This window comes from Trichocoleus sp. ST-U2 (genome assembly GCF_039961875.1).
Classification (GTDB): Bacteria; Cyanobacteriota; Cyanobacteriia; order Cyanobacteriales; family FACHB-T130; genus FACHB-T130.
In genome coordinates, this window is record NZ_JAMPJY010000006.1 from 115,343 (window position 1) to 173,013 (window position 57,671).

General features: G+C 46.0%; 35 protein-coding genes, 1 tRNA gene and 1 pseudogene (2 of these 37 running past the window's edge). 20 read left to right on the forward strand and 17 right to left on the reverse strand.

All coding sequences use genetic code 11. The features are described from left to right. From NC996_RS05875 to NC996_RS05895, 5 genes are all read left to right on the forward strand, one after another. Positions 1-4,049 carry the 3' portion of a CHAT domain-containing protein gene (locus tag NC996_RS05875; protein WP_199303210.1) on the forward strand. The gene continues 2,125 nt to the left of window position 1, outside the view, so only the last 4,049 of its 6,174 coding nucleotides appear in the window; the start codon falls outside the window, past its left edge; its stop codon occupies positions 4,047-4,049. 102 nt (positions 4,050-4,151) lie between these two features. After that, a complete protein-coding gene (locus NC996_RS05880; protein ID WP_190687635.1) occupies positions 4,152-6,815 on the forward strand; it encodes a zinc metalloprotease HtpX in 2,664 nt (887 codons plus the stop codon). A gap of 705 nt (positions 6,816-7,520) precedes the next feature. Then, positions 7,521-7,928 (forward strand): hypothetical protein, encoded by a 408-nt coding sequence (locus NC996_RS05885; RefSeq protein ID WP_190411951.1) that lies wholly within the window; start codon positions 7,521-7,523, stop codon positions 7,926-7,928. Between the two features lie 72 nt (positions 7,929-8,000). After that, a complete protein-coding gene (gene gatB, locus NC996_RS05890) occupies positions 8,001-9,485 on the forward strand; it encodes an Asp-tRNA(Asn)/Glu-tRNA(Gln) amidotransferase subunit GatB (protein WP_190533660.1) in 1,485 nt (494 codons plus the stop codon). 24 nt (positions 9,486-9,509) lie between these two features. Further along, positions 9,510-9,644, forward strand: coding sequence for a hypothetical protein (locus NC996_RS05895; protein ID WP_277877538.1), 135 nt, complete (start codon positions 9,510-9,512; stop codon positions 9,642-9,644). Between the two features lie 409 nt (positions 9,645-10,053). Here the strand turns inward: NC996_RS05895 and NC996_RS05900 are convergent, their stop codons facing one another. The 5 genes from NC996_RS05900 to NC996_RS05920 all read right to left on the reverse strand — a co-directional run bounded on the left by NC996_RS05900 (position 10,054) and on the right by NC996_RS05920 (position 22,068). Then, positions 10,054-12,102, reverse strand: a complete 2,049-nt coding sequence (locus NC996_RS05900) for a response regulator (RefSeq protein ID WP_190687758.1) — start codon at positions 12,100-12,102, stop codon at positions 10,054-10,056. Positions 12,103-12,284: 182 nt separating this feature from the next. Continuing rightward, the gene (locus NC996_RS05905; protein ID WP_190411999.1) at positions 12,285-12,899 is read right to left on the reverse strand and encodes a chemotaxis protein CheB; all 615 of its coding nucleotides are present in this window, start codon (positions 12,897-12,899) and stop codon (positions 12,285-12,287) included. Between the two features lie 164 nt (positions 12,900-13,063). Further along, positions 13,064-13,900: a protein-glutamate O-methyltransferase CheR gene (locus tag NC996_RS05910; RefSeq protein ID WP_190411949.1), complete on the reverse strand. Its 837-nt coding sequence runs from the start codon at positions 13,898-13,900 to the stop codon at positions 13,064-13,066. Positions 13,901-13,991: 91 nt separating this feature from the next. Next, positions 13,992-20,771: a HAMP domain-containing protein gene (locus NC996_RS05915; RefSeq protein WP_190687643.1), complete on the reverse strand. Its 6,780-nt coding sequence runs from the start codon at positions 20,769-20,771 to the stop codon at positions 13,992-13,994. A gap of 466 nt (positions 20,772-21,237) precedes the next feature. Then, positions 21,238-22,068, reverse strand: a complete 831-nt coding sequence (locus NC996_RS05920) for an Npun_R2479 family HD domain-containing metalloprotein (protein ID WP_190430102.1) — start codon at positions 22,066-22,068, stop codon at positions 21,238-21,240. A 1,250-nt stretch (positions 22,069-23,318) separates the two neighbouring features. Here NC996_RS05920 and NC996_RS05925 point away from each other — a divergent pair. After that, positions 23,319-25,328: an AAA-like domain-containing protein gene (locus tag NC996_RS05925; protein ID WP_190687646.1), complete on the forward strand. Its 2,010-nt coding sequence runs from the start codon at positions 23,319-23,321 to the stop codon at positions 25,326-25,328. A gap of 151 nt (positions 25,329-25,479) precedes the next feature. After that, positions 25,480-28,965, forward strand: a complete 3,486-nt coding sequence (locus tag NC996_RS05930; RefSeq protein WP_190687649.1) for a GAF domain-containing protein — start codon at positions 25,480-25,482, stop codon at positions 28,963-28,965. Between the two features lie 87 nt (positions 28,966-29,052). On the opposite strand, the gene cysE is transcribed toward NC996_RS05930, so the two are convergent. Continuing rightward, entirely contained in the window at positions 29,053-29,787 is a 735-nt protein-coding gene (gene cysE / locus NC996_RS05935) for a serine O-acetyltransferase (protein ID WP_190415958.1), read from the reverse strand. Between the two features lie 217 nt (positions 29,788-30,004). Here cysE and NC996_RS05940 point away from each other — a divergent pair, with 217 nt between their 5' ends. After that, entirely contained in the window at positions 30,005-30,298 is a 294-nt protein-coding gene (locus tag NC996_RS05940; protein WP_339380405.1) for an Rrf2 family transcriptional regulator, read from the forward strand. Positions 30,299-30,309: 11 nt separating this feature from the next. Here the strand turns inward: NC996_RS05940 and NC996_RS05945 are convergent, their stop codons facing one another. Further along, entirely contained in the window at positions 30,310-30,438 is a 129-nt protein-coding gene (locus tag NC996_RS05945) for a hypothetical protein (protein ID WP_277877696.1), read from the reverse strand. Positions 30,439-30,470: 32 nt separating this feature from the next. Between NC996_RS05945 and cysK the strand changes: the two genes are divergently transcribed. The 4 genes from cysK (at position 30,471) to NC996_RS05965 (ending at position 33,973) form a co-directional block, all read left to right on the forward strand. Beyond that, positions 30,471-31,433 carry a cysteine synthase A gene (cysK, locus tag NC996_RS05950; RefSeq protein ID WP_190687652.1) on the forward strand — a complete coding sequence of 321 codons (963 nt, stop codon included), beginning with the start codon at positions 30,471-30,473 and terminating at the stop codon, positions 31,431-31,433. 112 nt (positions 31,434-31,545) lie between these two features. After that, positions 31,546-31,674 carry a hypothetical protein gene (locus NC996_RS05955; protein ID WP_277879763.1) on the forward strand — a complete coding sequence of 43 codons (129 nt, stop codon included), beginning with the start codon at positions 31,546-31,548 and terminating at the stop codon, positions 31,672-31,674. 176 nt (positions 31,675-31,850) lie between these two features. Further along, a complete protein-coding gene (locus NC996_RS05960; protein WP_190687761.1) occupies positions 31,851-32,378 on the forward strand; it encodes an MgtC/SapB family protein in 528 nt (175 codons plus the stop codon). 578 nt (positions 32,379-32,956) lie between these two features. Continuing rightward, entirely contained in the window at positions 32,957-33,973 is a 1,017-nt protein-coding gene (locus NC996_RS05965) for a sulfate/molybdate ABC transporter ATP-binding protein (protein ID WP_190687655.1), read from the forward strand. Between the two features lie 46 nt (positions 33,974-34,019). On the opposite strand, the pseudogene NC996_RS05970 reads toward NC996_RS05965, so the two are convergent. Next, positions 34,020-34,211: pseudogene (locus tag NC996_RS05970) on the reverse strand (DUF202 domain-containing protein); the annotation flags it as partial. 85 nt (positions 34,212-34,296) lie between these two features. After that, positions 34,297-34,887 carry a Crp/Fnr family transcriptional regulator gene (locus NC996_RS05975; RefSeq protein WP_190687657.1) on the reverse strand — a complete coding sequence of 197 codons (591 nt, stop codon included), beginning with the start codon at positions 34,885-34,887 and terminating at the stop codon, positions 34,297-34,299. Here NC996_RS05975 and NC996_RS05980 point away from each other — a divergent pair. From NC996_RS05980 to NC996_RS05990, 3 genes are read left to right on the forward strand one after another with little or no spacing between them, the layout of a single operon-like run. Then, the gene (locus tag NC996_RS05980; RefSeq protein WP_190415948.1) at positions 34,886-35,023 is read left to right on the forward strand and encodes a hypothetical protein; all 138 of its coding nucleotides are present in this window, start codon (positions 34,886-34,888) and stop codon (positions 35,021-35,023) included. The two genes, NC996_RS05975 and NC996_RS05980, sit on opposite strands and share 2 nt — an antisense overlap. A gap of 10 nt (positions 35,024-35,033) precedes the next feature. Then, positions 35,034-35,240 (forward strand): hypothetical protein, encoded by a 207-nt coding sequence (locus NC996_RS05985; RefSeq protein WP_190415947.1) that lies wholly within the window; start codon positions 35,034-35,036, stop codon positions 35,238-35,240. 33 nt (positions 35,241-35,273) lie between these two features. Beyond that, on the forward strand, positions 35,274-35,804 hold the full coding sequence (locus NC996_RS05990; RefSeq protein WP_190687660.1) for an isochorismatase family cysteine hydrolase: 531 nt from the start codon (positions 35,274-35,276) through the stop codon (positions 35,802-35,804). Positions 35,805-35,926: 122 nt separating this feature from the next. Here NC996_RS05990 and NC996_RS05995 read toward each other — a convergent pair whose 3' ends face one another. The 3 genes from NC996_RS05995 to NC996_RS06005 form a co-directional block, all read right to left on the reverse strand. Continuing rightward, entirely contained in the window at positions 35,927-37,003 is a 1,077-nt protein-coding gene (locus NC996_RS05995; protein ID WP_190687663.1) for a hypothetical protein, read from the reverse strand. A 56-nt stretch (positions 37,004-37,059) separates the two neighbouring features. Continuing rightward, positions 37,060-38,067 (reverse strand): hypothetical protein, encoded by a 1,008-nt coding sequence (locus tag NC996_RS06000; RefSeq protein ID WP_190687666.1) that lies wholly within the window; start codon positions 38,065-38,067, stop codon positions 37,060-37,062. A 288-nt stretch (positions 38,068-38,355) separates the two neighbouring features. After that, the gene (locus NC996_RS06005; protein ID WP_190687669.1) at positions 38,356-41,742 is read right to left on the reverse strand and encodes an ATP-binding protein; all 3,387 of its coding nucleotides are present in this window, start codon (positions 41,740-41,742) and stop codon (positions 38,356-38,358) included. A 371-nt stretch (positions 41,743-42,113) separates the two neighbouring features. Here NC996_RS06005 and NC996_RS06010 point away from each other — a divergent pair, with 371 nt between their 5' ends. The 4 genes from NC996_RS06010 (at position 42,114) to NC996_RS06025 (ending at position 46,410) form a co-directional block, all read left to right on the forward strand. After that, a complete protein-coding gene (locus NC996_RS06010; protein WP_190676537.1) occupies positions 42,114-43,061 on the forward strand; it encodes a circadian clock protein KaiA in 948 nt (315 codons plus the stop codon). 102 nt (positions 43,062-43,163) lie between these two features. Further along, positions 43,164-43,478, forward strand: coding sequence for a circadian clock protein KaiB (gene kaiB, locus NC996_RS06015; RefSeq protein WP_190415941.1), 315 nt, complete (start codon positions 43,164-43,166; stop codon positions 43,476-43,478). A 94-nt stretch (positions 43,479-43,572) separates the two neighbouring features. Further along, on the forward strand, positions 43,573-45,138 hold the full coding sequence (kaiC, locus tag NC996_RS06020) for a circadian clock protein KaiC (RefSeq protein WP_190415940.1): 1,566 nt from the start codon (positions 43,573-43,575) through the stop codon (positions 45,136-45,138). Positions 45,139-45,564: 426 nt separating this feature from the next. Continuing rightward, a complete protein-coding gene (locus NC996_RS06025) occupies positions 45,565-46,410 on the forward strand; it encodes a class I SAM-dependent methyltransferase (protein WP_190415939.1) in 846 nt (281 codons plus the stop codon). 55 nt (positions 46,411-46,465) lie between these two features. Here NC996_RS06025 and NC996_RS06030 read toward each other — a convergent pair. From NC996_RS06030 to NC996_RS06040, 3 genes are all read right to left on the reverse strand, one after another. Continuing rightward, positions 46,466-46,538 (reverse strand) — tRNA-Arg (locus NC996_RS06030). A gap of 166 nt (positions 46,539-46,704) precedes the next feature. After that, the gene (locus NC996_RS06035; protein ID WP_190687672.1) at positions 46,705-53,766 is read right to left on the reverse strand and encodes an ATP-binding protein; all 7,062 of its coding nucleotides are present in this window, start codon (positions 53,764-53,766) and stop codon (positions 46,705-46,707) included. A 400-nt stretch (positions 53,767-54,166) separates the two neighbouring features. Further along, entirely contained in the window at positions 54,167-55,447 is a 1,281-nt protein-coding gene (locus NC996_RS06040) for a class I SAM-dependent methyltransferase (protein ID WP_190687675.1), read from the reverse strand. 188 nt (positions 55,448-55,635) lie between these two features. Between NC996_RS06040 and NC996_RS06045 the strand changes: the two genes are divergently transcribed. Continuing rightward, the gene (locus NC996_RS06045; protein WP_190687677.1) at positions 55,636-55,857 is read left to right on the forward strand and encodes a hypothetical protein; all 222 of its coding nucleotides are present in this window, start codon (positions 55,636-55,638) and stop codon (positions 55,855-55,857) included. 203 nt (positions 55,858-56,060) lie between these two features. On the opposite strand, the gene NC996_RS06050 is transcribed toward NC996_RS06045, so the two are convergent. Both NC996_RS06050 and NC996_RS06055 read right to left on the reverse strand, forming a co-directional pair. Then, positions 56,061-56,987: an acyl-CoA desaturase gene (locus NC996_RS06050; RefSeq protein WP_190523969.1), complete on the reverse strand. Its 927-nt coding sequence runs from the start codon at positions 56,985-56,987 to the stop codon at positions 56,061-56,063. A 127-nt stretch (positions 56,988-57,114) separates the two neighbouring features. Beyond that, a protein-coding gene (locus NC996_RS06055; protein WP_242037643.1) for a M23 family metallopeptidase crosses the window boundary here: on the reverse strand, positions 57,115-57,671 show its 3' portion. The gene runs 589 nt beyond the window's last position; 557 of the gene's 1,146 nt are visible here — the last part of the coding sequence; its start codon lies off the right edge, out of view; it ends in the stop codon at positions 57,115-57,117.

The following is a 57,671-nucleotide window of genomic DNA, read 5'->3' on the forward strand; positions in this document are numbered from 1 at the left end:
TTTTTGCAAATTTCAGTCCAGATGGACAACGGATGGTTGCCGTAGAAAGTGACGGTATTGCTCGTGTATGGCAGACCTCTGGCAAGTTGCTATCAATACTCACAGGTCATAACGATACTGTTCAAGATGCTAATTTCAGCCCAAATGGTCAACAGATTGTCACCGCTTCTTCAGACGGCACTGCTCGTATTTGGAGCGCTTCTGGTAATCTGCTTGCTGTACTGCAAGGTCATTATAAGAATGTCCAAACTGCCAATTTTAGTCCAGACGGTAAGCGGGTAGTCACTGCTTCTTATGATGGTACTGCTGGTGTATGGGATGTGTCTGGCAAATTACTAACCCTACTCCAAGGCCATAAAGATGCTGTCAACAGTGCTACTTTTAGTCCAGACGGAAAGCTGATTGTTACTGCATCTTTGGATGGTACTACTCGGTTATGGGATGCTTCTGGGAAGCTACTGGCGATACTGCAAGGAAGCCAAACTCTTGTAAGCAGTAACCGTTTTGTTGGACTTTTCTCAAGTGCTAGTTTTAGCCCAGATAGTCAACGTATTATTACGATATCCGGTGATGGTACCGCTCGTGTATGGGACGTTTCTGGGAAACTATTAACAGTACTCCAAGCTCATAACTATGTTGTCAGCGCTAATTTCAGCTCGGATGGACGGCATATTGTCACTGCATCGTTTGACGGCACTGCCCATGTGTGGAATATTTCTGGCAAGTTGCTAGCAGAACTCAAAGGGCATCAGAAACAAGTATGGAAGACACGTTTCAGCCCAGATGGACAACGTATTGTCACCGCATCTTTTGATGGTACTGCTCGTGTGTGGGATTTGTCGGGTAAGTTATTGGCAGAACTTACTAGGCATAATCGCCCAGTCTGGAGCGCCAGCTTTAGTTCGGACGGGAAACGGATTGTTACGGCATCTGATGACGGCATTGCCAATCTTTGGGATACGTCAGGTCAGGTGCTGACTGAGTTTTCATATCAGAATAACCAAGTCAACAATGCCAGCTTTAGCTCTGACGGAAAGTTGATTGTCAGTGCATATAAAAACGGCATCGTCCGTCTCTGGGATAAATCAGGTAAGTTGCTCACCCAATTTCTAGCTCACAATAGCATAGTCCATAGCGCTAGTTTCAGTCCAAACGGAAAGTTGATTGTCACTGCCTCTTTGGACAGAACAGCTCGTGTGTGGAATACTTCTGGTGAGTTGTTCGTTGAACTAAAAGGGCATCAAGGCAGAGTCAACAGTGCCAGATTTAGTCCAGACGGTAAGCTGATTGTCACCGCATCTGATGACAAAACGGCTCGCGTATGGGATACCTCAGGTAAGCTGCTAGCAGAACTTCAAGGGCATCAAGATTACGTCACAAGTGCTAGCTTTAGCCCGAACAGCAAGCTGATTGTTACTGCTTCTTATGACGCCACTGCTCGTGTGTGGGATATCTCAGGCAACCTGTTAGCAGAACTTAAAGCAGCTCAAGGCATCGTTATCAATGCTAACTTTAGCCCGGATGGTCAACTAATTGTCACTGCATCTACTGATGGTATTACCCGAGTATGGGATACTTCAGGGAAGTTACTAAAAGAACTTCAAGGGTATGAAACTTCTATCAGGGGGACTAGTAGTTTCAGCCCGGATGGAAAGTTTATAATCACCACGCATCTTGATGCTACTGCCCGTATATGGGACACAGAAGATAAGCTGTTTGTTGAACTCAAAGGGCATTTAGATAGGGTCAATAGTGCCAACTTTAACCCTGATAGCAAGCTGATTGTTACCGCATCCGATGATGGTACTGCCCGTATATGGAACTTGTCTGGCAAGCAAATTGCCATTTTGGAGCCGCTATTAAAAATTGCTACGACTCCACAATTAGAAGCAGATAGACTGCGAGACTTAGAATTCTACGCCCCCAATTGTTCAGCAGCGTTTCAGCCTTGGCAAACAGCATTAAAAATCTATCGGGAAATCGCAGACCACGAAAATGAAAGTTTAATGCTGGAAAAATTGGGCAATGCTTATTATTGCCTGAGTGACTATACCAATGCGATCGCATCCTACTCCCAGGCATCGGAAATCGCTAAAGAATTTAATTACCTCAAAATCCAGGTTAAAAATCTCTCAAATCTGGGCAGTGTTTATAATTCCTTAGCTGACTATAACAAAGCAATTCAGTATTACAACGATGCCTTAAAAATCTTAGAGCAGAACCAAGACCAACAAAGCAAAGCAGAAGTTATCAGAGGTAGAGGCAATGCTTACAACTCCCAAGGTAAATCTGACGAGGCAATTAAGGATTATTTGCAAGCATTAGCCATCGACCAAGCAGAGAAAAACAGTTCTGGCGTGGCAGAAGATAAAGTCTATTTGGCAAGAATTTATCAGTTTTTGGGTGACTATAACAAAGCTCTTCAATATTATAAAGAAGTAGAAGAATTTAACCCAATTGAAGCCCTGACAGGTTTGGGAAATACTTACTTAAATCTTGGCGACACGGCAAAGGCGATCGCTCTACACTCCTCAAGTTTAGAAAAAGCACGGCAACAGGAAGACAAGGAAGGCGAAGCCAATGCTTTGAATAATCTTGCTAATGCTCTGCGTCAAGCTGGCAAGGTCACAGAAGCAGAACAAAACCTACGTAAGTCAGTTGAGATTTGGGAAAATCTCCGAATTAAATTAGATGATGCTAATAAAGTGTCAATCTTTGAAAGGCAAGCTCGGACTTACCGCCTACTGCAAGAAGTTTTAATTGTTCAGAACAAAACTAATGAAGCACTGGAAATTGCCGAACGGGGCAGAGCGCGGGCTTTTGTGGAATTACTGGCTTCTCGATTATCTCCTAACCCGAACGAGCAATTTAGCATTACTCCGCCCAATATTGAACTGATTAAAAAAATTGCCAAGGAACAAAATGCAATTCTTGTTGAATATTCGATTATTTACGATAGTTTCAAAGTTCAAGGTAAAGAACAAACAAAGGAATCAGAACTCTATATTTGGGTTATCAAGCCTACAGGTGAAGTGACGTTTCGGACATCTGACCTCAAACCCCTGTGGCAGAAACAGAATCTTTCTCTACAAGACCTTGTTGCTAACACCCGTGAATCTATAGGGGTAAGGGGGCGTGGTGGCGGTATTGTAGCGGAACTGATAGAGGAAGAAAGCCCGACCAAACGATTACAGCAACTCCATCAACTGGTGATTGAACCCATTGCGGAAGAGCTACCTGTTGATCCAAATGCTCGCGTGATTTTTATCCCACAAGATGCGCTGTTCCTCGCGCCATTTCCAGCTCTCCAAGATGCTTCTGGCAAATACCTGATAGAAAAACATACCATTCTGACGGCTCCCTCAATTCAAATGCTGGATTTAACCCATCAGCGCACAAAACGGGTTTTGGGGGATACACGGACTTTTTCTAGCAAGAATGCGTTGATAGTCGGCAATCCTACAATGCCTAAGGTGGTGCTGAAACCGGGAGAACCCGCTGAGCAGTTATCGAACTTATCGGGGGCGGAACAGGAAGCTAAAGAGATTGCTAAACTGCTCAAGACTCAAGCAATTACCGGGAAGCAAGCGACTAAAGCAGCGATCGCGCAAGCATTGCCTTCTGCCCGACTTATCCATCTGGCAACACATGGGATATTTGATGATATCCAGGGATTGAACAGTGCGATCGCTTTGGCTCCATCCGGTTCAGATGAGGGTTTGCTCACGGCTGCTGAAATCTTAAACCTGAAGCTCAATGCAGAATTAGTCGTTTTGAGTGCTTGCGACACTGGACGAGGCAAAATTACCGGGGATGGCGTGATTGGCTTATCACGTTCATTTATTAGTGCGGGTATTCCGAGTGTCATTGTCTCTTTGTGGTCGGTTCCCGATGCACCAACAGCCTCTTTAATGACCGAGTTTTATAAAAATCTCCAGCTCAACCCCGATCGCTCCCAAGCATTGCGGCAAGCGATGCTAACAACCATGAAACACCACCCCGACCCTAGAGACTGGGCGGCTTTTACTTTAATTGGTGAATCCGACTGAAACGGATAGCCATCTGCGGTTGAAAATTGAAAATTGGCTGAATGATAGGCGATCGCTGAAGTGAGGGTATCTTGGAAGGAAGCCGAGTGCTGTTGAATTTTTATGGCTTCTGTTCCTAATCCCTCTCTGGAAGCTGGTCTAGCAGCCCTGAAACAGGGAAATTATCCAGATGCGATCGCCCACCTAGAAGGCGTTTGCGAGTTTGAGTTGAGTCAAAAGACAGTCCTTCGCGCTCAGATGGGGCTGGTGGTTGCCTATGAACGCACTGGCGAAATCGACAAAGCGCGATCGCTTTGTCAAACCCTCAGTCAAAGCAAATATCCCAAGGTGAAGGACTGGGGAGAGCGGAATTTGGCTAATTTGGTCAATCGTTATCCTCAACTTCAAAAAACGCCTTCCCCTCCACCAACGTCGGAGGCGACCGGGTTTGTCCCCTTACAAACACCTGCCACTTCACCCGCACAAGGGGCTGCGCCTGCGTCAGATGTCACCGGATTTATTCCCTTAGACCAACCGCCTCAAAAGCCTCAGCCATCCGTGTCGCCTGCTCTAGACGCGACCGGGTTTGTCCCCTTGCAAACGCCTGCCACTTCACCCGCACAGGGGGCAAAAGCCGCTCAACCTGCCTCTAAAAGCGTCAGGGCGAACAGCACTAAGCCAGTACAAAAGGTAACACCCTCCAACTCACCCTTAGTACAGGGCAAAGGGAAAGAAGCGGAAAGCAACCTAGAGGCAGAAGTAGCCGCCCCGACAGAAGCACCGATTGCGCCAGATACAGCAGCAGACACAGGGGTCATTTCTGAGACGCCATCTGAAACGCCATCTGAGACGCCAACAGATGAGAAAATTCTAGAATCGACCAGTATTATTGGCTGGCGTCAAGCAGGACGCGCCAAAGGATGGCGAGCAATGCCAGCAGTGAAACCAGAACGTCTGTGGTTGCTTCAAGCAGGGACTGCGATCGCGCTTTTCTGGGTAATTCGCGTTCTCGTGCAGTTCTTGATGACGACGACGAACAACTTCCTCATCAACCTGCCGTTTTTGCAGCCTATCCCAGCTTTTTACGAAGACCCAACTTGGCCTATCGTGACCGTGTTGGTGCTGCTAGCGTGTCTGTCTCCCTGGCTACTAGACTTCTTCCTCAAGCAATTTGAGAAGATGCAACCGCTGTCGCTGTCAGCGCTGTCTAAATCCAGCCCGGAAGCCGCCAAGATGCTACCCCGCTATTGCGGACAGCGCCGTTTGCCCGTGCCGACTTTGCGGATCTTACCCATCAGCGCCCCAGTCGCACTCACTTATGGAAATCTGCCTCGCACTGCCCGAATTGTGGTCAGTCAAGGACTCTTAGATCAACTGGCAGAGGATGAAATCGCCACAGTCTATGCCAGCGAGTTGGGGCACATTGTCCAAAACAAGTTGGTCGGTTTGGTGATGGCAACCATAATGTTCCTGATTGGAGGCTTTTTTAGCCTGTTGAGGAACTCAGACTGGGCTTGGACTTGTTGGTGGATTGCCCTGGCTTGTTTACCGTTGGGATTGAATTTGGCAGTGATGTCCCTCATCATGCTAATCGCCCAGATTCCTTACACCTTGTACCGACAAGTCGCGCAGTGGGGAGACCGCTTACAAAGCCCCCTGCTAAAGATTCCAGCGGTGGTTGTTTCGGCTTTGAGTTACGGCTTATTTTGGCTAGTTTGCTTTATCGGTTTGTGGCTGTCGCGGCTGCGAATTATCTATAGCGATCGCATAGCGGCAGATATCACTGGCAACCCAAATGCCTTCTCCCGCGCTTTATTGAAAGTTACCCGTGGCATTGCTGCTGATATCCAAAAACACCAGTCTACCCGCTGGCTTTTGGAAGGCTTTGATTTACTGACGCCAGTGGGATATCGGCAAGCCATCAGCTTGGGCAGCTTTCCCTCCCAGACGCCTTGGGAATCCCTGTTGCAATGGGGCTATCTCAACCCCCATCGCCAGTGGATGGTCATCAACAACAGCCATCCTTTAATGGGCGATCGCCTGTACTTGTTATGCCTCTACGCCCGCCACTGGAAACTAGAGACAGAACTTGACTTCACTCAAATGTCCGAACAGCGGATTCGAGCATCTTCGCTCAAAACTAAGAAGTCAAAACTTTGGTTACAAGGTGCCCCCTTCTTTGGCATTTTGTCTGGTTTAGCCTTGGGGTGCTTGTTCTGGCTGTTGGGGTGGATTGGCAGCTGGTTGGGAATCCGGCAACTTGCATGGATACTCGACGATTACTGGACGATCCTTGTCGGTTGTCTGCCGATAGGTTTTAGCATTGGCACCTTTTTGCGGATCAATCCCTTCTTTCCAGATATCAAAGCTTCCACTCTGCAAACGAACCCCAACCTATCCGATTTATCGACTCGAATCGATGCTTTACCTGTCGATAGTCAGCCGGTGCGTCTGCAAGGAAAACTCTTGGGGCGTCAAGGGATTAGCAACTGGCTGGGACAGGATTTAATCCTACAAACCGACACCGGCTTGGTTAAGTTACATTATTGCTCTCAACTGGGTTCTATTGGTAATCTTTTACCCTTGTCCACTCGTCCCAGCGACTTCGTAAATCGGCAAGTCACCGCAACTGGATGGTTTCGGCAAGGCGCGACCCCCTGGATTGACTTAGAAACCCTACGAACCCAAGGCGGCATTACCAGTCTCAGTCGGCACCCTATCTGGTCAACGATTATTGCCTGTTTAGCTGCGGCTTGGGGAACTTACATTATCTTGTTCGGCATTTAATTCACAAGTTGGCACACGCACAAATGACTGTTTGTAAATAAATATTGCAGCTTTTGAAAAAAATGTGTTACATTCCTTAACAAGGGACGACTTAGTGTATCGAGACGCAGGTTGGCTATCTACGGGATAATTGCATAGCTTTTTCGTCTTGGCATCAGGTTTTCCTCCTCCCAACACAGCAAGCTTGACCAGTCGCCGCGAGTGGCTGGTTTTTTTTAGCATACTTACCCGCCAAAAGGCGTATGCAAAAAGAGAGAATTTCAGCGATCGCGCTTCTTTAACTTCAATAATCAAAAGATTTAGAGCCGTCGTGAATTCTATCTATTTCTGTTCCTTTATTTTCTTGGCGTCGCTTGCGAAGCAACGACTAATTTTATATCCCTAAAAATAAAATCGACAATCATTAGATTAGGAATAATTTCAAAATTTATATTGTTAAATCATTTCGCTTGTATAGACCCATTTTGGAAGTTAACTCGGCTTCTGACTATCTAGCGGAAGCTAAATTATTTGAGAGTAATCCCGATAGCGCCGAATTAAGGCAGTTCGCAATTTTTAATTTCTCGCTGCAAGATTTAAACCGAACTAGAAACGAGCGATCGCAAGCGTGCATCCTCTACTTTATCCAGATAAAAATGAGCGGATAGACATCTTTAGTTCTGATGCTAAGATGTTGGGCATTCCCTAATTTAGGAGAATTGGTTGATGAAATCCTCAAAGGTTATTCTAGGAATTTTATTAAGTTTAACCTTATTAGGAGTCGGGGCGAGACTAGGACTCCAAAAAACGCCAGATGATGTCAGTCAAAGTGAGAAGTATCGCGATCGCTATGTTGCCTTTGTTCTGCCTAAGCTAGTTCGGGAAGTTCAAATAAGGCTGAACCTGGGGAAGAATCCAGGGGAAATCAAGCACGATTTAAAAGAATTTGCTCCGAAATATGAACAACTGATTGCAGACGCCGGTCGAAAAGCAGACGAAAACCTGGCGAACGAACCAAGAGACGCAGCCTTTGCCGAGCGATTCTGGGCTGAGAAGAAACGTATTTTAAAAGCAGAGTACGGAATCGATTGGAAATCACCAGCAGACATGAATCCAGAAGTCGTTTTTGATTAATTAAGGGCTACGAGGTTAAGACAAAGCTAAAATAGAGCCGAAGTGTTGCAATTATCTGCACTCTGTAAGCTCATGACGACTGCTGCTCCGGTTAAAACTCAGTACGAAGCTATTATCGGTCTGGAAACTCACTGTCAACTCAGTACCGAAACCAAGATTTTCTGTAATTGCTCCACCGAATTTGGTGCGACGCCCAATCAGAATGTCTGTCCAGTGTGTATGGGAATGCCTGGAGTATTGCCGGTGCTGAATCAAAAGGTGCTGGAGTACGCGGTTAAAGCCGGTTTGGCTCTCAACTGCGCGATCGCTCCTTATAGCAAATTTGACCGTAAGCAATATTTTTATCCCGATCTGCCCAAAAATTATCAAGTTTCTCAGTACGATTTGCCCATTGCCGAACATGGTTGGCTGGAGATTGAGCTAACTGACGCAGATGGCAACCCCATCCGCAAAAAGATTGGCATCACTCGCCTGCACATGGAAGAAGATGCTGGAAAATTGGTTCATGCGGGTAGTGAAAGACTCTCTGGTTCTACCTATTCTTTAGTAGACTACAACCGCACCGGCATTCCCTTGGTAGAAATTGTCTCCGAACCGGATATCCGTTCGGGGGTTGAAGCTGCTGAATATGCCCAAGAACTGCGCCGGATTGTCCGCTATCTGGGCGTCAGTGATGGCAATATGCAAGAAGGTTCGCTGCGCTGCGACGTGAATATCTCCGTGCGTCCGGTTGGTCAGAAGGAGTTTGGCACGAAGGTCGAAATCAAAAATATGAACTCCTTCAACGCCATCCAACGGGCGATTGAGTACGAAATCGACCGGCAAATTGAAGCCATCCAATCCGGCGAGCGAATTATTCAAGAAACCAGGCTTTGGGAGGAAGGTAGCCAACGCACAGTGAGTATGCGGAAGAAGGAAGGCTCTAGCGATTACCGCTACTTCCCAGAACCCGACCTAACTCCCATACAAGTCTCCGCTGAGCAATTATCTAAGTGGAAGTCGGAACTGCCGGAACTGCCAGCGCAAAAACGTCATCGTTACGAAAGTGAATTGGGTTTGTCTGCTTACGATGCCCGCGTCCTAACCGACGATAGATCGGTGTCGGAGTATTTTGAAGCGGCGGTTTCTGCCAAGGCGAATCCCAAGCAAGCGGCTAACTGGGTGATGGGTGATATTTCTGCCTATCTCAACACCGCTAAACTGAATATCGCTGAAATTGCCCTCAAACCCCAGATCCTCGCGGAACTCATCTCCTTAATTGAAGACGGAACTATCAGCGGCAAAATCGCTAAAGAGATTCTGCCAGAGTTGCTGTCTAAAGGGGGTTCTGCGAAAGAACTGGTAGAGAGCAAAGGAGTCAAGCAAATCTCTGACAAGGGTGAGCTGGAAAAAATCATCAATGAAGTTATAGCGGCAAATCCCAAAGAGCTGGAACAGTATCGCAGCGGTAAAACTAAGCTGTTGGGTTTCTTTGTGGGGCAGGTGATGAAGCAAACAGGAGGTCAAGCTGACCCGAAACTCACGAACCAAATGATGGCTAAGAAGTTGAACAGTTAGTTAGACAAGCCAAAATATACCGCCTTGCGGAGTCGTCAAAACCTACTCCGCAAGGCTGAAGCCCAGGCAACGGGTGCTGGTAGAAAATGTAGCGGATGTGCAGGCGATCGCTCGCAGAAATACGTATCTGCTACATTTGCCGCACAACCCTTTGCCTGATTTATGTTGACAATTATCTTCGTCTTCACTTCACATAAAAGCGAGGAAACTTCACGAAAAAAACAAAATAAGGGGTGACACCCCTCATCCCCAAGTGATATATTTTGTTTAGTAGATGCACCCTGATGATCGGGAGAGTCGCCCAAGTGGCTCTCCTTTTTTTTATGCCTTTTTTTGTATGGGAATGGGTCACAGCTTCATCGGATCGACCTACAAGCAGACACGCGAAGCGTCGCTCAAGGCGCTGTACCGGACGTTCGACTTCTTCGACAAGACGATCGGCGCGAACAGATAGTCCTGCTCCCATCGCGGGATATCTATCGCCTAACCAACGCTTACAGCCGTGCGGCTAGCAAGCAATGTCGTTATAGAAATCACCTGATTGAAAGAATGATTGGTTTAGAGATTGCTACACGTCTGCGAGCTTTGTACTCAGCCCCGCCAAGTTTGCCACAGAAGCAATTAATTTGATTGCCTCAACGGGTTTAGGCAGGTGTACCTGGAAACCTGCTTCGAGTGCCTGCGATCGCTCCTCACCCCTGGCATAAGCAGTCAGCGCGATCGCGGGAATGCTCGTTTCTCCTCGCTGAGATTCCAAAGCTCTGACTTTACGGATCAAACCATAACCGTCCTCATTCGGCATTCCAATGTCGCTCACCAGTACATCGGGTTTTAAGTGTTCTAGAGCTTGCATCGCTTCCTGAACCGATGCCACAGCCGTCACTTGAGCGTGGTATTGTTCTAGCGCCGCCCTCAAAAAATCGCGGGTATCCGTATCGTCATCCACCACCAACACCTGCAACGTTTCCAGAGAGGGAGGAGACGCGATCGCGACTTTTTTACCTGAGGAGATAGACTCCAAATCGCAAGTCTTGAGCTGATCGGATACTACTGGCAGCTTCACGATAAATGTTGACCCTTTCCCTTCTCCCTCACTTCTTGCCTCAATCGTGCCGCCTTGCAGTTCCACTAAGTTGTGGACAATTGCTAAACCAAGTCCCAAGCCACCATAGCGCCTGGTGGTGGTGCTATCTGCTTGACGGAAGCGATCGAAAATATAGGGGAGAAAATCTGGGCTGATGCCCACGCCGGTGTCGCTGATGCTAATTTGAGCGCGATCGCCATCCTTGAAAAGGCGCACCTGCACCTTTCCCCCTGAAGACGTGAACTTGATCGAATTGGAGAGTAGATTCCAAACAACTTGCTGCAAGCGGTTAGGATCGCCAGGAACCAGTTCCACGGCGCGATCGAGTATGCTTTCTAATTGAATTTCTTTATCCTCAGCCGCCGGACGAACCGCATCCAGCGCCGCCTCAATCACGGGTACAAGATTAACTTGACAGATATTTAACCGCAGCTTCCCGCGAATAATCCGCGAGACATCGAGAATATCCTCGATCAGTTGCGCCTGTAACTTGGCGTTGCGCTCAATCGTTTCCAGGGCACGGGCTGTCGTCTTTTCATCATACTTGCGACTGCGGAGCAGTTGAGTCCAACCCAGCATCGAGTTGAGGGGAGTGCGGAGTTCGTGAGACAGGGTGGCGAGGAACTCATCTTTAATCCGGTTTGCCGCCTCGGCTTCCTGTCGTGCCACCTGTTCGCGGATCATCTGAGCGCGGGCTTCCTCTGCGGCTTTGCGCTCGGTGATGTCTTCTAGGGTGCCGACATGACCGATAAGTTCGCCGGTATCGGTCAGCATCGGGGAGGAGCGCAGGTAAACCCAACGCACAATGTCCTCCGGAGTTTGGCAGCGAAACTCGTTGGAGCATTCCTGACCGATGCTCATGCAAGTAGACCAATGTCTATAGACGCGATCGCGGTCTTCTGGATGTACCGACTGCAACCAACCTTCTTCATAGAGCGAGGCTAAAGTTCCCGTTCCTACATCAGGCGTCAAGCCACAAATCGCTTGGCAGCGCGGATTTGCGTAGGTACAGCGCCCTTCAATATCGGTCATAAAAATGCCCAAGGGCGAGCAGGCACTTAACGAGCGAAAACGCTCTTCACTTTGCTTCAGTTCTGAGTTAACAGCAGTCAGTTGTGCCGCTTGTCGTTTCACCTCTGCGGTTTTCTTGAACAAGTCAACAAACACCCCCACCTTGGAGGTTAATATTTCCGGCTCCAGCGGTTTCAGCAGGTAATCTACTGCACCCAGGGAATAACCTTTGAAAACCAGAGAGTCGCTGCTGCTAAATGCGGTTAGGAAAATAATCGGCGTGTGGCGCGATCGCTGTCGTTGTCGAATCAACTTTGCCGTCTCAAATCCATCTAGACCGGGCATCTGGACATCAAGCAAAATCACGGCAAAATCCCGCTCAAGCAGACATCGCAAGGCTTGTTCGCCCGATGTAGCTCTGACCAAATTTTGACCGAGGCTGCCCAGGATCGCCTCCAAAGCCAGTAAATTTTCTGGGTGATCGTCCACAAGGAGGACGTTAACTATTTCTTCGGGCTGCATTTTCTGGAAGGTCGGGACTTGTTTGAGCGGCTTTGTCGAGCCTGCCACTGTTTCGCTATTGATACCACTATCCAAAGTTACAAATTTTAGAAACCAGAATCCAGGGTTTTTAGATGAAGATTTGATGTGTCTAGATTCGGCTGTTGAGCTACTAGGGCTTTGGCGTCACATATCTGATTTTTTCACCTCACAGCCGATTGACAAAGGTTGACTAAAAGAGGGGCAATGTCTTGGAGCTGCACAATCCAGTCTACCGTTACAGATGCGATCGCGGCTTCCGGCATAATCCGGCTTTCTGCTGTTGCAGGCTCTTGTACTATAGCCCGTCCGCCGCGTGCTTTAATTTTTGCCAAGCCTTTCGCTCCATCCTGACTTGCTCCGGTTAAAATCACCCCGATAACTCTCTGTGCATAAGCATCAGCCGCCGATTCAAACAGCACATCAATCGACGGTCGGGCATTGCATACAGGAGCCTCAGTGGAGAGTGCTAATGTGGCGATGCCTCCGTACCGACCTTGGCGGTGTCCCCATGCCTGTCGGGGTTCCACCAGTAAGTGATAATCAGCGGGAGCTAGGTATACCCGTCGAGGCAGAATTTCTTCTTTATCTTCCGCTTCCGCCACCGGCAAAGTGCTGTACTGCTGGAGAAAGAAGCTCAGCGTGTTATCAGAGGCTTTGTGACGGTGTTGGACGACAACCACAGCCGCTGGGAAAGTATTTGGTAGACCTGCGAGCATTACGGTTAAAGCTTGTAACCCACCTAATGATGTGCCGACAACAACAATATCAAAAGTCATACTCACCATGAATCAGTAGATGGGCAAAACTCAATAAAACGGGTGGGTAGTGAAGGATTTCCAATTACCTACTACTCTTGACCTAAAAAATGTTCACCTCCTTTTTATTCCATTGATTTGGGAAATCTTGCATTTATGTGTAATTTGTAATTAGAAAGTTTTAATTAAGCCAATTTTCGGTAAATCTTTTCATGATTTTCTAACTCCTCATAGTGTTTTTCGTATAGAGTGGTTTTCAGGGATTCCTGACGACCTAATCCTAAAATCCCAAATCTACAAAGGCTATCGTACAAAAGATTGTGAACCCGTTCCTGAAGAAATGGATTGAAATAGATTAGGACGTTGCGACATAAGATGACATTAAATTCATTAAAAGAACCATCGATAGCTAGATTATGTTGAGAAAAAATAATGTTTTCTTTGAGTGACGCCCGAAAAATAGCGCTATCATAAGCAGCGGTATAATACTCCGAAAAAGACTTAATCCCGCCTGCTTTGAGATAATGCTGAGTATATTCCTGCATTAAATGGAGGGGAAAAATGCCACTTTTGGCTTTTCTTAATACCATCTCATTCATGTCGGTTGCATAGATGCGGCAACGGTGATAAAGCTCTTCTTCTTGCAACAAAATTGCGATTGAATAAACTTCCTCTCCAGTTGAACAACCTGCACACCAGATCCGAATAAATGGATATGTTCGCAATAAGGGAACAACTTTATTTCTAAATGTTAAATAAAAGGTCGGATCGCGGAACATGGCGGTCACGTTGACGGAGAGACCGAGCAGAAATCGCTCCATCGCGTTTGCATCGTGGAGGACTCTTTCCTGAAGCGCGGATACACTGCTTAAATGCTCCGCACGAATCGCATTCCAGATGCGGCGCTTGAGTGAAGCGGGAGCATAATTTCGGAAATCAAATCCGTAGTAACGATACACGCCCTCCAATAGCAACTGAATTTCAATATCTTCAAGTTCGCTGCTATTTTTGGGCGTGTTCATACAGTAAAAAGTAAAAGGTAGAAAGGTAAAAGAAACAGAGACAAAGAAACAGCAAGAACTTTTGCTGCTTCTTTGCCTTTTTTCTTTTGCCTTATCGATAGAGCCAGACGCGAAGCAGGGAGAGCAATTGCTCGGTATCTACAGGTTTGGTGATGTAGTCGGACGCACCCGCTTCAATACACTTTTCGCGATCGCCTTTCATGGCTTTGGCGGTGAGAGCGATCATCGGTAGTGTTGCGAATGAATCGAGTTGGCGAATGGCTTGCATGGTTTCGTAACCGTCCATTTCCGGCATCATCACGTCCATCAGGACAATATCAATGTCGGGGCGTTCTTGCAACTTCGCAATGCCATCTCTGCCATTTTCGGCATACAACACTTCCATTTGATGGAGTTCCAGCATACTGGTGAGGGCAAAGATATTCCGCACATCGTCATCAACAATCAAAACTTTCTTGCCAGTCAGAACCGGATCGGTTTGATGCAATTGTTCCAGAATTTGTTGTTTCGGGCGGGGTAAATTTGCCTGCACTCGGTGGAGGAACAAGGCGGTTTCATCCAGAAGACGTTCTGGCGATCGCACGTCTTTGATGATAATCGTCTCGGCAATGCGCTTGAGTTCGGTTTCTTGTTGCTTGGTTAATTCCCTGCCGGTATAAACAATAATCGGGAGTGTCGTCAGGCTAGGCTCCTGTTTTATTTGCTCCATCAACTCAAATCCAGTCATATCCGGCAGTCCCAAATCTAGTACCAGGCAATCATAGTGCCCGGTTCTCAGCTCTTCGAGTGCCTCTGTCCCAGTGCCTACAGCCGTCGTCTGCACGTCGCTATTGCCGATTAGTTCGACAATGCTGTGGCGTTGAGTTTCATCATCTTCTACGACCAGCAAGTTCTTCACGGGGCGCTCGACAAATCCCTTAATGTCAGATAGCGCCTGCGCTAACGCTTCGCTGCTGACAGGTTTTTGTAGATAAGCGATCGCTCCTTGTTGCAAGCTGCGCTGCTGGACTTCTTCGACGGAGATGATATGCACGGGGATATGACGAGTGCCTGGGTCGTGCTTCAAACGGTCTAACACCGTCCAGCCATCCATCACCGGCAACCGGATATCTAGAGTAATCGCATCCGGCTGATATTCTCGCACCATTGCCAGAGCCGTATCGCTTCGCAACGCCACCAGCCCTTTGAAGCCTTGTTGTCGTGCCATATCCAACAAGATCCGGGCAAAATTGATATCGTCCTCCACAATTAGCAACACGCGATCGCCCGCTTGGATATCGTCCCGGTCATCGCTAATGTCAGCCATGTGTGCAGAACGCGGGTAGGGACTCGCGGCGACACTTGCCTCTCCGAGACTGGAGGAACGAACGCCGTCGTTTCGATTCGCCGGTGGAGTCGCCAGTGGAGTTGCTGGTGGAGTTGCTGGTAGAGTTGCCGATGGAATCGCCGGTCGAACATCAAGGGTCTGAGGGATACTGGGTGCGAGGGTACTGGGGGCGACGGGACTCCTCGCTCCTGGAAGGATACTTCGCACTTCCGGACTCATTCCTGCTGCCCCATCTTGATAAGCTTGCGGCAAATAGAGGGTAAACGTGCTTCCCTGTCCCGGACTGCTCACCAGACGAATTTCTCCGCCCAGCAGTCGGGCAATTTCTCGACTGATTGACAAGCCCAAACCCGTCCCGCCGTATTTGCGGCTGGTTGTTCCATCCGCCTGCTGAAAAGCCTCAAAAATAATTCTCTGCTTATCTGGTGCAATCCCAATCCCTGTGTCGCTGACGGCAAAAGCAATGACGGTCTGGGCGCGATTTAAACTCCCCTGCTCGGAACTCCAGCCGCCTGTCGCTAGCTCGACTCGTAATCGGACTGCACCCTGATCCGTAAATTTAAAGGCATTCGAGAGCAGATTCTTCAGGACTTGTTGTAACCGTTTCGAGTCGGTATACATTCCCTTGGGCAGTCTTTCGTCGGATTCCACAGTAAAGGCGAGTCCTTTGTCGTGCGCCACTTGCTGGAACGTTCGCTCCATCTGGCTCCGCAAATCGGTAAATAACATCTGATCGATGTCAACCGACATCGTTCCCGATTCAATTTTTGCCAGATCCAAGATGTCGTTAATCAGTCCCAACAGATCGGTGCCTGCGGAATGAATGGTGCGGGTGTATTCGACTTGCTTCGGCGTCAGGTTCCCCTCTGGATTATCAGAAAGTAGACGAGCCAAAATCAACAAGCTATTTAGCGGCGTCCGCAGTTCGTGGGACATATTCGCCAAGAATTCCGACTTGTACTTCGAGGTGAGTGCCAGTTGCTCGGCTTTTTCCTCCACCGACTGTCTTGCCTGTTCGATTTCTCGATTCTTGCGCTCGACTTCGCGGTTTTGCATCGCGAGTAAGCGCGATCGCTCTTCCAGTTCTTCGTTGGTTTGCTGCAACTGTTCCTGTTGATTCTTGAGCAGTTCCTCGGATGCCTGGAGTGATTTGGCTTGTTGTTCCAGTCGCTTATTCGTTTCTGTGAGTTCTTTTTGCTGGGTTTGGAGTTCTTCTGCCAGGGCGGTGGACTGCTTGAGCAATTCTTCGGTACGCATCGAAGCCGCGATCGTATTCAGAACGATGGCAATGCTTTCGGTGAGTTGATCGAAGAAGGTGAGATGAATCTCGCTAAATCGTCGGAAAGAAGCCAGTTCAATCACTGCGGTCACTTGTCCTTCAAAGAGGACGGGCAACACAACAACATTCAGCGGAGTCGATTCCCCTAAGCCAGAGCTGATCTTGATATAGTTGTCCGGCACCTCGCTGAGCAGAATCCGTTCTTTTTCCAGGGCGCATTGTCCCACCAAGCCTTCTCCTAAATGGAAGTGGTTGGCGAGATGCTTGCGCTCGCGGTAGGCATAGGTACTCAGGAGTTTCAGGAATGCCTGATGTTGCTCGCCACTTTCCATCAGGTAAAACACACCGTGTTGCGCGGATACCAGAGGAGCGAGTTCCGAGAGAATGAGCTTGGAGACGGTTTCCAAATCTCGCTGTCCCTGAAGCATCCGGGTAAATTTGGCGAGGTTGGTTTTTAACCAGTCTTGCTCGGTATTCTTCTGCGTTGTTTCCCGCAGGTTGGCAATCATCTGGTTGATGTTGTCTTTGAGGATGGCGACTTCGCCTTGTGCAGCGACGGAAATCGATCGGGTGAGGTCGCCTCTGGTTACAGCGATCGCAACTTCGGCGATCGCTCGTACCTGCGTCGTTAAATTCGCTGCCAGTTCGTTCACGTTGTCGGTCAGCGCTCTCCAGGTTCCGGCAGCTCCCGGCACCTTCGCCTGTCCCCCCAGCTTCCCTTCAATTCCCACCTCTCGCGCCACTGTCGTGACTTGATCGGCAAAGGTTGCCAGCGTGTCGATCATCTCGTTGATCGTATCGGCTAAGGTTTCAATTTCTCCCTTCGCCTCTAGCATTAGTTTTCGCTTCAAGTCCCCATTGGCAACTGCCGTCACCACTTTGGCGATGCCTCGCACTTGCGCGGTTAAATTCCCTGCCATTGAGTTCACGTTGTCGGTCAAATCTTTCCAGGTTCCGGCAACGCCACGCACCTCCGCTTGACCGCCCAATTTGCCTTCGGTTCCCACCTCTCGCGCCACCCGCGTGACTTCTGAGGCGAAGGAGGAAAGCTGATCCACCATCACGTTGATCGTGTCTTTGAGATCCAAAATCTCACCTTTGACATCAACCGTGATTTTCTTAGAAAGGTCGCCATTTGCCACCGCCTTCGTCACTTCGGCGATATTCCGCACTTGTGCGGTTAGATTCCCCGCCATCAAGTTGACGTTATCGGTCAAATCTTTCCAAGTTCCGGCAACCCCTCGGACATACGCTTGTACGCCCAGTTTTCCTTCCGTTCCCACCTCTCGTGCCACCCGCGTCACTTCCGAGGCAAAAGAGTTGAGCTGATCCACCATCGTGTTGATCGTGTTCTTCAGCTCTAAAATCTCGCCTTTAACATCGACGGTAATTTTCTTAGATAAGTCGCCGTTCGCCACCGCCGTCGTCACTTCCGCGATGTTTCGCACCTGCGCGGTCAAGCTTCCCGCCATGAAGTTCACCGAATCGGTGAGATCCTTCCAGGTTCCGGCAACGCCGCGCACCTCCGCTTGTACGCCCAGTTTCCCTTCCGTCCCCACCTCTCGCGCTACTCGCGTCACCTCCGAGGCGAAGGAGTTGAGCTGATCCACCATCGTGTTGACGGTGTTTTTCAGCTCCAAAATTTCCCCCTTGACATCGACGGTAATTTTTTTAGATAAGTCGCCATTCGCCACCGCCGTCGTCACAGCGGCGATGTTTCGCACCTGTGCGGTCAAACTTCCTGCCATGAAGTTCACTGAATCGGTGAGATCCTTCCAGGTTCCGGCAACCCCTCGTACATCTGCTTGCACGCCGAGTTTCCCTTCCGAACCCACCTCTCGCGCTACCCGCGTGACTTCTGAGGCAAAGGAAGAAAGCTGATCCACCATGATATTGATCGTGTTTTTCAGCTCTAAAATTTCGCCTTTAACTTGGACGGTAATTTTCTTAGAAAGGTCGCCATTTGCGATCGCAGTTGCCACTTCCGCAATGTTTCGCACTTGTTCGGTGAGGTTCCCCGCCATCGAGTTCACCGAGTCGGTGAGATCCTTCCACGTTCCGGCAACGCCTCGCACTTCTGCTTGTACGCCGAGTTTCCCTTCCGAACCCACCTCTCGCGCCACCCGCGTTACTTCTGAGGCGAAGGACGAAAGCTGATCCACCATCGTGTTGATCGTCTTTTTCAGCTCTAAAATTTCGCCTTTGACATCAACCGTGATTTTCTTAGAAAGGTCGCCGTTCGCTACCGCCGTCGTCACTTCCGCGATGTTCCGCACCTGTGCGGTTAGATTCCCCGCCATCGAGTTCACCGAATCGGTGAGATCCTTCCAGGTTCCGGCAACGCCTCGCACTTCTGCTTGCACGCCCAGTTTCCCTTCCGTACCCACCTCTCGCGCTACCCGCGTCACTTCTGAGGCGAAGGAGTTGAGCTGATCCACCATCGTGTTAACGGTGTTTTTCAGCTCTAAAATCTCGCCCTTGACATCGACGGTAATTTTCTTAGACAAGTCGCCATTCGCCACCGCCGTCGTCACTTCCGCGATGTTTCGCACCTGTGCAGTCAAAGAACCCGCCATAAAGTTCACCGAATCGGTGAGATCCTTCCAAGTTCCGGCAACGCCCCGCACCTCCGCCTGACCACCCAGCTTCCCATCTGCGCCTACCTCTCGCGCCACCCGCGTTACTTCCGAAGCGAAGGAAGAAAGCTGATCAACCATGATGTTGACGGTGTTTTTTAGCTCGAAAATTTCCCCTTTGACATCGACAGTAATTTTCTTCGACAAGTCGCCATTTGCTACCGCCGTCGTCACTTCCGCGATGTTCCGCACCTGCGCGGTTAGATTCCCCGCCATCAAGTTCACCGAATCGGTGAGATCCTTCCAGGTTCCGGCAACTCCACCAACTTCTGCTTGTACGCCCAGTTTCCCTTCCGTACCCACCTCACGCGCCACCCGCGTCACTTCCGAGGCGAAGGAGTTCAACTGATCCACCATCGTGTTGACGGTGTTTTTTAGTTCTAAAATTTCCCCGCGCACATCGACGGTAATTTTCTTCGACAAGTCGCCATTTGCCACCGCCGTCGTCACTTCTGCAATGTTCCGCACCTGGGAGGTTAAACTTCCCGCCATGAAGTTCACCGAATCAGTGAGATCCTTCCAAGTTCCTGCGACCCCCTTCACTTCTGCCTGACCGCCCAACTTCCCATCTGCGCCGACCTCCCGCGCCACCCGCGTTACTTCCGAGGCAAAGGAGTTGAGCTGATCCACCATCACGTTGATGGTGTCCTTCAAATCTAAAATTTCGCCTTTGACATCAACCGTGATTTTCTTAGAAAGGTCGCCATTTGCTACTGCCGTCGTTACTTCTGCAATGTTCCGTACCTGCGCTGTCAAGTTTCCTGCCATCAAGTTCACCGAATCGGTGAGATCCTTCCAGGTTCCGGCAACGCCGCGAACTTCTGCTTGACCGCCCAGTTTCCCTTCCGTACCCACTTCGCGGGCTACCCGCGTGACTTCTGAGGCAAAGGAGTTGAGCTGATCCACCATGACGTTGACGGTGTTTTTTAGCTCTAAAATTTCGCCTTTGACATCGACGGTAATTTTCTTAGAAAGGTCGCCATTGGCAACTGCTGTGGTCACTTCAGCGATGTTCCGGACTTGGGCAGTCAAATTTCCTGCCATCAAGTTGACGTTATCGGTCAAATCTTTCCAGGTGCCTGCGACGCCCTTCACTTCTGCTTGCACGCCCAGCTTGCCTTCCGTACCCACTTCACGGGCAACCCGCGTTACTTCTGAAGCAAAGGAGGAAAGCTGATCCACCATCGTGTTGACGACCTGCGCGGTTTGGAGGAATTCCCCTTGCAAGGCTCTACCTTCAATCTCCGGTGCAATTCTCTGAGATAGGTCGCCATTGGCAACTGCCCGGATCACGCGAGCAGTTTCAGCGGTCGGTTGAACTAAATCTGTAATTAGGGTATTGACAGAATCTACACTTGCTGACCAAGAACCTCCTGCCGTTCCAATCGAAGCACGCTGGGCGATTTTTCCTTCTTTCCCAACAACCGTGCTGATCCGTTCTAGCTCAGTCGCCATCCTCTGATTCATCTCAATGATGTCGTTGAGCGTATCGGCAATTTTCCCCGCCATGCCAGTCTGGTCAATCGGCATCCGGACAGAAAAGTCACCTTTTTTAACAGCTACGAGCGTTCTCAGGAGCTGTTTGGCATCGAGATTATCGGTATCGGGGGTTGCCGGTGCAGTGGGCATAGCTTTATCCTTCGAGGATGGTTACTTTTTGTCGCAGCCTGAGTAACTGGTGCAAAATTCTGTCATATCAATGATGATTCTGACGCACTGCGACCCTTTTTGAATACTTTTGGGCGACTCAAACGTGTTAACTTCTCGTTACAAGACGCAGGCTGAGCATTGCTACTTATCATTCAACAGCCGCGTTGTCGCTAACCAGTGGTGCGTAGATGCTTGTTTTCCGAGACTTGTTTGAGTTTATGAGTACAAGGTCGCCGTGTCAGTCATTAATATATCAAGAATCAGTTGGGTTGAGGGGTAGGCGCTAAGGGCAAGGGAGAGAGGATGCGATCGCATCCTCTCTCCCTTACAAGCAGAGTAGCCTAGAAACGAAGACAATTTTGTAGGGACATCCACAAGAGGTACCCCTACACAATTTCAATTGTCAGCAACGCTAAACTTTGAACATGAATTTTGAGCATGAACTCTATTCGTGTTCTACCACAAATATATTGGCATAGAGGTTTGCTAATATTTGCTTTCCCTCTTGCGTCATCTCTAAGTAGCGTAATCCATCCTGGATGTAAGGATATACGACATTCCAGTAAAACTTCGGGTAGTTTCTTCGTAAATCTCCGGGAGTTTTGTAACCCAATGTTTTATTCACCCCGGTTTCTTCAAATTCGTAGAACAATCCACTAATTTTTTGCAAGTAGCGCGGATCGCTAAGTTGACCAATTAAATCAGCGGCACGAATTAAGCCTGGAAAGTTATTAGTATCTTGATGATCTGCATCTGCTGGCACAGGAAAACGAGTTAACTCGATATTGTTCTTGATTGTTTCTGTATCTATCAGTTTGTGACCGCCAAAACGCTCCTCAATAAACAGTTTTCCGCGATCTACATGATAAGGTGTAAGGCTGGCATCGGTTAATCCGGTTGGCAGCGAAATGAGCAAGTTGTCAATACCTGTGGCATACACCCTTTCACTGGGTCTATCTTGCAGGCAAACTCCTTTCACGTAGCCAATATCATGGCACAACAAAGAAATGATACAGTGCAACCAATCTTCGCAATAAACTCCCCCAAAGCGGATATGTTTGCCCCGCAGAATTGCTTGTCCCACTAAGGTGACAAAGATGGTGTGTTCGACATTGTGATAAAGGGCGTCGCTGTTAGCAATATTTTCCAGAGCCATGTTTCCAGCCCAGACGATGATATCAGGGTAGTCTGGTTTAAGACCGCCGTAAGTACGGCAATAGGCAGCTCGCAGGCGTTCAACGAAGGTATCGATCATCACCATTGTGGGATTAAACATCTCTAGTCCCCTGATAAAATTGAGAGCGCATTTAGAAAATTCAATTAAAGAAAATCAATTGTTATAAATTGATTAAAATTTTGAAGCGTTTACTGATTGGCCTAAAACTACTCTTCTAGGGCGTTTAATTTTATTCATTTTCTAAATTAAAACACGCTTACTTGCTACTTCTATCAGTAGTTTCACTTACCTTTATGCAGACCGCAACCAGGAAAGCTCAGAAGTTCTGAGTGTTTTTCAGGCTACAGCCAAACTGAAGACGCGAGAGCATTCAGTTTGGCTAACCCCTGTTACACATCAGACCTAATTAATTCAGGAAACCCCAGGAAAGTTCAGGAAATCTCCAGTCTTTCCTCTGTTATCTCCTATAGGAGATTGTTTTTGCTTGCACCTTCCCAGGGTTTCTTAAGGTGGTGTAATACCATTTCAGTAATTGCCTGCAACACAGCCGACGAATTGCTGCGATGGGAGCGCCGCTACTCTAGTAACAAGAAGGAGAAAGAGAAAATCGCCAGTATAGTGCCAGTAAAGCTAATAAAATCTCTGAGAAGTGTCAAAAGTTGCCCTTTTTTCTAGCGTTAGCGTTCGCGAAGCGGCGCGGATGTGGGAAAGGGATGCGCGATCGCGCATCCGCGCTGCTTCGCGGGGATGCAAGGGATATCTCTACCGTTTAAGCGTCTCAATTAGGACTTTTCAGACATTCTCTAATAGGTGTAAGAAGATTAATAGCAGGAGACCGTCACGCTTTAGACTCAGCCATCAGGATTCCCTTAGAGCTTAGAAAGAAGGAGTCCCTGGCTCAGGGGAGTTTTGTCCGCTTTATTGCCATCGACGGGCTGTGGCAGCTACATTTTTATAATAGGAAGTAATCCTAGGCTTACTGTTTGGTTGCACTTATAAAAAGTTATCAAATATACGCAAGGTGCAATTTTAAATAGGCCCTTGATTCCATCAGTTTCTATTTTCAGATAAAGACTTATCAAGATTTTTATTGGCAAGAGGTGAGAACGCTATGTAAACTTAATCGATCGATCTCTTAAAATGAACCTTCCTATGTGAATCAGGTTGCAAAATTCATTAAATGTTAAATATAGCAAATTTGCTCGATTTTTAATCTGTTTTTAAGAAACCGCGAAAGACGCACTAGCCTTAATTGAGCTATACACTTTCTTCGCTAGAGCAAAAGAAAACGATAAAAAAGAAGTTTCTGAACACCTAAAGTTGTTATTAAATAGCCCTTTCAAGCAAGCATGGAAATTAACGAAGCATTAAGATTTATAGACGATTTAATTTTTGTTAAAACAGGAAAGCACTTAAACGATCTGGAAAGGGAAATATTTCTAGGATCTTGGGAAGGAAAAACTTATGAAGATATTTATCCTTTGAATCCTCAATATGTAGAAAAAGATGTTGGCTATAAATTATGGAAGAAGCTTTCGGTAGTTTTGGAGGAAAGAGTTAGCAAAAAAAATTTTAAAGGAGCCATAGAACGCGCTCAAAAGCAGGAGTCGCACTCAGCAGAAGTGCCACCCCTGAAGGACCAGAACCATTCCCAAAAAGAAGTAGAGGGATTTACGAAGAGAATCTTTATCTCGCACCGCGCACAGGAGCCAGATAGGGGACTAGCGACTCAATTTTACGAAACCCTGAATGCTTCTGGATACATAGCCTTTATGGCGAGTGTAAGCGCACCGACAAGGGATGTCCAGAAAGGCGAGGGTCAGAGACATTCCTCAGAAAAAATCGGATGGTCAGCGCCGCCTCTTCTTTCTCAAATTGATACAGAGTTACAGCAATGCGACTACTTTTTGCTGCTAATTTCTCCCCAAACGGCGGTAAGTGAAATGGCGATCGAAGAGTTGCGACGAGCGAAGGAATTGCGCTCTATTCAGAATAAGCCAGCCGTGCTAACAATTCGCGTTAATTGTCCCTCGAATACTCCGCTAAATCACGATTTACGCAGCTATCTTGATGGAAATGAACAATTTGAGTGGAACTCGCCTGCTGACACTCCAAGTATTGTGCAAAAAATTCTGAGTTTACTGGCAAGAAGCGTGGAGTCCGGCGTTGTAGAGGCAGATTTAACTAGGATATCCGTGGGGATACCTGAGGAATCAATCGATTCATCTCTAGAGAAGCCTGAACGCCTAACTCCTTTAATTTCCCAGGAGGATGAAGGGACATCCGTCATCCTGCATTCTTCAGATGCACCCCTGCCAGTGGCAGAACCAGAGTTACCCAATGGTCAGGTGCGTCTGGCTTCTGCGTTTTATGTAGAGCGAGTTCCTTATGAAACGCAGTGTTACAAGGAGATTTTGCAACCAGGCGCTTTGATTCGAATCAAGGCACCGAGACAGATGGGGAAAACTTCGTTGATGGCGAGGATTCTTTATCGAGCAAACGAGCAAGGTTATCGGACGGTACCGTTGAGTTTTCAGCACGCGGATACGGCAGTTTTTACAGATTTAAATCAACTTTTGCGGTGGTTTTGTGCCCGAATTTCTCGAAAGCTGCGCCTTCCTCATCAATTAGATGATTATTGGACGGATACTTTTGGTAGTAAAGATAATTGCACGATTTATTTTGAGGATTGTTTGCTGTCAGCATCTGACAGTCCGTTAGTATTAGGGTTAGATGAAGTGGATCGAGTTTTTCAATATCCCAAAATTGCCGACGATTTTTTTGGGTTGTTGCGGGCTTGGTATGAGGAAGCTGGCTATGGGAATGGCGATAGCGATCGCTGGCAACAACTCCGGCTGGTGGTGGTACACTCAACGGAAGTTTATATCCCCCTCAATGTCAATCAATCCCCGTTTAATGTCGGGTTGCCGATTGAGTTACCGGACTTTAGCCCGGAACAGGTGCAAGATTTAACTCAGCGGCATGGACTGAATTTGAATGCAACGCAGGTTGAGCAATTAATGAGGCTAGTTGGTGGACATCCTTATTTAGTCCGATTGGCGCTTTATCATATCGCGCAGCAAACGATTACGCTGGATCAACTGTTAGAAACTGCACCCACAGAGGCGGGACTTTACGATGACCATTTGCGAAGACATTTATGGAATCTGCAACAACATCCAGAGTTAGCAGATGCTTTCGCTAAAGTAGTGATGGCGGACACACCCATCGAATTAGAGTCGGTGCCAGCATTTAAATTGCATAGTATGGGGCTGGTACAGTTGCAGGGCAATTATGTCACGCCGCGCTTCGATTTATATCGGCAATATTTTAGCGATCGCTTGTCAATTAAAAACTAAAAATTAATAGGGATTAGTTGAGTTAATAGTTGAGCTATCTCTTAGGCAAATTTTAGATAACTGTTAGCTAAAAGTATAGAGCAGTTATTCATTACTCACAAAAAACTCATTTGTCAGAAGCATGGTGTTTTCTACCCAATCAGAAGCCCTTATGAGTCAACAGCCAAACCCAGGCTATAACTATAAAGTCGGTGGACATTTGCCTCTTGATGCTCCTACTTATGTAGTGCGACAGGCAGATTTTGACCTTTACGAAGGGTTGAAGGCAGGAGAGTTTTGTTATGTGTTAAATTCTCGGCAGATGGGGAAAACTAGCTTGCGGGTGCGAACGATGCACAAGTTGCAAGCGGAAGGATTTGCCTGTGCAGCGATAGACTTGACGAAAATTGGTAGCCAAGATATTACGCCGGATCAGTGGTATGCCGGAGTGATGCGGCGGTTGGTGACGAGTTTCCAGCTTTCAGACAAGATTAACTTACAGAGTTGGTTGCGCGATCGCGCTTTTTTACCTCCGGTGCAGCGCTTGAGTGAATTTATCGAACAAGAGCTGCTAACATCAGTCAGCCAGAAAATTGTTATTTTTATCGACGAAATTGATAACGTCCTTAGCTTAAATTTTAAGACTGATGACTTTTTTGCGTTTATTCGTGCTTGCAATGAATACGAACGTCTGACTTTTGCCTTGCTAGGAGTAGCGAGTCCCTCTGATTTGATGCAAGACAAAAACCGGACTCCTTTTAATATCGGTCGGGCGGTTGAATTATATGGCTTTCAATTACACGAAGCGCAGCTTTTAGCGGGGGGGTTAGCCGGGAAAATTAGCAATCCTCAAGAAGTGCTAAAAGCGGTATTAGATTGGACGGGAGGACAGCCGTTTCTTACCCAAAAACTTTGTAAATTAGTCCTTCAACAAGCAGAGAAAAACTTATTACCCATTAACGAAATCCCAGAATGGGTTGAGAAATTAGTGCGATCGCGGATTATTGAGAGTTGGGAAGCGATGGATGAACCACCGCATCTAAAGACGATACGCGATCGCATTCTCCGAATTGGACAGCGCAGCCGTACGCTACTGGATCTCTATCAGTTAATTTTGCAACAAGATGAATTAGCATTTGACGAAAGTCCCGAACAAATCGATTTACTACTATCAGGAGTAATTGTCAAGCGGCAAGGGAAGTTAAAGGTATGTAACCGCATTTATGCCTCTGTATTTAACGAGAGGTGGGTAAACAAGGCGTTAGCGGATATGCACGCCGACTTCATGCAAGTTGTTGCTACCCAAGAACAAAAACTTCTATCGATGCTTAGCGTGATGGAAGGCAAAACATTTGATGATATTCTTTCAGAAATATTAGGTTCTATTACTTTAAAAATGGGCGAACTACTGAGTGTAGATCGCACAACAGTTTTCTTTATAGATGAAGAAAAAAGTGAACTTTGGTCAATTATTGCTAGGCATGAAGACGGAAATCATCCCGAACTTCAGATTTTGTCAAATAAAGAAACTAAAGGACGATTAACTTATTTCAAAAAATTTGTCAGCACTCCCTTTAGTTTTTGCGACGATCCCGCTGAGTTGGAAGCGGAGGAATCAGATACAAATAAGGGATATCGCACCTACAACGAGTTGATTTTACCAATATTAAATGAGCAGGGAGATTTAGTTGCTGTTGTTCAATTACTGAATAAGTTAAAGCAGCCGAATAATCCACAAGCTCGCTATTCAGAAAGAATTGATAAATACGGTTTCACAGAAGCCGATCAAAAACAGTTTGCTGACTATGCTCCGGCAATTCGACGAATTCTAGAAAGATGTCAGTATTGTTACAAATTAACCCAAAGACTACAAGCCTCAGAAGCACTGACAGAAGCAACGCGATCGCTCTCTCAAAGCAGCCTCGATTCTGAAGAAGTCTTGGGTCGCGTCATGGATGCGGCAAAAAAACTGATGAATGCCGATCGCAGCACGCTTTGGCTAATAGATCGAGAGGCAAATGAACTATGGACAAAGATTCCTTTTGAGGACGGTTCTGTTCGAGACTTGCGAGTCAAAGTAGGGCAAGGTTTCGCTGGCAAAGTGGCTGCATCGGGAGAAACTTTAAATATTCCCTTCGATCTGTACGAGCATCCTGATTCGGAGACAGCGAAGAAAACAGATCAGAAGACGGGTTATCGAACTTGTAGTTTACTGTGTATGCCCGTTTTCAGCCCTGATGGTGAATTACTGGGTGTTACCCAATTAGTGAATAAAAAGAAACCGGGTGTTTTTCCAGAATATAACCCAGATCATTGGCCCGAAGCCCCCGAATGCTTCAAGGCTAGTTTTGATGGGAATAGTGAAAAATATATGCAGATTTTTAACTCTCAAGCGGGGGTGGCTCTGCAAAATGCCCAGAAATTTGCCAGCGTCAAACAAGAGGCAGAATCTCAACAAAAAAATGTGGTCAGTCAAACTCTGGCGATGCTCAATAGTGTCATGGATAACCAGGGTTTTGATGATATTTTAGATAGCACCTTGCGTTCGATTACTCTAAAAATGGGTAAATCTTTGAGTGCCGACCGCACGAGTATCTTTTTATTAGATGAAGATAAACATGAATTTTGGTCAATTATCGCCGAAGCCGATGGAGATGGTTCTTTAGAAATTCGGATACCTGCTAATAAAGGAATTGTGGGCGAAGTGGCAGCCCGCAAAGAAGTTATCAATATTCCCTTCGATTTCTATGACGATCCTCGCTCTGATGCAGCAAAAGAGCAAGACAAAAAAAACGGCTATCGCACTTATACAATGTTGGCGTTGCCACTCTTAAATGAGCAGGGAAATTTAGTCGCAGTTATTCAGTTACTCAACAAATTAAAGCGATTTGGCGATCGGACTGCATCCTTAGCAGAAAGAATCGATCGACAGGGCTTTACCAAAGCAGATGAAGAACGATTTGCGGAAAATGCCCCAATGGTTCAAATGATTTTAGAAAGCTTCCGCTCTTATCATAAAACGGCTAGAGGGCAACGAGTGGCAGCCGCATTAATGGCAGCAGCTCGTTCAGTGAATCAAAGCAGTTTGGATCTTCAAGAAATTCTCAAACGGGTGATGGAAGCAGCTAAGAAACTGATGAATGCCGACCGCAGTACTTTGTGGATTTTAGATCAAAAGCCTGGTGAATTGTGGACGCAGATTCCCTTTGACGATGCCTCGGTAAAAGAATTGCGGGTGAAAGTAGGACAAGGTTATGCTGGCAAAGTTGCCGAATCTGGAGAGCCTTTGAATATTCCTTTTGATTTATATTCTCGCCCAGATTCGGAGACAGCCAAAAAAACCGATCTTCAGACAGGTTATCGCACTTGTAGCTTACTATGTATGCCAGTTTTTAGCCCCGATGGTGATTTGATTGGCGTGACTCAATTAGTGAATAAAAGAAAGCAAGGAGACTTTCCAGAATATGACAGTCCCGATCAGTTGGCATTTCTACAAGAGGAAGCTCCGGAATATTTTAGGGCTAGTTTTGATGACAGCGATCAAAAATATATGCAAATTTTTAATAATCAAGCTGGAGTCATCCTCCAAAATGCCGAACTTTTGGCAGCAGTTAAAAAACAAGAGCGATCGCTTCGAGACAACCTGAGTGAATTGTAAATTTAAGCGTTGGTTCAGTACTTTGGGAATAACCCCATCCTGCCTTACTAAGAAACAGTGTTGAAGTTTTAAATTATCTAAAATTATCTAAATGCCTGCCCCGTCGAGGAACTCCGTAATCAGCCGATTAGAAGCATTTGAAATGATCGCCTTCTGAAGGCTAGCGTGCATGGCAACGGGTACCTTTCTTTGAATTTTTAACGATTCAATTTCCTCCTCTAAAAATTGAATCCGGTCAAACAAAGCCCGTATCACTTCTGCTTCTGGATCTTGCAGGCTTTCATTGTTAACGGAAGCATCCAAATTATCTTTGCGGCGGACAATTCGACCCGGAACGCCAACTACCGTGGAATGAGACGGAATATCCCGTAAAACAACGGAACCGGCACCGATACGGACGCTATTTCCAATGTGAATATTTCCTAATACCTTCGCACCCGCTCCCACTACGACATTTTCTCCTAAGGTTGGGTGGCGTTTGCCTATTTCTTTGCCAGTACCACCGAGCGTTACGCCTTGGTAAATTAGGGCGTTGTCTCCCACAATTGCAGTTTCTCCAATCACAACGCCAATGCCGTGATCGATGAAAACGCCTTTGCCAATTTTAGCTCCCGGATGAATTTCAATTCCCGTGAAGAAACGAGCCAAGTGGGAAATCAAGCGAGGAATGAAGGGAAACCCAAGGCAATAAAGCCAGTGCGCCACCCGATGAAAGAAAAGTGCCTGTAAGCCTGGATAGCAGAACAGCACCTCCAGCCAATTGCGTGCCGCTGGGTCGCGCTGAAAAATTATTTGGAAATCAGCGATCGCAGTTTTCAGCAAGAGGCGCTTCTCCCTTCAAGTGTGAGATGGATAGCAAGCAAATTAGATCACCCGTAATTTGGTAGGGATACCGTAATTTTGCTCCTAAGTAGGAGTATGCCATAGCCTATCTACAAAAACAATCCTAAAACTGCATAATTCCTACCGACGAACCGTAGTATATTGGAAAACGTTCTTGGCTTGAGAGAATCCCATGCGATAGGAACTGTCCTGTAAGGTGAGGTACGCTTTCCTGGCTCTCCTAGAACTAGCTAGCCACCACAAGCCGCGAGACTTCCTGCAAATAGACCACATCGCTGCCGGTCAACAAATACCAGACCGCTATTTAGCGCAGGTGTTGATGACGTTGTGGCGCTGCGGTTTAGTCCTCAGTCAACCAGGCGCTTTCATCAGGTTATTTGTTGGCGGAGGAACCCCAGCGAATTACGGTGTGACAGGTGCTGGCTTGTTTAGAGGGGACAGAGAAACTGGAACCCTTGAGTCTAACTGCTTCTGCTTCGCAAACCCTTGAAGACTTTGCGATTAAGGAAATTTGACAGGAAGCACCGACAGATAGGATTCGCCACGGGCGATCGCTTCACGCCGTCTTGCAGTGCGAGACGTTACAGGATCTGCTCTCGAAATGGGATGAGAGTCAACAGTTGAGTCCATGTTTTACATCTAACTTTGGCGGAGTAGTAAAGATGCGAATTGCTCATAATGTCACGGAATTAGTTGGTCATACGCCTCTGGTTGAGCTGAATCGGATTCCGCAATCTGAAGGCTGTGTAGCGCGAATTGTTGCGAAGTTGGAGGGGATGAACCCGACCGCTTCAGTAAAAGACCGCATTGGTGTCAGCATGATTCAAGCTGCTGAGGAGGCGGGTCGCATTCAGCCGGGAAAAACGATTATCATTGAGCCTACTTCTGGAAACACTGGCATTGCGCTGGCGATGGTAGCGGCAGCGAAAGGCTACGCCTTGATTTTGACGATGCCAGAGACGATGAGCCAAGAACGGCAGGCGATGCTCAAAGCTTATGGTGCCCAGCTGGAACTGACTCCTGGCGCTGAAGGCATGAAGGGAGCGATCGCTAGAGCCGAACAAATTGCGGCGACAACTCCGAATGCTTTTGTACCGCAACAGTTTCGCAACCCAGCCAATCCCCAAATCCATCGGGAAACGACAGCCGAGGAAATTTGGGCTGATACTGACGGTGAAGTAGATTTCTTGGTTGCGGGAATTGGGACAGGTGGCACGCTGACTGGAGTGGCTGAGGTCATCAAGGCACGAAAACCGAGTTTTAAAGCGATCGCTGTAGAACCAGTTAGCAGTCCAGTTCTCTCTGGAGGTCAGGCGGGAGCGCATAAAATTCAAGGGATTGGTGCTGGATTCATCCCAGAAGTTCTCCGAACAGAGCTGATCGATGAAGTGATTGCGATTACGGATGAGGAGTCGATTTATTACGGTCGCCGCTTGGGTCGGGAAGAAGGGTTGTTGTCGGGTATCTCTGCGGGAGCGGCTTTAGGCGCTGCAATTCGGATTGCTAAACGTGAAGAGAATGCAGGTCGTTTGATTGTTATGGTGCAACCCAGTTTTGGCGAACGTTATCTGAGTACACCGTTATTTCGAGAACCGGAAATTCAGGATTATCCAGTTCTGGTTTAAACCAACGGTTGGAGTCGTTGTATCAGTGCATTAGTGCTAATACTTAGTGCTAATACTTTGATGCAAGACGCGATCGCATTTATTTTATTTGCGATCGCGCAGTAAAACATTCATGGCACCTCTGGTAGCTGACATCACTCTAGGCAGGGCACCCACCAGAGGTGCCCCAACATTCTCTGCAAACGGAGAAAGCGATCGCCAGTTTAGTTTTATGGTTGCTTTTAACCGATTCTTAACCTAAATTGATTTTTAAAGTACAGTAAATCGGGCGGATTACCGTATTTACTGTGAAATAGGGAAGATATCGCCTAGCCAGTCACAAGTAACTGGAGTACCATAGCCCAGTTTTCAATCAGTACGTTGGGGGACTGAGGGATCGGTATTCTAGTTGTTCTGGGAGTTCCAGCAATGAGTTCGATGTTTTTTAGCCCAAGCGATTGGCAGAGTGTAACTTTTAGACTTACCACTGCACTACTGGTTGGTGGTGCCATTGGCATGAACCGCCAGCAGCCTGGTAGACCTGCTGGCTTGAGAACTTTCATGATAGTTAGCTTAGGCGCTGCCGCATTTGTAATGATTCCTTTGCAGGTGGATGGTGACAATACCTTTTCTTCTTCCAATGCTCTGAGTCGCACCATCCAAGGCGTTGCTACGGGAGTTGGGTTCCTGGGTGCGGGAATGATTCTGCAACAATCTCATCAAACACTTAGAAAAGCCGAAGTCAAGGGGCTAACTTCCGCCGCAACTATTTGGTTGGCGGCTGGATTGGGAGCAGCCGCAGGCTGTGGATTATGGCGAATGAGTCTGATTGGAACGCTATTTGCATTGGTGGTTCTTAGTGGAGTGAAGAAACTCAAGAAGTCTCCCTTGATTCGTCTTCACGATGACAATCGGACGAAAACACCGGAAAAAGACGCTGCATCGAATCAAGATGCAGCGAAGTAATAACTTCGCTTTTAGGACTTTTAAGAGCGAGGGGTGAAAGTAAATTCAGTTGCAGTAGATTCCGGCGTCCTGCCGCCTACATTGGTCAGATATGGCGCGGCTTCGATGTGAAGCGATGCGATTCTTGTAGTCTGGGCTTTTGATTATCTCTACGGGTACGTCAGGATGCGATTTTCCCTTGTTCATCGCACTTAGCTGAGTTTGTTTAGCCAGCCTAGAAAAGATGAATTAGAAGAGATTTTGACCGCAAATTAAGGAATCTTGATCCGTAAACTGTAGATTGAATTGCCTAATCTTACAGCACTTAGGAATTAGAAAAGAGTGCGTGTGTATGGCATCTCCTCGCCCCTCAGTGCCTTGAAATTAAAGCGTGAGCGACGTTCTCGTGAGCGATCTTCCCGACGGAGTTCCTCATCGAACCAGCCACCCTCATCCTTCAGGTAGAAGTGTTCTCAGTTTTATGATATTAAATGTACAGTAAGTTGAGCGATAAACCGTAGATTAGGGAAATTCATCTAACCTAATTCGGTTTTTTGTCAAGGAAACCCGCACTTTAAGAAAATTGGGAAACAGTCGCTATGAGTATTTTGATTGAAGACGTATCAAAACGATTTGGCTCTTTTCAGGCGGTTTCAGGGGTGAATTTAGACATAAAAAGTGGCTCTTTAGTAGCACTATTGGGACCTTCTGGCTCGGGGAAATCCACTTTATTGCGGCTGATTGCTGGCTTAGAGGCTCCAGACAGCGGCAGAATCAGAATTGCCGATCGGGATGTGACCCAGCAAAGCGTGCGATCGCGCGGCATCGGCTTTGTGTTTCAACACTATGCGCTGTTTAAACACATGACTGTTCGCCAAAACATTGCCTTTAGTCTAGAGTTACGCAAAGCGCCCAAAGTCAGGATTCGACACCGAGTAGAGGAACTTTTAGACTTGGTGCAGCTCAATGGCTTTGGCGATCGCTACCCCTCTCAGCTTTCTGGGGGACAGCGGCAACGGGTGGCTTTGGCGAGAACTTTGGCTGTCGATCCTGAAGTCTTGCTGTTGGATGAGCCGTTTGGAGCGTTGGATGCGAAAGTGCGGAAAGAATTGCGAGCTTCGTTGCGACAGTTACACGAACGAGTGAATGTCACCACTGTGTTTGTTACCCACGACCAAGAAGAAGCAATGGAACTTGCCGATCAAATTGTGGTGTTTAACAAAGGTCGGGTGGAACAGGTCGGGACTGCCGCAGAGATTTATGACCATCCAGCAACCCCGTTTGTGATGAGTTTCGTTGGTCCAGTGAATGTTCTACCAAGTTCTGCTGGTATTTTTCGCTTGTCGAACTTGGAGTCGCCAACTTCTCATGTGTTTTTGCGTCCCCACGATGTCGCGATCCATACGGTGCCTGAAGAAAATGCTGCCCCAGCCAAGGTCAACCGCATCGTGCATCTAGGTTGGGAAGTTCAAATTGAGTTGCGTTTTAAGGATGGTCAGGAAGTCACAGCTTATATTACGCGCGATCGCTTAAACCAGTTGCAACTGCAACCCCAGCAGCTAGTTTATGTCAAACCCCAACACGCCAAGACCTTCCCCGCATACTCTTTAAATTGAGCAATTAAGTAGAAACAACGTTACTGTTAGGTGCTGCAATGACTCAAGTACAAAGTAGCACCGTTACCAGACCCACTAGAGAGAAGACTAAACCCAACTTCCAGCCATTGCTTGGACGGTGCGCCTGGGGCGGAAAGAAGTTGCGAAGGCGGACGATGACGACGCCAAAACCCATCAAAGCGATCGCTGTCCGCATCCACCCCAGATAGGTGCGCTCGTTTGCCAAGCGATCGCGCACCCGCGATGAATTCTACCGCCCTTTACTTTTTGTATCGCTCACCGTTCGCACTCTGTACCCCTGAAAGGGATGTAGTTTAATCGGATTAAATTTCGTAGTGCCAGAACGGTTGTTGCTCTTGCAGCACAATGAAGCGGTGAGGTAGGCGCTGAATAATTCCCCGCTTCTCAAATTCATTGAGCAGCCGCGTCACCGTGACTCTGGTAGCACCGATGAGTTCGGCAATTTCCTGGTGTGTCAAGCGCAAATCGATCTGTTTTCCTTGCTCGATTTCACGCCCAAACCTTTTCGCCAGCCAAGTTAACAGTCGCAGGAGGGAAGCATCCACCGATTTGCAATGCAGAATCTCTATGAATTCTTGAAATTGCTGAATATGCAGAATCATAGACTCGGTGGCTTCGTGACACTTGCTAACCGGCAGAACTTTTACCTCTACCAGCGTTAGGCATTCAATTTGATAAGGGTTAGCCTTGGATAGCACTCTGCCAACAATATCTCCTGGTCCCCATAAACCGAGCGTGATGGTTGTGCCGTCTTCGAGCCAGGTTACGGTGCGAACTACCCCAGTCTCAATTTGCCAGAGATAATTCTGCTCTAAGGGTAATAGAGAGCGCCGAGAAAATGTACGTCGCTTCAGGTGAGCAGAGCTAGGTAATAAAAACGGGGAAGCAGTCATGGATAGTCATCCAATTTTAAAACAGCTACGAAAATCCAGAGCGATCGCAATTACAGTTGCCGAACGCTGGTTGCGGGGATGCGTTGAAGAGGTTTCACCAAATATACTATATTCCGCTAGGAAAACTGTGGATTAAAAAAACAAAATTGTCGCATTCCCGAAATTGTGCGGCAATTGATAGCACGGTATGCGAACAAGAATTGCTTGACTCGCTGGAATTGCCCGATTATTTGGGTGCAATTGTATTGATTGACTCTGTGCAGTCAAAAGCTGTGCAGTCAAAAGATGATGACGCGATCGCTCTAATGTACGATGCGGCTACAGGGGGCGGTTACGAGATAATCGGCTCATAGTAGAAAGCAAGGCTGTTGAAGGGAAGCGTTTAGATGTCCGAGCCATTACTCATCGTCGATGTGCAATCTGGTTTTATCAACGAATTCACGCATCATATCCCGGAGCGTGTTGTCCGCCTTCTCCAGCGTCACGAGTACGCGCCAATTCTGTTTACACGCTTTATCAATGTGTCCGACGGACCGTACTATCGCTTTCTGAACTGGCACGGCTGCGATAGCGACGCAGAAACAAGCCTTGTCTCGGAACTCGAATCCTTTGCCAAACCAGAACTTGTGTTCTCAAAGTCGGGACTGTGCGGAATGCCAGAAGAACTGGTGAACTACCTGCGCGAAAATTCGATTGAGCGGATTTCTGTTGTCGGTATCGATACCGATATGTGCGTGTTGAAGATTGCAATGGATCTGTTCGATATCGGCATTGAACCACTTGTACTGACTGATTGCTGCGCCAGTACAGCCGGTTTGCAAGCGCATTTGGCGGGACTAGCGGTACTCAGCCGCAATATTGGTGCCCAAAGGTTGCACGATGCGGGTCTTGGAGGAGGCATGCTAGCTGCGCCGTAGAAGCAGCAGATAAATAGTTCGGTTAGTAAAAAGACGCGAGAATTTTCCCTCTATAGAGACGCGAGAGACGCGAAGCAGCACCGCTTCGCGTCTCTACAATCTATGCAACCGAACGAATCATCTTATTTGTTTTTCTGGAGGGTTTTCGCTTGCTCCAGCGTGATTTCTTTCAATGACTGATAGGAACTAGCATTTGATGCCCCTTCAATCGCTTTAACAGCCAGATCCTGAACCTGCTTGAGGGCTGAATCGAGTTGTTTCGAGAGACTGAGAATTCGCGCATCCTGATTGCGAATCGTCTCCTCTAACGACTGAATTCTCTGTTCGTGCAAACGCTTTTGCATTTCCACATCTTTAGCATACAAATCAGACTTAATTTTGGTTTGGTAATGGGCAATCCCTTTACCTTCTTCCTTGGCTTTTTTGATAGCCGCTTCCAGTTCCTTAGGAAATACTTCTACTTTAGCTTTCGCCTCATCATATTGTTTTTCTCCTTCAGCGATCGCTTTCTCCCGCTCATCCCACTGTTTTTCCTTTTCTTGTTGGAATTCTTCCAGATGCTTATACAAACCTTTCTTGGTTTGATCGTACTCGTCCTGGTTGATGTTGCGTTGGAGTTCTAGATCGTACTTATACTCTTTAGCATCCCGCTGTCGCGTTTTAGCTTGCGTTTCATTGCGCTCCTTTATCGAGCGTTTACGTTCTTCTTGCTCTTTGAACCAAGCGTTTTTTTGCTCTAGTGTTTCTTGTTCTAAATTTTCACGTCTTTGGCTAAGTTCCTCTTCAAAAGTTTTGGAACTTTCTTCATACTGTTGGATGAGCGTATCCAACATTCCTTCTGCGATTTCTAAATTATGTAGTTCTTCTAATTGTTTAACTTCTGTGGCGACTGAACCCCTGAGTTCTTGTAGCTTAGAAGCTTCTAATGTCAGTTTCTCTGACAACTCGCTGACAGCACTCCCGAATCCTAATTGCAGCTTTGCCAGACTTTCAATTACCCGCTCCATTTTTTGTTGATCCGCAGCAGCCTGATTCATTGTTATCCTCGATTCCAATGGTTGTTTCTCTTTAATCGCTGGTGGTTTACTTTGATTCAGTTGCTTCAGTTGCGAGTCTAACGCTGCTTTCTCTTTACTTAATTCCTCATACGCCGCTAAGATTTCAGCCTTGGTGTTTTTGTCGTTGGGTTTTCTTGCCATTGATAATCTCCTATTTTTGAGAACCGCTATTTATGGAGCCAGATAAAAGCGAATTTCTAATTTCTCTTTTCCGTGCCTGTTAATTTAGCGGAGGAGTTGTCAAAGGCTCTCATGGCAATATCTTGTGCTTGCTTCAAGGCAGCTTGAAGTTGAGCAGTCATTTCTGTTATTTGTTCAGATTGTTTTTGAATTGTCTGCTCTAGGGATTGAATTTTAAATTCATTCGCTTGTTTAGTCGCTTCCCACTCTTTTTCATACAAATCAGCTTGCACTTTAGCGTCTTGGTGAACGTCTTTAATTGCCTCTTCTCTGGCTTTTTTAACAGCGTCCTCCAATTCTTTAGGAAATCCTTCTATTTTCTTTTGATGCTCCGTAAATTCTGCTTGACGCTTTGTCAGACTGTTTTCTCGCTCTGACCACTGTTTTTCTTTCTCGTTTTCAGATTGTTGCAATTCCCGTTCCAGGTTTCGCTTAATTTCTTCGTACTCATCTGTCTCTATTTTCCGAGTACGTTCTAAATCGTATTGATATTCTTCAACTTCCCGCTGGCGTTCGGCAGTTAATAGAGCATTTTGTTCTGGGAGTGTCGTTTCAAATTCTTCCTGTTCTTTTTGCCAAGATTTGCGGATGGTAGACTGTTGTTTTTCCAGTGCTTCCCGTTCGCTGGCTATTTTTTGTTCAAGGGATTTTAGGTTTTCTTGGTGTCCTTGCGTTAAGATGTGCAGCGCATCTGCTACTACTCTGATTTGCTGAAGTTCTTGCAAATGCTGCGTTTCAATGTCTAGCGCCCGTTTTAGTTCGTCTAACTTTGAAGTTTCACCCGTTAATTTTGCGGAGAGTCCAAAAACAATTCCGCCAAACTCTAATTGCAGATTGGCTAGACCTTTGACAATACTATCAATCGTATAGGTGGAAGCAGCTTGAAGAATTTCTTTGTTCTTTTCTTTTTCTGCTTCTTGTTCCTTGGTCGCGATTTTTGACTCGATTTTTTTCTTGTCTGCAATTAGTTGTTTGAAGGCTTCCAGAATCTGTTCTTTGCTGTCTTTGGATGCCACTTTATTCATGCTTTTTCTCCATAAAAAAGTTACTCGGTTGTAGGTAAATTTCCTACAGCAGAGTGTCGCAATCTAACCAGGAACACAGCCTTTAAATAGAACAAATGTTCTACTTCTAGTGCAATATACTCAAGGATTTATGGCATTGTCAAGGGAAAATACGCTGGGGGAGGGGTGTATAAAAAGTTACTGCTTATAGATGGCCTGAGCAGGTAGTCGCCCATGCCAACATTTCAGCAGGCACGGCAATGCCGTACCCCTGCACCGGGGAACGAGAAGGTGAGGTGGGGATGAGAGTTAGTAGGTTGATTGGGTAAGGGTTTGGTGAATTTGGTCTAACACTTCTGCCATCGATAGGGTGGGCACGCGCAGAATTTTGGTAGCGATCGCGCTGAGGATTTCCGGCAACTCTGAGGTAGCTCCATCGACCCCATCATTTTGATGCTCAAGCACCAAAATCGGCGGCAGAAAAGGCATCTGTCTCAAGGAAGCCAGCGCCTCCATCAAGCCTGGATTTAGCTCCATGTCTGCCAGATCGATCAGCAATAAATCAACGTTTTGCTGTTGAAGTTGCCGCAATACTTCAGTCCAAGACCGCGAAAGTATACTTCTAAACCCGGCTTTTTGTAGGTAGTGAATCAGAGGCGATGCCTTCGAGCTGCCCAGCTGGGGTTTAGCGAACAATCGAGGGTCGAAGGCTTCGCTGGTCGGGTAGCGATTGACGCTTGCCGACAAATCCATCAGCGATCGCGCATCGACGACTAAAATGCTTGGCTTACAGCTCATCCCGACGGCAATCTGAATCACCTGCAATAAGGCGGCGGTGTGATCGTTCCCATCTCCTGCCAAACAGGGAAAGACACAAAGACTGCTCACTTGATTTGCCGCCTCAGTCGTCGGGCGATCTAGCGTTACTAAAGGTAGAGAAGCTAGGGTCGTCTGTGAGGCAAGTTGTTGGAGATAGGCAAGCGGATCTTCTAGACCCCCACCATCGAGGATAACGACATCCGGCTGCCAAACGCGAGCCAGAAGTTCTGCCTGCTCTAGATCGTCGGCTTCTAGAACCCGGTGATTTGGCGAGAGTCCCAATGCGGTGGGCGAAAATTCTATCGCGGCTTGCTCAAGAGAAGTGAGATGTAAAATCGTCAGGCTGACGTTGGTGCATTGCTTTGGCTTGGTTAAACAAGTCAGGCTGTGGCGTAAAGTTTCCGCCTGGACTGGCAGCGTTAAAAAGCCATCTGCTCGGTTGGAGGCGGCTTGCTCTTTTTCGGCGTTAGCGGCTGTCACGATGACTGGAATGTGGCAGGTTTGGTCGTCTGATTTGAGCAGAGTCAGCACGTCCCAGCCGGAAAGCAGGGGCAAGCACGGGTTGAGCAGTATGGCTTGTGGCTGAAATCGCCGTGCTTTTTCGAGGGCTTCTGTCCCGGAACGAGCGATCGCAGCTCGATAGCCTAAACTGGTGAGTTGCTGAGTGAGATGGTCGATGTACTGGGGTGCGGCTTCAACGATCAAAATCAACCGATTGCGGTTCAAGGATGAACGATGGGGAGTGAAGGATGCATCCCGATTTTTTTGAGCCTTCATCCGGCTTCCTTCCTCCTGGCGCGTCGGGGGAATCGGAGGAAGTAGCAGGGTAAACTGGCTTCCCTCACCGGGTTTGGAGATAAAGGAAACATCCCCACCGTGCAGACGAGCCAAACCTTGGGTTAAAACCAGCCCCAACCCCGTCCCGTCAAAGCGGCGGGTCATCGGGTCTTCTAGCTGTTGAAATTTTTGAAAAATTAGATGTTGTTTTGCCTCTGGGATACCAATGCCAGTGTCCCAAACAGTAAAAGCAATCCAGCCTTCCCACCGACTAACTTTCAGTCCAATTTCGCCGCCCGCTTCGGTAAATTTGAGGGCGTTGGAAAGCAGGTGCGTGAGCATCTGGCGCAGACGCAAATCGTCCGCCACAATCGTTTCTAATCCAGGTTCGATACTGAGTGTAAAACCCAGTTCCTCTTTGGCGTTGCTGACTGGTTCATGCCCCGTCGCCGGTTGGTCTTTCAAGGTCTGGAGTTGTCTCGCTTGAGATAAGGCGCGATCGCACACTGTCAGAAGATTTACGGGTTCTGGCGACAGTTCCAGCTGCCCCGTCTCCATCCGAGTCAAATCTAAAATATCGTTGACCACCGTCATCAACTGACGCCCACTCTGATGAATCAGCTTTGCATAGCGTTCCTGACGCTCGTTCAGCTGTCCCAGTACCCGATCCTTGAGCAAGCTGGATAAACCCAGCACGGAAGTTAGGGGAGTCTTCAGTTCGTGGCTGATACAGGCTAAAAACTCATCTTTCATCCGGTTGAGTTGCACCAAATCCGCATTTTTAGCCGTTAGTTCCTTGGCAACCTGCTGCTGTTCCGTGATATCAGTCGCCATCACCAGCCATAAGTCAGTGCCGAGTGCTGAAGATTGCGGGTCAGGATTCAGTGAAGAGGAAGAAGCGGGAAGATAAGAATTTCCTCGGAACTCCTGTACTGGGGTTTTGCCTAAGGTTTCGAGAAGTTCTAACTCAGCCCCGTTCTGCCACAGGGGAATTTTGACAAACTGCCAAATGCGCTCGTTGCTCTTTTTCCAGGTTCTAGAAGGTTGGGTTGCTGAGGAATTATCGAGAGGGTTATTTAGAGTCAGGGTGGCTTCTGTCGCTGACATCACGCTGGCAGAATCACTGCTAACAGCTTCAGCTGCACCTACATCGATTCGGTTGCTTTGCTTTGAAGGCTCCCATCGCCGAGCAGGTTGAATTTCCTGGGCGCTAGAACTTCCGACGAATATCTCGCTCCACACCGAGGGCAAGGAATCTAATCTGGCAGGTGCCTCTTGCTGTACTACGGGTGGGTTAAAGCTTTCCCCAATCTGCTGACGCCAAGTTAGGTTCTGGGCGATCGCTTGTCCAGAACTTGTTTGCAACCTTAAAGGCAATGGCAGTTGTTCCAACAGTTGCACTAAGGTTCTGTGCCCGCCGTGCGATTGCCCCACTTGTCCCCCTGTCGGCTTCTCCGCAGCAGGGCGTTGAACTGTGTTTGTTGCGACTGACCAAGGGAAGGGCGGTTTGCGTAGATGTCCGGATGCCTGGAGGGCGGCTTCTCGGAGCGGGGTTGCTTCCCGCAAAGCGATCGCGTCTTCTTGGAGTTCTCCACGGGTATAGGCTTGGGAAGCTCTCTTCTGACTACTGCCGATGCCCCATTCCTCGCTGCCTTCGGCGGTTGCCATGAATTTCAAGATCCGCTGGCTATCTAACAAACCCAAGAATTGATGAGTGGGATCGACCACAGCCCAATGTTGCGGTGTTTGGGAATTGCATGAGCGCAAATACAGGCGAAATTCCTTCAGAGACAGCTGACTCGGTAACGTTGTCAACCGTTCAATCAGCGGAAAATTTAGATGACACAGGGGTTGCTGTAAATCCAGCGTCAAAGGAGCAACTAAATAATTTTTTTGGCTGAACGAATTTGTTACTAGAAGATGAGGCATCATTGCCCGCAGATTGATGACTCCCAGTGGATGTTGTTGTTCGCTGACCACCACCAGGCGATCGCAACTACCAGAGCTAAAAATCTCCAGCACCCTCACCAATGCCACTGTTTGTTCGCAAACGGGAACTGGCTCGATAAATTCCTTTAAACTGGGAGTGGATATGGACATGACCAACCTGGCTAGGGGAAAGTGCAACAAGAACGCACGCAGTACGTCGCCGCTCGAATTCATCGCTGAGGCTCAGTAGGTGCGGAGAGCGCTTGGGTTTTTCCCTGCCTACAGCCTATAGGTATTTAAAAAGGAGTTGACAAAGGTTGAATTTCGTAGAGCTAGTTTTAAAAAAGCAAAAACAAGGTACTGCTCAATTATGCCTCGGTCGAGGGGGCTTCTTGAGCCTACTAATTACAATTAATAACAATTGGATTAATGATTAAATTAATATTAAGTAGTTAATGAAGAATGCCGGGGAGAGATCCTCCTCCTGAGCGATGTCTCCAGACAAACAGTAATTTAATTTCTACTCTAGAATAGTTAAAGTTTTGCATCATCCGCTGTCTATTTGTACTTTTGTGCGCTCGGAGTCGCTGGCACAGTCCTTACGCGATTCATTGTGCAGCGAATCCCCCAAAGAAGCGATCGCCGTAGAACATCGCTATCTTCTAAACCAGATATCGTCCTTACCGGAGTTGTTTGACTGGGTTGAGCAGTACAAGCAACAAATTGATTGTTTGGTTTTACAAGAAGACTCATCGTTGCGCCCCCTCGTCAATCGTTTGTACGAACAAGGCATACTGCTGCCAGTTGTGATTTTATCTGGGGTAGCAGACGAAGCCAGTCAGGGATCGACCACCCTAGAGGGGCAAAATCCCCCCCGTACCGCCCCGAATTCTACCCAAGCCTTGGAGACTTACATCTACCACCCTGGGGAAGTTTATGTAGCTGCAACCGAAGCGGACAAGATCGCGCGGTTGATTGAACAGGCGATCGCTCAGTTTCTTACTCTTGCTCCCACCTGTCTCCTGCCAGATCGCTCCATCACCGTCGATCCCATCACCGAGTTGCATACTCAAAATTTTCTCATGCTACAGCAGCGACGGCTGTCTGAAAAACTTAAGGAGCGATTAGGATACTTGGGTGTGTACTATAAGCGAAATCCACAGTCTTTTTTCCGCTATCTATCCCGAACCGAGAAGCAAGAACTTTTACAACAACTCCGAGCAGAATACCGCAAAATTGTTCTCAGTTACTTTTCCACAGAGAGTACACTGAATCAAATAATCGACCAATTTGTGACAACGGCTTTTTTTGCCGATCTCTCTGTTTCTCAAATTGTTGAAATTCACATGGAATTAATGGATGATTTTTCCAAAAAATTGAAATTAGAGGGGCGGAGTGAAGAAGTATTACTGGACTATCGATTGACTTTAATTGATGTCATTGCTCACCTGTGCGAAATGTATCGCCGTTCCATTCCTAGAGAGTCATGAGTTTGCGCTTTAAGCGATTCATTTAAAGCAGACTCCAAAAAACCTTAGACTTTAGACAATCCCGATTTCCCACTCCAAAACTCTTACCCTAATCCCTAAGCTATGAGTGCGCTAAAGAAAACTTATGTTCTCAAGCTCTACGTTGCTGGAAATACTAGCAATTCTGTACGAGCTTTGACAACACTCAAAAATATCCTCGAACACGAGTTTCAAGGTGTCTACGCTCTCAAAGTGATCGATGTTCTCAAAAATCCGCAACTGGCAGAGGAAGATAAAATATTAGCCACACCCACCTTAGCAAAAGTATTACCGCCTCCAGTCCGCAAAATCATTGGGGATCTTTCTGATCGGGAAAAAGTCTTGGTAGGGCTAGATATTCTCTATGAAGAACTTGCTGAAGCCGAAGCGGATTTATAAACTTTAATTCGGACTGGAGACTTTAGACTTTAAACTGTTGTAGGTTTCCTAGCCCGTTTCTGCAAGTAGAGCCAATTTTTGCGACGGAAGAGCGATGAGTAAAACTAATCCGATTGAGCCACAAGCCGAATTGGCTCCGGTGGGAGTACAAAAAATCCGGACGATGATTGAAGGCTTCGATGATATTAGTCATGGAGGCTTACCTTTAGGGAGAACTACCTTATTCAGTGGTACTTCTGGAACTGGCAAGACACTATTTGCCGTTCAATTTCTTTATCATGGAATTGCCTATTTTGATGAGCCTGGGGTATTTGTTACCTTTGAAGAATCTCCTACCGATATCATCAAAAATGCCTCCAGTTTTGGTTGGGATCTGCAACGTTTAATTGATGAAGGAAAGTTATTTATTCTGGATGCTTCACCCGATCCAGAAGGGCAGGAAGTCGTCGGGAACTTTGACCTTTCCGCCCTAATTGAGCGCATTCAGTACGCCATTCGTAAATACAAAGCTAAGCGGGTTTCTATCGATTCTGTCACCGCTGTTTTTCAGCAATATGATGCTGCTTCTGTGGTACGAAGAGAAATTTTTCGCTTAGTAGCTCGCCTCAAACAAATTGGCGTCACTACGGTGATGACGACGGAACGGCTCGAAGAATATGGCCCCGTGGCGCGGTTCGGAGTAGAAGAGTTTGTTTCCGATAACGTGGCAATTGTCCGCAACGTTTTGGAAGGAGAACGCCGTCGTCGCACGATTGAAATTCTTAAACTTCGTGGCACCACTCACATGAAAGGGGAATACCCTTTCACCATGACCAATAATGGCATCAATATTTTCCCGCTAGGAGCGATGCGGCTCACCCAGCGTTCTTCTAATGTCCGGGTGTCTTCGGGTGTTAAAACCCTTGACGAAATGTGTGGAGGTGGATTTTTTAAAGATTCTATCATTCTGACAACGGGTGCCACGGGTACTGGCAAAACGCTTTTAGTCAGCAAATTTTTGCAAGTTGCCTGTACGAACAACGAACGTGCCATTTTGTTTGCCTACGAAGAATCTCGTGCCCAACTGTCTCGCAATGCCTACTCTTGGGGCATTGATTTTGAGGAGATGGAACAAAAAGGATTGCTGAGAATCCTTTGCACCTATCCAGAGTCGGCTGGGTTAGAAGACCACTTGCAGATGATTAAGTCGGAAATTGCTGAATTCAAGCCGTCTCGCATTGCCATTGATTCGCTTTCGGCATTAGCTCGAGGCGTCAGCAACAACGCCTTCCGGCAGTTTGTGATTGGTGTTACAGGTTATGCCAAGCAAGAGGAAATCACTGGCTTTTTTACCAATACCACAGACCACTTTATGGGTTCCCACTCGATTACGGATTCCCATATTTCCACCATTACAGACACGATTTTGATGCTGCAATATGTGGAAATTCGCGGTGAAATGTCCCGCGCTATCAATGTCTTTAAAATGCGGGGTTCGTGGCATGAAAAAGGCATCCGCGAGTACACGATTAGTGATGCAGGAGCTGAAATTAAGGATTCGTTCCGGAATTACGAACGAATTATCAGTGGTTCTCCTACTCGGATTGCGGTTGATGAAAAGAGCGAACTCTCCCGAATTGTCAGAGGGATGAGGGAAAACACTGACGATACAGAAATCTAATACTGCTTTCAGCATCTGGAATCGGTAACGACTCTATCTTTAGGCTTATATCCGAAGATATACGGATATAAGCATTTTCTCACCCACAACCCGGAGTGCGGTCATTTTTCCTAATTTGGAAACAGATTGAAAACGGTTAAATCGCCTAGAAGCCTTGATTTTACGAGAAAATCCAGAATTTATTGTCTTGAGAATTTCAGTCTTCTTTACAGAAACTTTATACTTCTGCGGTCAGCTCTCTTTTTATTTAAAGCTTAAGTAAAGATAAGCTCTCAGCCATAGCAATATTTTTGAAGGAAAGATTAAATATAAAGAACATCAGTCCGGATATTTACGGAGTTACCCGAATCTTTAAGGCTGGGGTACTGAAGAATACAAAATAGTCGCTTTCATCCAACCACAGCCTAGGGGAGGAGATTGAGTCAAATGCCGACCTTAAAAAAATCTCAACTTCAGTTAAACAATTTTCAACTGCTCAATGAGATATTTTTCCCGAAAAACTATGAAGCTGATTCCAGATTGAATCTGAAGCAAATCTGGGAGAAAGCTTCACTGCAATGGGAACAAACTACCCTTTCTCAAAAAACTCCTAAAGAAATTTGGGAGAATATTCCGACAGGCAAACATTTTGATTCGATTTTGGATCTGGGTTGTGGATATGGCAGACATGCTGCCTATCTTTCAAAACAAAAAAAAATTACCTGCAATCAGTATTACGGAATAGATATTTCCGAAAATATGCTGCGTCGGATGTTGACCTTTCATAAGGCATACAATTTATTCTCTTCATCGGATTTTTCTTTGATTTGTATGCCAATGGGTCAGTTGCCCTTTGAGGACAATTCAATAGAATTTGTAATCTCAAGTAGTGTTTTTCTTCACCTAGAAAAACAACAACTCAGCAAGAACCTGGCAGAAATTGCTCGTGTCATCAAGCCAGGGGGAGTCTTTATTTTTGAGGATTTATTTTACAACCGATACTGTCCGGCAAATATTCTGGATAACGTTTTGAGGAAAGTCAGGAAATCCGGACTCAATTTAGCCGATTTAAAGCAATACTCGTTGCGGGAAATCAACTGGCTGCTGAAAAATTCCCAACTCTCGCAAAAATGCCCCCAATACACGATAAAACCCCATAAATCTGCCCTGCTACCAGAACAACTGAGGGGAGTTGATATTTCTGCTTCGCCAGATATCGAGCGGGAAGTGAATCCTTCCAAATTTTTAAAAGGGATTTTGGCGAGTGGTTATTGCGTTTACTCGAAAGGTTAAAGTTTAAAGGCTAAAGAAGAGACGCGATCGCGCCTCTTCTTTTTAGAGCTTTCAACGAGCATGGAGGGATTCGAACCCCCGACCCTCAGAACCGGAATCTGATGCTCTATCCACTGAGCTACATGCCCTAATAACTTGAATAGTATAACATTTTTTGGGATTTAGCAATTCGGGCATTCCAGATGCTGTTACTTTACGGTAAATTGGTCAGCGGTTGGGCGATGCCTCTCAAAGAAAATGATTCGCTTTGCACCTGACGCCAGAAGCCTTCATTTTGATTGCTCCTGGTCTATATCAGCCTTTTTTTTGCTGCTGAATCGGAATCTCAATAATAAACTCTACGCCCTGTAAGGGTGATGAAATACAGCGAATCTGTCCCCCGTGACGCTCCACCACAATCGAGTAGCTGATAGACAATCCCAAGCCAGTGCCAGCTCCCACCGGCTTCGTCGTAAAGAAGGGGTCAAATATCTTCTTTTGCACTTCCTCTGTCATGCTAGGCCCATTATTCCCAATCCGGATTGCAACCCGATCCTCCTCTACAACAGAGGTGCGAATCCAAATCGTAGGCGATTGTTCATTATTCATGGTTGATTGTTCATGGTCATGACCCGTGAACGATAAACCACAAACCTCTTCTAAGGCATCGATTGCATTACTGAGAATATTCATAAATACCTGATTCAACTGACCCGCATAACAGGCCACTTTAGGCAGGCGAGCAAATTCTTTAACCACCTCAATCCCCAATCGGTTTTTCTGGGGTTTGAGCCGATGCTGCAAAATTAACAAGGTAGATTCAATGCCTGAATGAATATCTACTGGCTTCATTTCTGCTTCATCCAAGCGCGAGAAGTTTCTCAATGACAGCACAATAGATTGGATACGTTCGGCTCCTACCTGCATAGAAGATAAGATTTTCGGGAAGTCTTCTTTCAAATATTCCAATTCAATTGTCTCAATCTCCCGCTGAATTTCTGGAACTGGATCGGGGTAAAACTGCTCATACATCTGTATAAGATTGAGCAAGTCTCGCGCATAGTCATTTGTAGGGGCAAGATTGCCGTAAATAAAATTTACTGGGTTGTTAATTTCATGGGCTACTCCTGCCACCAGTTGCCCAATACTAGACATTTTTTCTGCCTGAATCAGCTGGGCTTGGGTGCGTTGCAATGCGCTTAAAGTGAGTTCTAGCTGTTGTGCTTTCTCTCGTTCTCGCGCTTCTGCTTGCCGCAGCGCCTCCAGATTAGATAGCTGAAGATGAAGGTTGATGCGTGCTAGAAGTTCATTTTTCGAGATTGGTTTAATGAGATAGTCGTTGGCACCAGACTTAAATCCTTCTACCAGGTCTGATACTTGATTTTTGGCAGTTAACATCAAAATGGGAAGTTCGTTCAGCGAATACTGTTCGCGAATTTTCTTGCAAACTTCATAGCCAGTCATGCGCGGCATCATTACATCCAATAAAATGATGTCAGGTCTTAGCCCCTGCGCGATCGCTGCCAATGCTTCTATGCCATTAAAGGCTTGAGTTAAGGAATAGTTTTGCTCCGATAGATAGTTGACCAGCACCTGCACGTTAACTGGCTCATCATCCACTATCAAAATCTTGATGTCGCCACTTTGGGTTGCAAATTGCTGTTTAGCAGGTTGCAGGTTTCCAAGTCGAGGTTTCAATTCTTTAAACTTAAACCTTTCTTCAACCTTCAATTCTTCAACCTTCACCTCTTTCGAGAGGGGTAGGGTAAACGTAAATTGGGAACCAACACCCATTTGAGATTCTACGCAAATTTCCCCATTGTGCAATTCCACTAGCTTTTTAGTAATCGCCAGACCAAGACCAGTCCCTCCATAAATTCTTGCTGTTGAGCCATCAGCTTGTTCAAAAGATTCAAAGATTTTGCCAAATTTCTCTGGGGGAATACCAATTCCCGTATCGGCAACGGTAATCGCTAGATAAGGTAAATATTCAGCGTTAGAAGAATCTTCCTTCTGCTCCTCCTCGACCACAGATGCCGACACTTCTACTACACCAGAATCAGTAAATTTAATAGCATTTCCGACCAGGTTGTAGAGAATTTGTTGCACCCGATCTTCATCAGCATTAACAGACGGTGTATTGGGAGAAATTTTATTGAGCAGTTGCAAAGATTTCTTACCAATTAGAGGCTGGCTGAGAGTCAGCACTACGTTGGTAATTTCTCTCATTCCCACCGGCTTGATTTTAAGTGGTAGATTTCCATGTTTCAGTTTAGAAAAATCAAGGATATCGTTGATCAAATTGGATAGCCGGTGAGCGCTCGATACTACCATCGATAGATTATAAATTGTCTTCTCAGGCAAATGCCCCGTTACACCATCTATCAAAGATTCGGTAATGCCAATGATGCCATTAAGCGGGGTGCGGAGTTCGTGGGAGGTATTTGCCAGAAACTCGTCTTTTAACTCCTCCATCCGTTTGCGTTCGGTAATGTCTTGGAATCCACTCAGCATTGCTTGCTCGCCGTTGAATGCGATTGGCTGAATGGATAAATTAATCCAAAATGGCGTTCCATCTACCTTTTTCGCCTGAAATTCGTAGTTGCGGACGTACCCATTTTTAGCCAGTATCTTCAGCAACTCTTTTCGAGCCTCAGGATCGTAATGAAATTCTTGTGCCTGACGATCTATCAATTCTTGCGTGGATAGACCCAAAGTTGAGCTACACGCCATATTCGCATACAGAATTTGGCTGTCAGATACACGACTTATCAGTAGAGGAACCGGAGTAGTTTCGGCAATCAATCGAAATCGCTCTTCGCTTTCGCGTAAGCGATTTTCTGCCTGCTTGCGCTCGTCAATTTCTTGCTTGAGGTCAGCATTTAATGCTGTCATCTCATCATAGAGTTTGGCATTCTCTAGAGAGATAGCAATTTGAGAAGACAGCATTTCCAAAACTTTCAATCGGTCAGGTGTAAAAGCATTAGTCGTCAGATTGTTTTCAAGATAAAGCAGACCAATTAGATGCGTTTGCTTAATAATGGGAAGACATAATATAGATTTAGGCTGATATTGTAAAACGTAAGAATCTGATTTAAATAAGCCTTGGTTAGTGGCATCGTTTAAAACTAAATTATTCTTCGTTCTTTTTACATAATTGACAATAGCAGGAGAAACCTTCTGACTGGATTCTACGGGAATAAATTGGAGAACAGTTACCTCAGCCCGATCAACTTCTCCCTCAGCAGCGATCGCTAAGTTGCCTGATTCTTCCAGAATGAGAAAGCCTTTCTGCGCTCCAGCATTCTCAATCACAATTTTCATCAACTTTTCTAACAACTTGTCTAAAACGATCTCACTCGCTAAGGTTTGGCTGGCTTTCACGACTGTCGTTACATCCAACAATCCCGAATCGCTGCCAGTACTAGAAGAAATTATGTTGCTCACACCCCCAGCTTTGCCGGTTACAGATACTCCGGAAAAGAACTGCGGATATTTTTCTTCCACATGATTCACTTTAGCGATCGCGCCCCATTTAAGATAGCCATAGTGAGCTTCCAGAATATGGGCTTTTGCTAGCACAGTGTATTCTTTACCGAGAAAGAACTTTGCCGCTAGTTCATTGGCTATCGCTTCGTTCTGGATATAATCATTTTCTCTAGCTGAGTTAATTGACTTTTCATATAAATCCAAAGCCTCCCCCTCTTTGCCGGTAATTCGCGCTATTTCAGCGGACATTAGTAAATATTTGTGCAAAAAGTTGTCTGGGCAAGCTTCAGACCACTTCCTCATCTTTTCTAGATTTATCAATAGATTTTCCATTGCCTGCTCTTTCTCTGCTTCCAGCAAAGTAGGATAAAGAGCTGTTTGAATTAAAGTAGAATAAAAATAATGTTCCGGTATCATGATGGTCGCAAAGGGAATCGAGATCAGTGTTTCCCCTTCTGCGATCGCTTTCATCGCATCATCATATTCTTCGTATAAATAAAGTAGTTGAGCCTTTAAAATACAATAAGTAACATAAAGAGCTGGAACTTTTTTCAATTCATCCCAATGCTCTTCTTCTTTAAAATTATTATCGTTAAAACTTGTTTTTTGTTCTGTTTCTCCTTTTAAACTTAAAACAAACTTCTGGATAACTAAAAACATATCAATAAAAGAGCGTATTTTCTTTTTTGATGTAAATTCTAAACATTTTTGGGCTTCTTGATATACTTCATCCAAATTATCTCCTTTAAATGTTAATTTAACAGATCGGTAGTAAGCTGAATAAGTAGCCCATTGAAAATCGCCAATTTCAATTCCGTCCTGAAAACCATTTTTTAGATATCCCTCACACTCTATCCTCAAATGATTTTTCCAATGACTAATATACGAACCAAAAATCATGTTAAGCTTACATTTAAAAGTTATATTATTAAATTTTTCATTCACTTTTAAAGCTAATTCACCATATTGATAAGCTGATTCAAACTCATCTCTTCCTGCCAGAGTCCATCCATAGGACATATAGGCAAAAGAAGTGACATTTGAATTGCCATATTTTAAAGATATATTCACCATTTTTAACATTATTGAATCAAATATATGCTTCCCAATAAATCGGGCAGGTGGAGTCATATTTATAAGAATCTTTGTAGCAGCTACTTTCTCCAAATCGGTCATATCTGGCGCATCAATCAAATCTTTAACCTCTCTCCCTGCCAGATTAGCTTTAACCTTTTGGGTCTCAGATTCTATTAGTTTTGTTAGTTCCTTTTCACCATCCGGGAGGGAGATACCAAATAACCTCAATCCTGCTTTACCAATTTCAATCGCTTCTTTAGTTTTCATCAAGTTAGTTGTATATATAATTATTTTCATAATATATACACTTGCTTTTTCTAAATTAGACGCGGCTTTATTTAAAATAATTTCAAAAAACTTTTCACATTCATCAATGTTTCCGTTCAGGTATTCGCATTCTGCGCGTTCTTTATAAAGAGATAGTATTAACGGATACTGGAATTCCCAGTCTTTCTCGCAAAGCAGTTCCATTCCAGCAGTTATATATTTTAATGCCGGTTCAAAAGCTGTAGATAGCTTTGCTTTTTTACCAGCCGTTAGATTTAAATTTGCTAGTTCATATTTTGCCTCTTGATTAGTTATGATATCTTTGCCGCAATTAAGCTGATTAACTATATCAAAAATTTTATCTTCTAGTTCTTCTCGATCTGTATTTTTAAGTAATAGCTGACCTACTTTGAGATGAACCTGTTGTTTATCAGTTTCTGGGATTAAGGAATAAACTGCCTGCTGTACGCGGTCATGCAGAAATTTGTAGGCAACAGCTAAATCATTATTGAGAGAAACATTTAAAGTATCTTCTGTATAATTTTGAACGTATTTATATGCATTCCCAATGGGTAGAATCAGCCCTTCCTTAAGGGCTTCCCTAAGTTCAACAGAAGTTTCTACCTGAGACTTTTCATTAACAATCGATAAAACTTTTAAATTGAATTCGTTGCCAATACAAGCTGCAAGTTTTAGGGATTTCTGAGTAGACTCAGACAGCTTTTTAACTTTTATCACCATTAACTCAACTACATTATCCGTGATTTGCATTCCTCGAATTTTTTTCAGATCCCACTGCCAACATCCCTGTTTTAAGTTAAAGTTAAACAAATTTTCTTCATAAAGAGATTTTAAAAACTGAGTTAAAAAGAAGGGATTACCATTAGTTTTATTAAAAACTAACTCTGCCAAAGAATTCGTTTTTGTTGATTCAGATTTAAATGTGTCGGCAATCAGTGAATTAATATTGTTAATAACTAAAGAGTTAAGAGAGATATTATTTACTGCAATATCGCTCTTTTTCAGTTCGTCCAATGTCAGCATTAAAGGATGAGTTGCACTCACTTCATTATTTCGGTAAGCCCCAATCATGAGTAAGTATTTACTATCCGGATCGGTCATTAGCAGATAAATTAATTTTAATGAGGCTGAATCGGCCCATTGTAAGTCATCTAGAAATAAGACTAGGGGATGGTCTTTTGTCGTAAAAACACTGAGAAACTTTTGAAAAACTAAATTCAATCGATTTTGGGCTTCTGTCGGAGCAAGTTCTGGAACTGGTGGCTGTTTGCCGATAATGAGTTCCACTTCTGGAATTACATCAATAATGACTTGACCGTTGCAACCTAGAGATTCTAATAGTTGTGTTTTCCAAAAGTCTATTTTTTCTTGGATTTCTGTTAAAAGTTGTCGAACTAATTCTTGAAAAGCTTGAATTAAGGAAGCATAGGGAATATTCCGTTTAAATTGGTCAAACTTGCCGGAAATAAAATAGCCTCTTTGCCGTACAATTGGTTTATGAATTTCATTAACTAAAGCTGATTTACCAATTCCAGAGAATCCTGAAACTAGCATCATTTCAGTCGAGCCAAGGCTGACTCTTTCAAAAGCTGCCATTAGAGAAGCAATTTCAGAGTCTCGACCATAAAGTTTTTGGGGGATTTGAAATTTATCAGAGATATCGTGTCTACCGAGTGGGAAATCGCCAATTTTCCCCGTACTTTCTAGATGAGTTAGACAAGTCTCTAGATCGGCTTTGAGTCCAAAGGCACTTTGATAGCGATCTTCAGCGTTTTTAGATAATAACTTCATCACGATGTCAGACACCGCTGGTGGAATGTTTGGATTCAGATGGTTGGGTGGAATTGGAAGGCTGGCAATATGGCAGTGAACTAACTCCATCGGATCGTTAGATTGAAAAGGCACCCTTCCAGTTAGCATTTCGTAAAAGGTGACACCTAAGGAATAAAAGTCGGTACGATAATCAATTGAGCGATTCATTCTCCCCGTTTGCTCTGGTGATATGTATGCAAGGGTGCCTTCTAGCAAATTGGGGTTGCCAATCATCTGGTTTTCTCTGGACAGACGCGAGGCAATGCTAAAATCGGTAATTTTTACCAATCCCGTTTCCGGATTAATAAGTATATTTTGAGGCTTAATATCCTTATGAATAATGTTATTTTGATGGAGTTGACTAATTGTTTCTGAAACATTAATAATTATTTGAATAATTCTTTTTAAATCAATTTTGTTTTTCAAGAGAAAATCCTGTAGCGAATCTCCTCCAAAATCTTCCAAGATTAAAAACAAATATTGATTATATTTTTCTAGTTCTAAAGGTTTAACAATTCCTGGGATAGGTAAGTTATAAGCAATTTCATATTGATGTTTAAGCTTGGCAATTTCCGTGAGAGCTGGATACTCTTGCCAAAGACTCTTAACAATAACAGGTTGCTCATCATGATGGCGATATCCTCGATAAACAACGGTTTTTGTTCCCTCGTAAATTTTTGATGTGATTGTATAACCTGGAATTTTTAGCATAATTTGGTTTGTGTCTCAACTGGTAACTAGAGTCAAATACAGTGTTCGACTGGTCAGGAATATGCCAGGGTATTTATACAGTAATCGTCCGCCAAAGTGCGGAGTTGATAATCTGGCTACAAATGTTGCTGTCAGCCTATCTTTGGTATAAGGTTAGCCAGAAAAGTAATGACGCAGACTAAATTTAAACGGGGAATCAGTGTAAGAACTTCTGTATTTAAATGTTCAATCTGCTGGCAACACAGCGTCAGAATTGCTGATTCTGCTCTTGATGCCTGAAAAACAATCCAGCTTTGCTGTTTTCTGGGCATAGTGGTCTACTAAGGCGGTGAGTATTCTGATTGTACAGAGTGACGGCTGTGGCATCACTCTGTAGTAGAAACAAGCAATATTAAAACTCTTAATATAACCAATCTTTACGGGTAAACGGCAATTTCCACGCTTTATCTGCTCGTCGCCGCAATAGGACTTGATAAAGCCCCATGTGGTTCTGCTCAAAGGCAAGAGCGAAACCAATGAGATAGAGCCGCCATAATCGGACTTTACGTTCGCTGCTGAGGGCGATCGCTTTCTCCATCACTGCATCCAAATTAGCTGCCCAACAGCGCATTGTTTTAGCGTAGTGCATCCGCCAAGCATCAACATCGACAATCTCCCATCCCCTCTCTTCAGCGACAGCTAAAGAATCGGACAGCCTGGACAGCTCTCCGTCTGGGAAGATATAACGTTGAACAAAGCGTTCGTTGAGGCTGGAACCGTCCCATTTTTCTGACGCGGTAATGCCGTGATTAAGAAACAAACCCTCAGGCTTCAAGGTAGAGAAGGCACTCTGAAAATAAATCGGGTAGTTTTTAATTCCTACGTGTTCAACCATCCCAACTGAAACAATTTTGTCAAAGGTTGGCGTTTGGGGTAAGTTTCGATAGTCGAGAAGCTCGACTTTTAGCTGGGTGTCCAAACCTTCTTTCGCGATCGCTTGTTGGTTAAAAGCCAGTTGCTCTTTACTCAGAGTAATGCCATATCCCTTCACTCCGTAATGAGTTACAGCCCAGCGTAGCAAAGCTCCCCAGCCACAGCCAATATCTAATAAATATTCATCGGGTTTTAATTGGAGTTTACGGCAGATCAAATCAAGCTTTGCCTGCTGAGCTTCTTGCAGGCTCATCTGAGGATGTTCAAAATAGGCACAAGAATAGACGAGTAAAGGATCGAGCCAAAGACGGTAAAAATCATTGCCAACATCATAGTGATATTGAACAACTGCCAAGTCGCGATCGCGACTATGAGCGATCAATTTCTGCCAAGGTGATTTCTCTGGCTGCGATAAAGGCAATTGGGGTAGACTCAGTGCTTCCATCCAAGCTTTGATTGCTTTGCTGCGATCGCATTGGGAAAAGGAAAGCGCTTCTAAGAGCATCAGATCGTCGATGTTACCTGTAAAGTCTAAAAAGCCCCGAAGGTAAGCTTCCGCTAGAACCAAAGGATCTTGACTCAGAATTAGCGTCCGGATGACTCCGGGATGATGAATCTGCAAAGTGAGTTGAGGAAGCGAGTCATCAAAAGTTTCATTGGTCATTATCTTGTCTGTCCCCCAGCAATCGATGCAGAATTTCAGAGGCAGTAGAGAAAACCGTTCGCTCAAGATATCTCGGATGCCGGTAGGAACAGAAGAATATGACATAGTTGATTTAGCGTGTTAATGGTTATGTGTCAGTAGCAATTGGGGATTTTGGATTTGCTCTCACCAAACGGTGAGGCAACCTTAGCCTGACGATGTAGAGCAACAACGCCGAAATGGTACTAATGATGAGTTTTCAACTCAGCACCATTCATATCTACAAAGGAATAACCATTAATCACTAACAGCGCGTGAAATTTTTCTACACCTGTCTAATCGCAGGCGAGACGACTGCGCGATCGCAGATTCGCCAAAGTTGCATAAACATGGCGGTAGAAAATCTAGCAATTCTCTATCGGATACAGTATGGTTTAACCCCACCCCAACTCCTGCCCGCTTTTCCGGGAGGGATTCAATATTCCCTCTCCGTGAACGGAGAGGGGTTGCGGGTGAGGTTCTTTATATTGCACTAAGAGTGAAAACCCCTATAAACCTAATTTGTAGAGGCAGGTAATCTCCACTAAAAGTAGGGGCACGGCAATGCCGTGCCCCTAGGAAATTTTCGGATATCAGGGTGTAACGCTTTCTAATAACGCCTAACAACATTTTTGAGTTAGTCCAGGCGTTTTATATCAAAATGAGATGCTTTCAGCGGCTAATGGGTCAAATTCACCTACTATCCAACTGAAGAAGTGATGCTTTTCAGTTCGATTTCGCTTGAGGATGGAACTTTGACATTCCAGACAAGCCCTAAGCGATTGAGGGCGAGGATACCCAACCAACCGAAATCAAGTTGCCACCATCTGAGTCCAAACCTTGCCGAGTGCTGGAAAGCATGGTGGTTATTGTGCCATCCTTCACCGAGGGTCATGATGGCGACGAAAAGATTGTTCTTACTTTGATCTTCTGTGGGAAATTGGCGTTTTCCCCAAAGGTGGCAGACTGAGTTGACGCTAAAAGTAAATTGATGCAAGAGGAAAATCCGGATACCTCCGCCCCAGATTAAGCCTCTCAATGCTCCCGACCACGACCCGGTTAAGACTCCACCCAGAAGCGTCGGAATTAACAGAGAAAGTAGCACCCAAAGGATGTAGAGCTGGTCGATTTTTTGGACAACTTTGTCACGATTGAGATCCGAGACATAGGGGTATGGGGGCGTCCAATCGACGTTTAGCAGCCAGCCAGTATGGGCGTGCCAAAAGCCTTGAACAACTCCCCAAAACCCTTCTCCGTGAATATTTGGTGAGTGGAAGTCTTGTTGAGTATCTGAGTAGAGGTGATGACAGCGATGGTGGCTCACCCAGCTGGCGACTGGGCCTTGACCTGCCATGCAGCCAGCGATCGCTAAAAAGGCACGCACAAATGCCCCAGCCTGAAAGGCACGATGGGTGAAAAACCTGTGATACCCCACAGTGATGCCAAAGAAAGTCAGGGCATACATTCCTACGAGTAGACTGAGATCCAGCGGCTGGACCCCACGTTCCCAGAAGATGATAGCCAGGGTCGCAGCAATAAATCCCACCACAGGCATGGCGACGACGATGACATTCAGTGTTTTCTGAAAATTGTTGATTTTAGAAGGATTGGAGAAAGAGATTGACACTTGTTTGGTTGAAATAGACTACTCGCGCAATAAAACTAAGAATATCTGATTGTTTGCCGTTAAATTCCCGAATAATTGTCCATTTTAGGGCTGATACGAGTCTGTTTCCATAAGCCTAAAGGAAGGTCTAAAGGAAGGTAATCGGGTCTACGGGTGTACCATTTTTACGGACTTCAAAGTGGAGATGGGGTCCCGTAGAAAAGCCAGTAGAACCAACCGCCGCGATCGCATCGGCTCGGTTTACAGATTGTCCTTCCGAAACATAGATTTCGCTGGCGTGACCATATAAGGTAGTAATGCCATTGCCGTGGTCGATAATTACCGCCTTCCCGTAACCTCCATACCATCCGGCAAAAATTACCTCTCCGCTGTTGGCGGCGCGGATCGTGCTGCCATAACTTCCCCCAAAGTCAAGACCAGAATGGAAACGGCGGTAGCCCAGAATCGGGTGGACTCGCCAACCAAAATTGCTTGTAATTCCCGCATCGCTGGGGTAGCTGAAAATACCCGATCCGCGAATAATGTCCCTCCCGCGAAGAATGGCTTTGCTCGCTGCCGCTTCTCTTTCTCTTTTTGCCTTCGCTTCTGCAACTCGTTTTTGAATGAGAGTGCTAATCCCTGCGGAATCCTCTGCTAAAACGTTCTCGGCGGCTTCTAAGGCTTGCCGGTTAGTATTCAAGCGTT

Excerpts from the sequence above, each read along its gene's own strand:
- NC996_RS05880 (WP_190687635.1), top strand. The coding sequence starts at position 4,152 with ATGGCTTCTGTTCCTAATCCCTCTCTGGAAGCTGGTCTAGCAGCCCTG.
- NC996_RS05885 (WP_190411951.1), top strand. The coding sequence starts at position 7,521 with ATGAAATCCTCAAAGGTTATTCTAGGAATTTTATTAAGTTTAACCTTA.
- gatB (WP_190533660.1), top strand. The coding sequence starts at position 8,001 with ATGACGACTGCTGCTCCGGTTAAAACTCAGTACGAAGCTATTATCGGT.
- NC996_RS05900 (WP_190687758.1), bottom strand. The coding sequence starts at position 12,102 with ATGCAGCCCGAAGAAATAGTTAACGTCCTCCTTGTGGACGATCACCCA.
- NC996_RS05905 (WP_190411999.1), bottom strand. The coding sequence starts at position 12,899 with ATGACTTTTGATATTGTTGTTGTCGGCACATCATTAGGTGGGTTACAA.
- NC996_RS05910 (WP_190411949.1), bottom strand. The coding sequence starts at position 13,900 with ATGAACACGCCCAAAAATAGCAGCGAACTTGAAGATATTGAAATTCAG.
- NC996_RS05915 (WP_190687643.1), bottom strand. The coding sequence starts at position 20,771 with ATGCCCACTGCACCGGCAACCCCCGATACCGATAATCTCGATGCCAAA.
- NC996_RS05920 (WP_190430102.1), bottom strand. The coding sequence starts at position 22,068 with ATGTTTAATCCCACAATGGTGATGATCGATACCTTCGTTGAACGCCTG.
- NC996_RS05925 (WP_190687646.1), top strand. The coding sequence starts at position 23,319 with ATGGAAATTAACGAAGCATTAAGATTTATAGACGATTTAATTTTTGTT.
- NC996_RS05930 (WP_190687649.1), top strand. The coding sequence starts at position 25,480 with ATGAGTCAACAGCCAAACCCAGGCTATAACTATAAAGTCGGTGGACAT.
- NC996_RS05945 (WP_277877696.1), bottom strand. The coding sequence starts at position 30,438 with ATGGACTCAACTGTTGACTCTCATCCCATTTCGAGAGCAGATCCTGTA.
- cysK (WP_190687652.1), top strand. The coding sequence starts at position 30,471 with ATGCGAATTGCTCATAATGTCACGGAATTAGTTGGTCATACGCCTCTG.
- NC996_RS05955 (WP_277879763.1), top strand. The coding sequence starts at position 31,546 with ATGGCACCTCTGGTAGCTGACATCACTCTAGGCAGGGCACCCACCAGA.
- NC996_RS05960 (WP_190687761.1), top strand. The coding sequence starts at position 31,851 with ATGTTTTTTAGCCCAAGCGATTGGCAGAGTGTAACTTTTAGACTTACC.
- NC996_RS05965 (WP_190687655.1), top strand. The coding sequence starts at position 32,957 with ATGAGTATTTTGATTGAAGACGTATCAAAACGATTTGGCTCTTTTCAG.
- NC996_RS05980 (WP_190415948.1), top strand. The coding sequence starts at position 34,886 with ATGGATAGTCATCCAATTTTAAAACAGCTACGAAAATCCAGAGCGATC.
- NC996_RS05975 (WP_190687657.1), bottom strand. The coding sequence starts at position 34,887 with ATGACTGCTTCCCCGTTTTTATTACCTAGCTCTGCTCACCTGAAGCGA.
- NC996_RS05990 (WP_190687660.1), top strand. The coding sequence starts at position 35,274 with ATGTCCGAGCCATTACTCATCGTCGATGTGCAATCTGGTTTTATCAAC.
- NC996_RS05995 (WP_190687663.1), bottom strand. The coding sequence starts at position 37,003 with ATGGCAAGAAAACCCAACGACAAAAACACCAAGGCTGAAATCTTAGCG.
- NC996_RS06000 (WP_190687666.1), bottom strand. The coding sequence starts at position 38,067 with ATGAATAAAGTGGCATCCAAAGACAGCAAAGAACAGATTCTGGAAGCC.
- NC996_RS06005 (WP_190687669.1), bottom strand. The coding sequence starts at position 41,742 with ATGTCCATATCCACTCCCAGTTTAAAGGAATTTATCGAGCCAGTTCCC.
- kaiB (WP_190415941.1), top strand. The coding sequence starts at position 43,164 with ATGAGTGCGCTAAAGAAAACTTATGTTCTCAAGCTCTACGTTGCTGGA.
- kaiC (WP_190415940.1), top strand. The coding sequence starts at position 43,573 with ATGAGTAAAACTAATCCGATTGAGCCACAAGCCGAATTGGCTCCGGTG.
- NC996_RS06025 (WP_190415939.1), top strand. The coding sequence starts at position 45,565 with ATGCCGACCTTAAAAAAATCTCAACTTCAGTTAAACAATTTTCAACTG.
- NC996_RS06035 (WP_190687672.1), bottom strand. The coding sequence starts at position 53,766 with ATGCTAAAAATTCCAGGTTATACAATCACATCAAAAATTTACGAGGGA.
- NC996_RS06040 (WP_190687675.1), bottom strand. The coding sequence starts at position 55,447 with ATGTCATATTCTTCTGTTCCTACCGGCATCCGAGATATCTTGAGCGAA.